The following is a 56640-nucleotide window of genomic DNA, read 5'->3' as shown; positions in this document are numbered from 1 at the left end:
CATTTCAATGTATCAAATTACGTACAACTAAAAAAGGTTGTCAAGATCCAAATACATAATATTTCATTCAAAATATGATTAATCATGGCAGCATTAGAACAAGCAATTCTAACTTGGATTCATCTTGTTGCAGCTGCAATATGGGTAGGTGGTTCATTATTCATTGGAATAGTTTTTTCGCCACTTCTCAAAACTATGACAAATTCTATTGAAGAAAGAATGCAAATAATGATTCGTGTGGGACGACGATTTAACAAAGTAGCTGTCCCTTCATTAATTATTTTAATGGCAACAGGATTGTATAGTTCACATGTGTTACTAAGTAAACCTGATCTTCTTGTTGCAACAAGTTATGGAACTTTTCTTATAATCAAAATACTTCTTGTAATTGCATTAATTATTACATACATTGTACATGTTAGAGTAATTAGAAAAGATGTTGAAGATAAAATAATGTCAAATCAAATGCCCGAACATCAAATTCAAACATTAAGAAAGAAAATCATTATTCTTGGAGAAATAACTGTGGTTTTATCTGTAGCAATATTGTTTTTTGCAGCATTACTTGATGCTGGTGTGTGATATTCCTTCAATAATTACTTCAAATCCGTTTGGTAATTTTCCTACACCATACTTGCAGCCTGTAATTTTTGATGTCACAAACAAGTTAGTTTCCAAGTGTTTTGTGATGTGTTTTACTTGAAACGTAGTTTTACCTTTAGCAAGACTTGCTGGAACTACAAGCATATCTGCCAGATTCCCATCTGCTCCTAATTGATTTTCTAAAAATTCATCAAGATCTATGTTGAATCTCTGTATTTTTTTATCAAATAACGCATCAATTCCTATAATTGAATCCTCATCAATACTGTAAACTAGTAAAGATGCACCTGAGTCTACTGCTTCTTGCTCTTTAATTTCTACTTCAACAACGAAATCTTTGTTGGTTAATTTTTCTTTCATTTTCTTAATTTCATTTTCAATTTTTTCAATTGGTATTTTTGAAAATGTACATGCAATTTTTACTTGATTTGTTTTTCTTTTTGATAATGAAATAGCTTTTACATTTGATGGATTAATTTCTAAACAAACTTCTCCACTTCCTTTTGGATAATACCCTCTTTTTTTTAACTCAAATGAAAAATTAATTCCCATTCTTGAATATACTTCTTTTAAGACATGTTCTGTGTAATCCATTGTAGGACTCCACTGCACATCTGTACCTCCTTTAATAGAAAGTTCAAGTTTATTTTGTGAAATAGCTACTATTGGAATTAAAACTTGTAAAATTAATGAAATGCTTCCTGCAGTTCCTACATCTTCAAATAATTTTGCATTTTTTATTTCTCCTGGGGTAAATTTTAATTCTGTAGATCCAATTTTATCTCCAATAACTTTACAATCTGAAATTTTTTTCAAAATTTTAATTGCAGTTAGATGTTGTGGTTTTAATCCTGGAATCTTTCTATTCTTTCTGATATTTTCAATATGTATTGGTTGTTTTGTAATGCATGAAAGAATAATTGCCGAACGAATTATCTGTCCTCCTCCTTCACCAAATGCTCCATTAATTTTAAGAAAATTCATAATTTTTTCTTCTCAGGACTCTTTATGATAGTTTTTTAAAAAGAAATTATCTATCATTTTGTATGAATGGTCTGTTAATAGGAAGATTCCAACCCTTTCATTTAGGTCATCTTGAGGCATTACGATTTGCTTTATCGAAAGTTAATAAATTGTGGCTAGGTTTAGGAAGCTCTAACAAATCTCCTGAAAAAAATAATCCTTTTTCAGCTGAAGAGCGTAAAGAAATGATTCTATCTTCAATAGATGATTCAATGAAAGAAAAAATTTCAATCTATTTTATTCCTGACTTAGATAATCATGTAAAATGGATTGAGAAAATAGATACCATAGTTCCAGATTTTGATATTGTCTTTTCAAATGATGAATTGACTAACCATTTATATTCAAAACGTGATGTTCAAGTTATCTCAATTCCTTTTTTGAAAAGAAACGAATTATCTGGAACAAATGTTAGAGATCTGATTATTAGCGATCAGAATTGGAATGTCCTGGTTCCCAAAGGTACCGAAAATTTTTTGATAACCAATAATGCCAAAGATCGTCTAACAAATCTCTAATTATAAATAAACCCCGTATAGTACTGACTGGTAGATAACACATGGAATATCTTTCAATGCTTCCAGGACCAACAAACGTACCTAATCGTGTTATGAGAGCAATGTTGGCACCAATCATCAATCATAGAAGTGATGATTTTGTTGAATTATACACAGATGTTGTTGACAAAACCCAACAAGTCTTTGAAACTAAAAACGATATTGTAGCATTGTCTGCATCTGGAACTGGTGCAGTTGAAGCAGGAGTTGTCAATTTAGTCAAGAAAGGTGACAAAGTAATCATTCCAGTTAACGGTGAATTTAGTAACAGATTATCTCAATTAATTGAAGGTCAAGGAGCAAATGTTGTTAAACTTGAAACTCCTCCAGGACAAAATGCAACTTTTGATCAAGTCAAAGAAGCATTTGACAATAACAAAGATGTTAAAGCATTCTATGTTGTTCACAACGAAACTTCAACAGGAACAATGGTAAATTATCTTGATAGAATATCTGATTTAACCTCTAGAAACGATGCATTCTATGTAGTAGACTCTGTATCTCTCTTAGGCGGTGCACCACTTCCAGTCGATAAATGGAATATTGATGTATGTATGACTGGAGCACAAAAAGCAATTGCAGCACCTCCAGGAATTTCTCCAATCTCAGTTAGTCCTAAAGCTAAAAAATACATGCAAGAAAATCCACCATCTACAATGTATTTCAATTTAGCAAGATACTTCAAATATTATGATGAGGAAAAACACACTCCTTTCACACCTGCATTACCTTTACTTTATGCATACAGAGAAGCGCTAGCAATCTTACTTGAAGAAGGATTACAAAATGTATTCAATAGACACAAAGTGTGTTCAGATGCATTATACTCTGGACTTAGTGCTATGGGATTGTCTCCATTTGCAAAAGAAGAGGATCGTTCTATCTCTATTGTTGCATTAAACTATCTTGATGGTCTTGAAGATAAGACATTTAGAAATACACTTGCAAACAAATTCAAAGTTCTTGTTGCAGGAGGATTTGGCAATCTTAAAGGTAAAGTGTTCAGAGTTGGATGTATGGGTGAAGTTAGTCCATATCATGTAATGAGAACCATTTCTGCAATTTCATCAACATTAGCAATGATGGGATATGAAGTAGATGCTCAAGCAGGACTAAAAACTGCTGAAGAAAAACTAAAGTCTCTCTAAAACCCTGTTAACTTAATATAAGGAAATTCGAGACCGATCACATTGACTTTCGATAAAGGTTCACTAATCCTAGTTGATTATACAGCTAAAGTCAAAGATAGTGAAGAGGTATTTGATACAACTCTTGAAGAGGATGCAAAAAAATATTCTATTCATGAACAAAATGTCAAGTATCAACCAAAACTAGTTTCAATTGGTGAAGTTTCATATCCAGTTCTTAAAGGACTTGATGAGGCTCTTGCAAAAACAGCTGTAGGTGACAAACTTACAGTTGAAGTTACACCTGACAAAGGGTTTGGTGAAAGAGATACTGGCAAAGTCAGAATGATTCCAATTAGAAAACTAGGTGAAGATGCAGAGAAAGTTTCAGTTGGTGATACAATTGAAGTCGATAACAAACGTGGAATAATTCGTTTCATTGGCTCAGGAAGAGTTCAAATTGATTATAATCACAGGTATGCAGGAAAAACAATTCTTTTTGATGTAAACATTCTCAAATCGCTTGATTCACCAAATAACAAAGTTGACGGAATTCTAAAAAACAGACTTCCAGTAGAAGACTCTAAAATTTCATTTGACTTGAAAGATAAAGAAGTAAGCATTACCATCCCTGAAGAAATTCTTCGTGCTGATGGCTTACAAATTATGAAGCACTTTATTCAATTAGATATTTTCAAATTTGTTCCTACTTTAGAAAAAGTAAACTTTGTTGAAACTCATGTCAACAAACAAACCCAAGAAAAGAAACCTGAAACAAAAGAAAAAGCACCTGAACAAAAGGCTGCTTAAATTAAATCACTTTAGTACTCTTTGCAAGACTTTTTGCTTTTCTTTCTGTCATCTCTATCTCTTTTAGAATTGTATATCTTTCTGGTCTCAAGTCTTGTGCAATAACTAAAGCATTGATTATTTGATCGTCTGTTAAACCAATTTGTTTTGCAGCTGTAGGTGCTCCTACATCTTTTAGTGTTTTAATGATTTTTTTCCAATTTTGTCCTTGTAGTTTTGCAATCATTATAGAACCAATACCACATTTTTCTCCATGAAGTCCAATTCCTGGAGCAATTTTATCTAACGCATGTGAAAAGAGATGCTCAGCTCCTGAACATGGTCTACTACTTCCTGCAATACATGATGCAACTCCTGCACTGATTAGTCCCTCTACTATTACTCTGGCATCTAATCCCTTTCTTGCAAATTCAGAAGAATTCTCCATGACTATTTCTGCACTCATCATGGCTAAATCTGCTGCATATCTTCCATAGTATTCGTTCTTCTTTTTATGACCTAATTGCCAATCTTTTACTGCTATAATATTTGCAATAAGATCTCCACAACCACTAGCTAGTAATTTTGCTGGAGCCTTTTTTATCACATCAATATCCACAAAAACACCCATTGGTGCAGTTGCCACTATTGAATGAGGTTTATCACTTTTTACAGAAACAAATGGACTGGCCATTCCATCATGTGATGCTGCTGTTGGTAAACTAACAAATGGTTTTCCTAAATTATATGAAATTAATTTTGCAGTGTCTACAGAACGACCTCCACCTATTCCTGCAATCAAATCTGAATTATCTTTTTTAACATTTTTTTGAATTTGATTTAGAGATCTTAATTGATTATCTATTGATGTATGCCAAACAAATTTGATTTTTTTTAACTTTAATGATTTTTCGATTTTTTTTCTTAAAACTTTTTGAACATTTGTTCCAGAAATCAAAGATACTTTTTTTGGTTTATTCAATGAATTCAGAAATTTTCCAAAATCCCCAATATTTTTTTCACCGATTTCAATGAGCCTAGGTAACTCCATTGTATGTGATTTCATGCGATCTTGATTTTTTGTCATTATTTATGATTTCCAGAGATCAAAAAGTTATTTAAAAGGGTGAAATGCCATTTACTTTATCTTAATAGGTGTATTTTTTGTCAAATAATGTCGAAGAAAAAATTCTGCACGGGACGACCACTGTAGGTATCCAGGCAAAGGATGGTGTAGTTTTATGTGCAGACATGAGAGCAAGTGCTGGATATTTCATTGCAAACAACAACACCATGAAAATTCAAAAAATAGATGATCATGCAGGACTTACCCTTGCAGGTGGTGTTGCAGACGCACAAAACATTGTTGATATTTTACGTTATCATTCTAATCTTCATAGAGTTGAAAAACATGGACCAATCTCAATTCATTCACTTGCAAGACTTTGTTCATTGATCTTCCATCAAAACAGAGGCTATCCATTTATGGCTGATATTTTGGTTGGTGGATATGATGCAGAAGGACCTGCATTGTTTAATATTGACATGTTTGGTTCTGTTGAAAAGAAATCATACGTTACAACTGGTAGTGGTTCACCAGTAGCATATGGTTTACTTGAAGAAGAATATAAAACAGATCTTACAGTTGAAGAAGCAAAAAAAATTGCTTTGAGAGCTGTAAAGGCCGCAATAGTTAGAAACATTGGTACTGGCGATGGAATTAACATCGCAATAATGGATAAAGATGGATTCCGTCTTTTGACTGAAGAACAAAAGAAAGCAGTCATTGAACTTTAGTGATTTAATGCAACGAAAACAACAACAAAAAGAATTACCTCCTAGCAGCCAGAATATAATGGCCACCATACTGCAAAGTATACCCAAAGAGGCAAATGTTACTAAAATTGAATACGAAGGGCCACGAATTGCACTTTATACAAATGCTCCTCGCTATCTGATGGAAAATAATCAAACAATTTCAAATCTTGTAAGTGTAATCAAGAAACGAATTGTTGTTAGAACTGATGAATCAATTAGAAAACCTGAAGATGATGTTAGAAAAATTATTGCAAGTTTAGTTCCAGATGATGCTAAATTACAGAATACTCTCTTTGATACTGCAACAGGTGAAGTTTCAATTGAAGCAAAACGCCCTTGGTTGTTACAAAGAAATGCAAAAGAATTCAATCACGCTGAAGTAACTGAAAAAACAGGCTGGAAAATACGTGTAAGAAAGGCCACAACTGTTCCATCTCGTACTATCCAAACAATTAATGCAACTCTCAAACAAGCTTCTACTGAAAGAAGTAAGCAACTAAAACAAGTTGGCGATGAAATTTTCAGACCCAGACTAACTCAAAGAACAGAAGTTTCACTTTATACTCTTGGTGGATTCGGTCAAGTTGGCCGTTCTTCATTATTACTATCTACTCCTGAAAGTAAGATACTCATTGATTGTGGAATAAATCCTGGAGCACGTTCTCCAATGGATGCATTTCCTAGATTAGATTCTTTGAATATTACATTAGATGATCTTGATGCTGTAGTTATTGGTCATGCGCACTTGGATCATACTGGATTCTTGCCTACATTATGCAAATATGGATACAAAGGACCAATCTATTGTACAGAACCAACACTACCTATGATGAATCTGATTCAATTAGATGCAATCAAAGTTGCAGCAGCTCAAGGAAGAACCCCTATCTATTCTGAACGTGATGTAAAACAAATCATGAGACAAACAATCACGCTACCATACGGAACTGTAACTGATATTTCTCCTGACATTAAACTAGTTCTTGCAAATGCAGGTCACATCCTAGGCTCTGCATTATGTCACTTCCATATTGGAAATGGTGATCATAACTTTGTTTATTCTGGTGATATTAAATTTGGAAAAAGTATTTTGTTTGAAGCTGCTAGTTGGAATTTCCCAAGAGTAGAGACATTGCTTATAGAAAGTACGTATGGTCTTAAAGAAGACATTCAACCTAGTAGACAAGAAGTTGAATCTGCTTTCATTAATGCAGTAAACAATACTCTTGCAGATGGTGGTAAAGTTCTAATTCCAATCCCAGCAGTTGGTCGTGCACAAGAAATCATGATGGTAATTGATCATTATATGAAATCCGGTGAAATGATTGAGGCTCCTGTATTTACTGAAGGAATGATTTCAGAAGCATCAGCAATACATGAATCATATCCTGAATATCTTGCACGTGAACTCAAACAAAAAATTCTAGAAACTGATGATAATCCGTTTGATTCTGAATATTTCACAAATATTGAGCATGCAGATGCTAGAGAAGAACCTATGAGAGAAGATTCTCCTTGTATAATTTTAGCAACATCTGGAATGTTAGAAGGTGGACCTGTTTTAGAATATTTCAAAAATATTGCACCTGATAAAAAGAGCAAAGTTCTCTTTGTATCTTATCAAGTAAATGGAACTTTGGGAAGAAGAGTTCTTGATGGATCAAAACAAGCAACAATGTTAGGAAAGGAAGGTAAAGTTGAAGTTGTAACGATCAACTGTGGTGTAGAAAAACTAGATGGATTTAGTGGACATAGTGATTATAATCAACTAATGTCCTTTGTACAAAGACTTAGACCAAAACTACGAAGAGTACTAGTTAATCACGGTGAAAGAAAGAAATCAGAAAATCTTGCTATGAACATTAGGAGAATGCATAGAGTTCCTGCTCATTATCCCCAAATTCAAGAAGCAATAAAATTATTTTAGATCGTATTCTGGTTTCCAGATCTTAATGTTAGATGGAGCAACAATAATTCTTTCTTCACCTAATCTTGCAATATCTGCACCAGCACTTTTTGCAATAGAATACAATTCTTCAACAACTTTTCGAAGCTGCTCGACATCTTTTTGAGCTAGTGGTGTTACTCTGAGAATCAAAATCATATCTTTTTTGATATCCTCTTGAATCGAATGTACATCACTGATATCTCTAATGGTGATAGCCTTTAGAAATGTCGTATTTTCTTGTTTTTGCATTCTATTTGAAAATGCGATCTACTCCCTCAAAAACTCTTCCTTAGTTTTAACTAATTTTTTAAAAAATTCACGCCTAAATTCTGAATTTAATGTACTCTTCTTCTTCTATGCTTTTAGTGCTAATTTCTTCACTGACGTCTCCGTTTTTTACTAAAACAATTTCTTGTTGATTTTTTGGCGCATCTGAATATCTTAGAGTTACTGATGCTGCAAATTTTGTATGATCTTTTACATTCTTTCCTCTTAGAATTGATGTTGGTCCAACATGATCTTTTGCTTCAAGTAAAATATCATTTGGTAATGCAATTGCTTTGATCATTTCATTTTCATCTTTGTTTCTACCAACAACAAATTTTGTTTCTTCATCTAATCTGAAATGTCTTCCAATTTTTAACAAATCAATGTCATTAATTGTTGGATTCTCAGTGTGTTTGAAAAGATCTTTAGCTTTAATTCCAAATTGTGGTTCTGTTAACAGACATCCTCCACCAGCATTAGGAGGATTTTCAATTCCATATTCTTTTGCCATGTCTAGTTGATTTCTTCTTGTTCTACCTCTTATCATTCCAAGATTTTCTCTTTTGATTAGTCCCTCTTTTTCTGGAATTGTTTCAGGTAGTAATGCAGCAGATAATGGTCTTACAATTTTTCCAACAAGATCTGATTCTTTTTCAATAGTTCTTAATGCAGGTCCATGTTGACTCATAGGACGTTGACCTAATACTTCTCCTGATACAATAAATTCTGCACCAATCTCCTCCATGTGTTTTTTTGCAGCATCAAACATCATTGCTCTGCAATCAATACATGGATTAAATCCTGCACCAATACCGTGTTTTGGATTCTTTAACATCTTGATATATTCATCTCCAAGATACACTGTCTTCAAATTTACATTAAGATCGTCTGCTCTTTCTCTAATCTCAAATCCACAACCTCTTCCACAATCAAAATCACAAAATGGAGTCTTTATTGCAACTGCAGATACATCGAATCCTTGTTCTTGCATCATTCTGACTGCAAGTTGGCTGTCTAGACCTCCAGATAACAATGCAACAACTTTCTTCTTCTCTTTTTCTTCAGTCACAGCGATCTAGGCTGAATTTCCATATACAAACTTTGCATCATACATAAATTGAGAAACAAGTGTTTTTTGTGTGTGAAACAACGTAGAAAAAATCTACTAAAACACGCCCAAAAGATCGGTTGCGATACTTTGGTTACTTTTGAACCTGAAAATCTCTTTTACATGACTGGATTTTGGGGTGAGGCTATAGGTCTGTTAGAAAAAAATGGAAAAGCTACCATTATTGCCCCAGAACTTGAGGTTGGAAGAGCCACAGACGAATCTGAAGATTGTGATGTAATCATTGCAGAACGTGGAACCGGTCTTGTGTCTTTACTTGTAAAGAAAATCAAAAAAAATCGTGTTTGTACTGATTGCCAAAATTATTCTATAATGACATCTTTGAAAAAATCTGTTCCAAAAATAAAATCCTCCACAGAACCATTTTACAATGCTCGTATAGTTAAAGACGAAAATGAGATCAAAATCCTCAAAAAAGCATCCAAAATCATTGATGAAATGTTCGAGATCTGTTCCAAAAAGATCAAAGTCGGCCAAAAAGAGTCTGAACTACAAACAATTTTGATGACATATGCAATGGAGCAACAAATGTTTGATACTGGATACAAATCGACTCTTAATCCACTAATTATTGCTGGAGGTCCTAATGGTGCTTTACCACATGCACAAGTAACAAATAGAAAATTCAAAAAAGGCGATCTAGTTGTAACTGATCTTACATTAAGATACAAAGGATATGTTTCTGATGCAACTAGAACATTTGCAATAGGTAATATCTCATCACAAGCAAAAGAAGCATATGAAATAGTTAAAGAGTCTCAAAAACTTGGGCTACAAGCTGTAAAACCAAATGCAAATTGTAAAGATGTAGATTTTGCATGTAGAAAATATATTGATGAAAAAAACTATGGTCAATACTTTATTCACTCAACTGGACATGGAATTGGTTTAGAAGTACATGAACTTCCAACAATTTCATACAGAAGTGATACAAAACTTAAAAAAAATATGGCAATTACTGTAGAACCTGGAATCTACATTGAAAATAAATTTGGAATTAGAATTGAAGATTCTTTGATTGTAAAGAAAAAACCAGTTGTGATGCACAAATTCACTAAAGATCTAGTCACAATTTGAGCCTAAGAAAAGGTTACCACATCAATAACGTGCTTTGATTCAGGATTGTTTGATGTAATTTCTTGAGATTCTACATTAACATTCCAATCAAAATTCATTTCTCCTTTGTATGATTTGAAATTCAAAATTACATTATATTCTTCTGAATCTATATTTGTAACAGACAAGTCAAGAACAGTTTTTTTATGTCCATAAATTTTTTCATCTGGATACTCTTCATCTATTTGATTTTTAATTACTTCTTTTACTGACAGCTTTGATTCTACTCCTGCATTATAATTTAGCAAAGTATCTACAACCATTTGTTCATCTCCTGATAACTCTGGTAGACTATTTTCAAAATTCTTCTCTGATAATACACTTTGAGCTGAAATTACAATTAATGCAACGGCTGCAAGATAAAATGGTGCTCTTTTTTTGAGAAATGCTTGTAAACCTGATTTTTTTGGTTTCACTTCTTCTTTCTTTTTCTTGTCTTTGGCCATTTTTTCCTAATTTTCTAGAGTTTTGCTGTTAAAATTAAAACTTCCCAAGGAAATTGAATTATTCCATTCCTCTTTGTGTAGGGTTTTGTATTTTCTTTTACCCTCTCTTTGAGCTCTTTTCTTTGAGATCTCTCAAGTATGTCTAATTTTTCTTTAATTGGCTTTGCTACATATCTGAGATAATTACTCCAGTATTGATCAAAGGTACCTGGACTGTATGGGAAATTGTAATCTTTGACTATAATTTTTCTAAAACCTGATTTTTTTATCTCCTCTCTGAGCAATTTTTTTGTCCCAAATCTGTCAAAATCTGGAGTTCCAGGTGGAACATAATTTGGGATAAATTGAGTTACCGCTTCAAAAATACAATCAAAATATGGGACTCTATCAGGATGTCCGTGCACAGATATTCCTAATTTACCTGATTCTTTGAGGCTATTTTTCATATTTTTTAGTGCCTTTTGGGCATTTGGAAAAAAAAACAATGCATACTGACATGTTATAATATCAAATTTCTCTTTGAATGAAAAATTCTCAGCATCCGCATTTACAAATGAAACATTTGAATATTTTTTATTCCATTTTTTTGCAACTTTAATTGCAGTAGTTGATGTATCTGCACCAATTACAAATCCAGATTTTCCTACCTTTTGATTTAATAATTTTGTGACAACACCTGTTCCGCTTGCAACATCAAGAATATGATCTCCTTTTTTTACACCAATTAACTCAACCAATTTTTTTGTACTTTGAAATGGACCTTTTTTAGCTGTCGCCCATCTTTTGTGATATCTAGGTGCAACTTCATTCCAAACTGACATGTTTCGTTTTTTATAATCAAATGGTTTTACTTTCAATTTTCTTTAAACTCTTTTAGATCTGATTTTAATGTTCTTCCTGTTTCATGAAAATATCTATGTTCAATTTCTTTCAGTTTTTTAGATAGTTTGAAGCTATCTGCATGTTTCTTTTTTTGTTTATCTGTAATTTCTTTGTATTGTGATACTAGTTTTCTTAATTCAGAATTTTTCATTTTATTTTCTTTTCGATCTCTTTTCTAATTATTTTTACAATCTTTTCTTTTTTCTTCCATCCTGATGATGTTGTTTTTTGATTATCCACAATTATGATTTCATTGTTGTTTGGATTTTTCTGATATTTTGTTCCAATATCATTTGCAATTATGATATCTGCATTTGATTCTTTTAATTTTGTTTTAGCTGATTTGATTAAGGCAGTTTTTGATAGATTGGTTTCTGCTTTGAATCCTACAAGGATGGTGTTTTTTTGAGATTTTTTTACTTGATCAATGATTTTTGGTGCCTTTTTGAGCCTAATTGTAAGTGATTTTTTGTTACTCTTTATCTTAGATTTTGATGCATTTTCAGGAGTATAATCTGATACAGCTGCTGCCATAATCACAACATCGTATTTTTTCTTTAGTTCTTTTTTAGTTACATCAAACATTTCTTTGTTTGTTGTAACGTTGATTATTTTAGCTCCTTTTGGTGACTCTTCGTTTCCGGGACCATAAATGAAAGTAACTTTGGCTCCAGATGAAACTAATTCTGAAGCTAACAATACTCCTGTTTTACCTGAACTAAGATTTGTTATTACTCTAATTGGATCAATGTATTCTATTGTTGGTCCTGCAGTCATTAGGATTTTTTTATTTTGTAATGTAGATGAGAAACCAAATTTCTTTAAAACAAATTTTAAAACATCTTCTGGTTCTGGTGCTTTGGCTTTTCCTTCAATCATTTGAGGAGAAAGAAATTGAATCTTGTTTTTTAGAAATTCAATGTTCTTTTTTACAGCTGAATTATCATACATTGACTCGTGCATTGCCAAACACATCAAAATTGGAATTTTTGAGCCAAATCCTACAGTTAGAACTGTTGAAATTGGAGTATCGTCAATTCCGTTTGCAAGTTTTCCTAGTGTGTTTGCAGTAGCTGGATACACAATAACTAGGTCTGATTGGTTATAGTCGGCCAATTTTATGTGCTCTAGTTTACCTGTAAGTTTTGTAATTACATCATTTCCTGTAGCCCATTTGAAATAATCTGGCTGAATTAGCTTTGTTACTGCTCCACTTGCTACGCATGTTACATCTGCACCATGTCTCATGAGTAATCTTGCAAGCTCTATTGCTTTGTATGCTGCAACACTTCCAGCTACACACAATACAATTTTTTTCCCTGTTAACTCTACACCATGTGATGAAACAATATCTAATGATGGATGATCATTTACGTTCTTTTTAACTGCCAATCTGTTCACGTAATTTTTTTAATTCTTCAGGATCCATTGAAAACCAATTTTCTTCTGCAGGAAATGTACTTGATTCTACATCATTTTTGTAATCTTCAAGGGATTTTACAATATCTTCAGAGAGATTCATGTATCTTTTTGCAAATTTTGGCTTTATTCTGTCATACATTCCAAGTAAATCCTGAACCACCAATACTTGTCCGTCGCAATTTACTCCTGAACCAATTCCAATTGTAGGAATATTTACAGTTTCAGAAATTACTTGTGCAACTTCATGACTTATCATCTCTAATGCAATACTAAACACTCCAGCTTCTTCAAGCTCTTTTGCATCTTGAATTAGTTTCATTGCAGAATCTCTTGTTCTTCCTTGTACTTTGTAACCTTGGGAAAGCATTGTTGTTTGTGGTTGTAATCCAATATGCCCCATTACAGGAATTCCAACATCAACAATTGCACTAATTGTTTCAGCCATGATTAAACCGCCTTCTAGTTTAACTGCATCAGCTCCTGCTTTGATTAATCTACCAGAGTTGTTGATTGCATCTTCAATACTTGCTTGATATGACATAAATGGTAAATCAGCTACAAGTAATGCATTATTTCGTGCTTTGCTAACTGCTTCAGTAAACATACACATTTGATCCATTGTTACAGGAATTGTATTCTCATAACCAAGCATTACCATTCCTGCACTGTCTCCAACTAGTAAGACATCAATTTCTGCCTTGTCACATAATGATGCTAATGTATAGTCATAACCTGTAATTACTGAGATTTTCTTTTTCTCTTTTTTCATGTTTACAATATCTTGTACTGATTTATGCAACTCTTGCCCTCCTTGTTAGATTATTTTTTATCTGAATCACATTTTCTTTTAGATTTTTCTTGTTATCAAAATCTGAAATTATTTTTTGGAGATTCTTTTCATTTCTTTTTGCTAATTTTTTAGACTCTGAAATTAGTAATTCTATTGCTCTTGTTACATTATCTACAATTGTAATGTTGGCAGTCTGTGATGTTCGTGAAAGTGGGTTTAGATCAAATGTAATAACTGTTTTTCCTGCATCTCGTAATGCCATAGTTCTATCACCATCTTCTAATGGAACAACTACGACATCTGCTGCAAAAATTCCATCTTTATCTACTATTCTTCGTGCCGAATCAATTCCTTGCAATCTTGTAGAGTTTGCAGAATTTGTACCAAGAATTTCTTTTGCGCCATTTTTTTTGAGAGTTTTGATAATTGCTTGTTTTCTCTTTTCGTTTGTATAAAACAGATTTACCTCTAGTTTTGCTTTGATTTGCTTTGATAATTTGATGATCTCCTTTGGGCACAAGGCTGCAACATTTCCATTAACTGAGATTACTGGTTTTTGAGCCTGGAGTAACTGTGCAGCTGCTGCCTTTATGGCTTGTTTTGCAGCCTGATTTGTCTTTTCACCAAGTAAATAGTCAAATGCTTCTCCTCTCCCTTGAGCCAAAAGTCCTTCTTTTGCTACTAGTCCTTTATCAAAACCATTAACAAGTTTTTCACGAATTAAAAGTGACTTTGCTCTTGGATGTGACTTTGGAATTAATGACATGTAATTTCAATTAATTATTTAGAACTCTTGCTCCAATATTGTCTAATTCTGAATTAATTATTACTCCATCAGAATATTTTTGTAAAATTTCTAAAACCTCATCTTCATCTTCTTTTGGAACCATTGAGAAAATTGTTTCACCAAAAAGTGCAATTCCACACTTGATGTCATTTTGAATTAACTCATCTACTATTTTTTGCATTCTTGGTGTCATTACATCTACATACTTTGCAAATTCTAGAGACATATCTTGAAAGTGTTTATAATCTTTTGATTCTAACAACCTGTTAACCATTTTCCCACCAAGTCCATTAATTTGAGAAAGTCTTTCTTTGATGAATTTGTTTGTTGAAATTGGGGAGAAACAGATCATAATAACTGAAATTTTATCTGTAGATATTTTTTCAACTGTTCCAATTCCTGGCGCTCCTGGTTTTATACGGACTTCAAATCCCCCATGAAATGAAGCTAAAACATCTCCTAATCCAGTTTTACAATTTACTTCTGCATTATGTGCAATTTGCCCAATTGTGTTTTTATCTAATTTTGTTTCAAGTGCTTGATCTAATGCAAATGATAATGACAATGCAACAGCACTGCTAGAACCTAAACCATATCCTACTGGAATTGAAATTTCATGTTCAATGTCAAAGAACTTGTTTTCAAAATCTCCCATCTTTAGAAATTCATTTAGCACAAATTCTGTAACATCTGTTTTATCTGATTGATAACCCTTTGTTGTAATTCTAAATTTTGAATCCTGATTATTTTTTTCATCAATTTTTACTCTGGTAGTGACACCTTGTTTAATTGAAAAACCTGCTCCCATTGAACCTAAATTCTCTAAATTGCTTTGATTATTCTCCAAATGAGCCTTGAAGAAACCTGTTACATGTGCAGGACAAAATGCCGTTCCCTTCATTGATCTGAGTATAAATTTTACACAAAATATAAGAATATGGCTTAAATTAATTAAATTAGTATAAATTGACTAAATTTGTTAGACGCCTGCAGAGAATAGGAAGTAGCATTCTAGTTTCACTACCAAAAGAATGGGTTGATGCAAACAAGCTAGACAAAAGCAGTCAAGTCGAACTTGAAACTGGCCAAGACAGCATTTCAATTTCTGCGAATAGAGAAACACGTCCAACAAAAGAACTTGTGATATCATATCCATTACCAAAAGAAGAAAACATTGTAGCTGACATTACTGGTGCTTATCTTTTAGGATATGACATCATTGAGATTACTTCTGATTCTATAATTCCAGGTGAAGATAGGGAAAAAATTCGTAATTCTATGAGACGACTTGTTGGAATGGAAATAATTGAAGAAGATTCGTCACACATTAACATGCAATTTCTTTTAGATGCTACAACACTTAATCCTGAAAAAATTCTCAAACGGATGAGTTCTATTGCACTTGGAATGTATGATGACGCATCAAATGGATTAATTGCAGATGACAAATCAAATTTACAAACATTATCAAAACGTGACGCAGAAGTAAATAGACAATATTTCTTACTTGTAAGATTAATTCGTAGTACACTTGTTGATAAAAGATTAGCAAATGCATTTAATTTAGAAAATATTGACGTTCTTGATTATAGAGTTGCAGCAAATCTTCTTGAGAATGCTGGCGATTCTATTGTAGAACTTGCTGATTTTATTTACAATTCATCTTTATCAAAAGAACAATATAAAAAAATCCATGACGCTGTAAAAAACTTTAATACATTAGCAGAAAAATCAATCGATGCCTTTACAAAACCTGATAGACTTCTAGCAATTGAAGCAATATCTTTACACAAAAAATTTGAAGATCAACTTAGTAAACTCAGAACATCATTAGGCAATAAAAAAGAAATCCCAATAGATTTTCTTGATATGGTGTTTATGTTTGAGCGAATCGCTCAATCTTGGGCTGATGTAGCAGATCTTGTCCAACCAATCTATAATGAATAATTAGTATAGCTTCTTTTTTGCAGCATATGTTAAAACTGCACAAATGGTCTTCGAGTCTTGGATTTTTCCAGACTTTATCATATTGAGTAGTTTTTTCATGTCTACTTTTACTACTGAGAGAATCTCATCATCATCAAGTTTCAAATCTGCAATTTTCTTTAATCCTGAGGCTACAAAGCAGTGTATAATCTCAGAATTGTAGCCAATTGATGGGTAGTATGTGATTAGTGGAGTCATTTTCTTTGCTCTGTACCCTGTTTCCTCCTCTAATTCTCTAAACGCACACTTGATAGGTTGCTCTCTTTTCTCTAATGTCCCTGCGGGAATCTCTAGAACATAACCATGTGGAAATCTGTGTTGTTTTACTAAAATTACTTTTTTATCTTCATCAAATGCAAGCATGGCAGCAGCTCCTCTATGTTCTATCATTTCCCGTTTTACTTTTCTTCCTTCAATTTTACCATCATAAACACTAAGACCTAAAATTTTTCCTTCATAGATCTTCTTTTTCTTCATGTGATTTCATGAAATTGTTATTATTTAATTTGTTTGATATGTTAGATGTAATTTTGGCGATTTCTTTGACTCTTCAATTGCTTTTTTTACCCAATTCGTATAAAATGAAATTTTTTTAGGAATAAAAAGATCTGCTGATTTTATATTTTTACTTGTTCTAACCTTTTGTGTTAGTTCATCCATTTTGAATATGCTATCACTATACAAAAATAATACAATCTGGTTTTTTGCAATAAAAGGAATTTGTAAATAAGATTCTGAAAATGTATTATTCAAGTTTTCTAATGTCTCTTTCAAATCCCCATCAATCCATGTAAGTACTGCATGAGGAATATAATCTTCAATTTTTGTTGGGTCATATACTAAAGTAAATTGAAAACCTTCATTATCATGTAATTTTTCAATACATCTTGTTACTGTCTTAGTTGATAGATTTGTATTCTTTGCAATTTTTTCAATTTTTTGTCTTGGTTCTTTAATCAACTCTTCTAAAATTTCTAAATCTGTTTTTGTCAAATTAGAATTGAATATTAAATTTTCAGCTTCAAAAATTGACAAGACTCTGAGATCTTTCATTAATTTTTTTGCAAGCTCTATCTTTTGTTCTAAATTTTCTTGAATAGCAATACCACATACTGTTACTCCTCCAACACATGGAACTACAATGTATGGTTCACCTACTAAACTGACTTGCTCTAAAATTTCTTGAATATTTTCTCCTGATACTACAAAGTATAATACACCGTGACCCAAAGTTGGCGGTTCAATTTTGACAATAAATTTCTCAATCACTCCTCTTTCTTGCATTTTTTTTATTCTGACTCGAACTGCTCCTCCTGAAAGTTCCAATTCTTTTCCAATCTGTCTGTCTGATTCCCTGCAATTATTGAGTAATCTGCTCAAAATTTTCATATCTAAATTGTCCATTTTGTCATCTCCAATACTATTCTACAATTCATAGATAACCAATATCATATAAAATTGTCTATATTATTAGCACTAGGCATCATATACATTAAATATCAGACTATTTTACTCATATCGTGGAATATCGATTAAGATTAGCAAAAAGAATGCTATTCAACAAAAAAGGAAGTTTGATTGGAGCAGTTTTAGCTGTAACAATTGGAATTTTAGTAATTCATGTAAATTTTGTAATTTTCCAAGGATTGTTCGATGCGATTGTTAGAGATATTAGCGATTACAGAAATGGCGATATTCTTGTTACTGATGAAGCAGACTATATCGACAAATCAGATTTATCAGTTGTAAGTTGGTTTGAAAGAATTCCATATGTGGAAGCGGCTACGCCGCGGCTTTCATCAACTGCCGAAATGAATATGACAAAAAATGGGAAACTAATCGAAGAAACCCGAGTCCCCCTAGTTGGAATTGATCCTTTTAGAGATATTAGAGCCTCAACTGTTCATGAAACTGTTTCAGAAGGAAGTTATGTTTTCTCAAGAAACTCTATTGTATTAGGTTCTAATGTTGCAAGAGATCTTGGAGGAGCTCAAGTTGGTGATAGTGTCAAAGTCCTAGTAGTTGATAGATGGGGACAAGATGAAATAAGAAGATTTACTGTTTCAGGAATTGCAAAGTCGCCTGGTGGTCAAGGATTTGATTATACAGCAGTTATTCATATTGATACTTTACGTGATATGATGAAGCGACAAGGTGATACAGGATCTTTTATGGTAAAACTGAATGATCCTACAAAAGCATTTGAAGTAAAGGAATTTTTCTTGCGTTCATTTCCAAATGATGATTTTTTGGCTGAAACCATAGAAGAATCAGCTGAAGAACAACTTGCTGGTTTTAGATCTGGTATTGCAATGATTAACATGATTGGTTATTTTGGAATGATGTCTTCAGCTTTTGCTATTGTAACAATTCAGATGATGTTAGTAAATGGAAAAACTCGTGAAATCGGTGTAATGAGATCCATTGGAGCTAAAAGAAAAGATATCCTAATTATCTTTATTTTCCAAGGAATGATTATAGGTGCAATTGGTGCTGGCGTAGGCACAGCTGCAGGCTTGGGATATACTTTCTATGCAAAGGAAACTAAAATGTCATTTAACAATAGTTTGCCACTTGAAGTTACTTACAATTGGGAGAAGATTATCCAAACTGCTTTGACTTCATTTATTTTGGCAATTATTGCGTCACTCTATCCGTCGTATAGGGCAACTAAGCTATTACCCGTGGAGGCGATGAGAACTGTCTAAGGTATTGGAAATTAACAATTTGACCAAAGTCTATGGTGAAGGCGAGAATAAAGTCAAAGCTCTTGATAATGCAACTCTTTCAGTTGAACAAGGTCAAATTGTCTTAATTGTTGGAAGTTCTGGTTCAGGAAAATCTACACTGCTTAACATGATTGGCTTACTTGATCGTCCTACAAATGGAAAGATCCTAATTGATGGAGTTGATACTACTACTCTAGATGATGACAAAATTTCTTCATTTAGAAACAAAAAGCTAGGATTTATTTTCCAATTCTCAAATTTGCTTACTGATCTAACAGTTCTAGAAAATGTCTTGTTACCACGTCAAATTGGAGGAACAAATAACACTGCTGAAAAAGATGCAAGAGATTTGCTAAAAGCAGTTGGATTAGAAGATCAAATGAATAAACGTGCAAATAAAATTTCAGGTGGACAAGCTCAAAGAGCAGCTATTGCAAGAGGATTAATCAATAAACCATCAATTGTTTTAGCAGATGAACCAACAGGAAACCTTGACTCTGTTACATCTGGAACTATAGTTCAATTGATGAAATCTATGGCAAAAAAACTCAATCAAACATTTGTTATTGTAACACATGATCGTCAACACTTTGGTGATGTCGACAAAGTAATTACAATAAAAGATGGTAAAGCCTTTGAGGGAGACATGCCATCTGAAATGGAGGTTTTGGCATAATGAATCAAAAACTACTCTTTTTGTTACTTGGATTCTTGTTAGTTCCATTGTTCATGAGTAATTCATATGCACAAATTACATCTGGAGGTTTTGGTGATTCTCCATTTGAGAGAGATTTTGGTGATGTCAAATTCTTAGATGCATACTTTGGTACACTCGATGAGAAAATTGAAGTTGAGGCTGGAGACAGCAATGTTCCATTTACTGTAGTATTTGCAAATGTTGGAACTCAAGACATTACAGGAATCAAAGGACAGTTGTCATTGCCTTTTGGATTTTCAGCTTCTGATGGACCGGGATCAATAATTAAAGCTGATAGTGATTCAAACTCTTTGGCAGGAGAAAATTTCCATTTGACATTCTTTGTTAATCTTGATAAAAATGTCAATATTCAACAATATCCTGGAACTGTAAAAGTTGATTATTCTAGATTAAGAGAGTCTGGTGTTCGTACTGCATTTGAAGACTTTCAGTTTAAGGTAACTGGTGATAGTGTAATAAATGTAAGAGCATTAGATCCATTTCTCACTTCTCTTAGAACAAACAATGTGGTAATTGAAATTGCAAATGATGGAACAGCTCCAATATCTAGTGTTGATATTGTTGCATCTAATACACAAACAGAACTTGCGTCTACATCTACATCTACCACTAATGTGGAAAATGTTGTAATCTTAGAATCTAATTGGGATGTTGGAAATATTGATCCAAGATCTTCTAGACATCTTAGTGCAACAGTCTATGTTCCAGAGGGACTAAAAGATGACACTCTTAGAATTCCTTTGTCTATATCCTACTATAATGCACATGGTGACCAACATGTAATTTCAAAAATTGTTGATTTTTACATTAAGGGATTGATAGAACTCACAATATTCAATGTTGATGTGATTGAATTATCTGGAACTCAGATGGTGATTGGAGAAATTATCAATGAAGGAAATGAGGATGGTTTGTTTGGATTTGTTAGTGTTGAACCACGTGGTGATTCAAACATTAAACCTAATACCCAATTTATTGATGAAATCGAAGTAGATGCACCTGTACCATTTAACATTCCAATTGAATTTGATGGTGAACCGAAATACGGAGAACATGATATCAAAATCACTGTAAGATACAAAGACAGTATTAGAGATGAGCTCTTTGTAATTGAAGATACTACTATCTTTGTATCTGAACTAACAAATGGTGATGAGTCTGGCCCTGACTCTTCAATGATTATAATTCCAATTATAATTGCTATTGGTGTGGGAATTTACATAATACGTAGGCGTAAAAAAACTGCAATTGCTGCCGGTGATTAAATTTTTAATATTTATCTGGAGAATTAAGATCAATTCGAAATGAGACTAAGTATTGTCATCATCATCACAGTATTGGTAATAGGAGGCATTGTTGCTATTTCTGGATTCATGACAAATCAAGAAATCACAGACATTCCTGAACTTTCAGAAATTTCTGATCCATATGCAAAATTAGAGAAATACAAAAATGAATTAGAAAAAATCAATCAATACAATCAACAAGTTTTAGAAGACTTGGAAAATCAAATCAAAAATTCTGATAATGAGCAATTAGAACAAATTAATCAAGAAATTGAAGTTGTAAAACGTGTAATTAATGATAATAAAGAAGAACTTGAACAAGTCATTCAAAGATTATCTGAAATAGAATCAAATCCTTGATCTGAAAATTACTTAAAATTTTTGTTATAATTGTACAATATTAAATTAGGAATCAATTGGTAAAAGGAATATTTCTATTTCTGCTTGGTAATATTGTGGGGTTTATTACGTCGTCACTATGATTTTTTCTAAATTCATATAGTAATTGACAAAATTATGATTGTTGGAAACTCATAGAAAACTAACAATAATTGGCTCTCTTTTGTTAGTTGCGACATTTTTGATAAATAATTATCATCAGACAGATCATCCTGGGGTTGGATTCAACTATGCGTATGTAACTGGAATTGGAATGCTCATAGCATTTGGAATTAGTTTTGTAATATTTACAAAAGACAGGCTCAAAAATTAATTGAGAATTCTATACTTTACACTAAAAATATAAGCAATTACTCGATCTTGCGATCATGCCATTTGATGAGATTGAAGTTCCAAAAGAATTACGTGAATTTATGATTGATGGGGCAGAAGAAACTATTCTGGGACAAAAAAATGGTGCACTAAAACAATATCGTTATGGTAATTTACACATTAGAGAATATGATGACAAATTTTTAGTACATACTGATAAAATTGATCCAAGAAAAGATCCTATTGGTCATCTTGTTTATGATGCCCCTGAAGTTTTGATTAGTTTAGCTTGTGCAATCTTTGGCGGAACTAAAATTGCAAAATCTGTTTTTAATAATAATTCAAAAAAACTTTCTTTAACGTCTGGTTTAGCTTCATCAGTTCTTTCTGGATACATTGGATATGTTGCCTCAAAAAAGATCAAAGATTATTTGGAGTAAATAATGTCTGCTGGAAGAACAATCTATGTACTGATCAAACTTTTGCCATCAATTTTGGCACTACGTAAAGATAGGAAAAAATGGTCACAACAAGAAAAAAACACAATTGATTCTGACCAATTTAGAAAGAATGCAAGAAAAGCTCTTGATACTTTTGTTTCTCTAGGACCTGTGTATATCAAACTAGGACAATGGTTATCGTCAAGAGCAGATATTCTTCCCCAACCATACCTTGAAGAACTATCTAAACTTCAAGACAGTGTACCTTCTGCACCATTTGAGCAGGTAAAACCAATCATTGAAAAAGACCTGGGGCCAATCAATGAGAAATTCGATGACATTGATACAAATTCCATATCTGGTGCATCATTAGGTCAAGTGTATCGTGGTTCAATTTCTGGACAACAAATTGTCATCAAAGTAAAAAGACCTGGTATAGAAAATATTGTACGAGAAGATCTCAAAGTCTTAAAGAAAATTCTTCCATTAGCTTTGAGATTTGTTGATCCTAATCTTAGATATTCTGCAAAAGCCATGCTTTCTCAATTTATTGAAACTATTAGAGAAGAGATGGATTACACAAATGAATCTCAAAATCTAAAAAAAATCAAACAAGACATGGAAAACAATGACAAAGTGATAGTTCCTTCTGTTTATGATGATTATTCCTCAAAAAATGTCTTAACTATGGAATATTTGCCCGGAATCAAGGTTACAAATGTACAAGAACTTGATGAGAAAGGAGTTGATAGAGAACAATTAGTCATTGATGTGCATAAGGTATTCTTTACCATGCTTCTCAAACATTCTCTTTTCCATGCAGACCCTCATCCTGGAAACATCTCAGTAACAGATGATGGAAAACTAATTCTTTATGACTATGGAATGGTAGGTAGAATAAACAACGAAACAAGATACAAACTCATTAGACTATATCTTGCATTAGTTGAAAAAAACCCTCCTCGAGTAGTTAACGCAATGGCAGAACTAGGAATGCTTACTCCTGAATATAATCGACAAGTAATTGAAAAAGGAATTGAATTATCAATTCGTGCAATGCATGGAAACAAACCTGATGAAATGGAAGTTCAAAGTTTGATGGAGCTTGCAAATCAAACTATGAGTAAATTCCCCTTTGTTTTACCAAAAAATTTAGCTCTTTACATGAGGATGGCATCAATTATTGAAGGAATTTACAAAACACATGATGTTGATTTCAAATTTGTCAAAGTTCTAAGGACTATCCTCCAAGAAGAGAATATGATTCCAAAAGCTTACGTTGAAGAGCTAAAAATTTCATTTGATAAGTTTGCAAAATCAATCGATTCTGCATTACGATTGGGACCTGAAATGGAGAAATTTATGGATGAATCTAAACTTTCTATGCATAAAAGAAAACCAATGGTATTTCTTGGTGGCAGTATTTTTGCATCTGCAATTTTTATTGGATCAGTATTGTTATATCAAACAAATGAAATATTTGGCATGACTGGAATGATTACTTCTGGTTTAATTATGATAGGTTCTGCAATTTTTAGAAAACACTAGTTTTATTCTATTGAGATATCTTTTCCTTTCTTAGTTACAGGAATTACTATTGTTAATACACCATCTTCGTATTTTGCTGAATCAATTTTCTCTTCTCCTTGTTTGATATCTATTGGGAGTCGAATTTTTTTATCAATAATGGTTGGTCTCTGTTTTGAAATTAATGATTCAGATTCTTTCTCATCTACTTCTTTGCATGCTTGAATTGATAGAATGTCTCCACACAATGTGAGTTTGATATCTTTTTTTGAGAATCCTGGGATGTCAATAATCACTTTGAGACTATCAGAACTAAGATACATGTCAATTGGTGGCAAAACAAATTCGTAGAATTCCCGTGATTTGTTTCCAATTTCCTTTATCACTTCTTTTACTAGTCCCATTTCGTGTTATGTGGCAAATTTTTGGTTATAAACCTTGAGAGAATTTTTGGTAAAAACAAAAAAGTTTAGGATGATCTTGAGCCTTCTAAAACTCCAGAATCTCCGTGAATTCTATCTATATGCTTTGAGAGATCATCTTTGCTCTCAAAAATTGATTCACAATATGCACATGAGTATTCTTCAGCCATATTATGAATTATTTTAAGAAGATATTAAACAATTCGTAAATTCCTAAGAACTTTGATAGATTTTTAATCAATTAATTTCTCTGTTTTGATAACTTATGATAATTGTAATTGAAGGCGGAGATCAAGCAGGAAAACTAACACAATCAACTATGTTAGAAAAGGCACTCAAAAAAAGAAAAATCAAGACCAAGTTATTTCATTTTCCAGATTACAAAACCCCCATTGGAAAAGAGATTAGAAAGTATCTTGATGGAAAAAGAAAATTTCCGCCACAAGTAATTCACTGTCTATTATCTGCAAATAGGTGGGAAAAATTAGAACAAATTAAAAGTGCTCAAGAAAAAAATTCTGTTCTCATAATGAATAGGTATTACCACTCTAACCTTGTTTATGGTTTGGGAAATGGGATGAAAGAAAAATGGCTTGAGAATTTAGATACGGGATTACCTAAAGCAGATCTTGTGATTTTACTTGATGTGAGTCAAAAAGAATCCTTTAACAGACAAAAAACCAATCGAGACAAATTTGAGAAAAATGAAGAATTTTTGAGAAAAATTTCTAAAATCTATAAAACTACTGCAAAGAAAAAACATTGGAAAATAATTGATGCTACAAAATCTAAACAAGAAGTTCATGAAGAAATCATGAAAACATTTTCAAAGAAAATAGGATTATGAAAAAAAATTATCTAGACATTATAGATCCGATTCATGATTTCATTAGAGTTTATGACCATGAACTCTCCATAATCGACAATCCTATTTTTCAAAGATTAAGGAGAATCAGACAATTGTCTGGTGCACATTTGACATATCCTGCAGCCCAACATACCAGATTTGAGCACTCCCTTGGGGTTATGCATATTGCTAGTCAGGCAGGAAATGTCCTAAATGAAAAGGGATTTTTCAAATCTGATGATATTGCAATTCTTAGATTAGCCGGTCTCTTGCATGATATTGGTCATGGTCCATTTTCCCATCTGTTTGAAGAAATAATTCAAGAAAAGAAAATTTCTCATGAAGACTTTGGAAAAAAGCTTATTCTAAAATCTGAAATCGGTGACATTTTGACAAAAAATGGTTTTGATAAAAAACTTGTAACAAAAATTGCATTTGGCGATTCAAAATTTCAATACATGAATGAAATTGTCTCAGGTGCTCTTAGTGCAGATATGATGGATTATTTGCTAAGAGATGGTTATTTCACAGGAGCAGAGCATGCAAAAATTGATCATAAGAGAATTACACAATCACTTGACGTTCATCAAAAGAAACTTGCCTTAGAACGCTCGGCATTGTATTCTTTTGAATCAATGACGCACTCAAGATACCAAATGTTCAAAGCAGTTTATTTTCACAAGACAGTAAGAGCAGCAGAGGTAATGTTACTTGAAGCCTTGAGATCTTCAGATGATGAGTTTGGATTCTCTACTTTTAATCTCGATGAATTTGTTCAGCTAACAGACGAATATGTTCTATCCAGTCTCCTTTCATCAAAAACTCCTAAATTAAAACGGGCAAGAAAATTTGCTCAAGACTATCAAAACAGGAAACTGCTCAAATGCGTATTTGAGAGAATTTTGACAAGTAGAAAAAATCTAAAGAAAACAAAAACAAACGAACTAAGATCTGCCATTTCCAAAAAATCCAAAGTTGAAGAAAATGAGATCTTTGTTGACAGTTCTGTAACTCCATCAATTCCACTTGCACCCTCTAAAAACGAGTCAAAATCAGTAATCCTGATAACAAATGAGGGTGGTAAATCTTCAGCAAAAGAGATGCCTATTTCTGAAATTCCTGTAGTCTCCGCAATTTCAGGCTTCATGAATATTCTGAGAATCTATACTCATCAAAAGAATAGAAAAAAAGTTGAAATTGCCGCAAAATCCATCATTGGTGAGCTAGAGTGAAAAAGAGAATTGTAATCAAACTATCTGGTAGAGTTTTTGCCATGGATAATGTAAAACTCCTGAAAGACTGGGCAGAATTTCTAGTAAAAATTAGTAAGGTTTGTCAACCAATAATTATTGCTGGAGGTGGAAATATTGCTAGACATTACATTAATCATGCAAGATCTTCTGGAGCTGATGAATCAACCCTTGATGAATTAGGAATTGAGATTTCTAGATTAAATGCAAAATTGTTGATTTATGCTCTAAAAAACAAAGCATATTCCCATCCTCCAACTACTTTGCAAGAAGTTAGACATGCAGTAGATGATGGACTAATTGTTGTTGCTGGTGGTCTTCATCCTGGTCAAAGCACTAATGGAACTGCAGCATTGATTGCAGAAAAAGTAAAAGCTGAGCAATTTCTTAATGCCACTGATGTTGATGGAGTTTATGATTTGGATCCAAATAAATTCAAAAATGCAAAAAAATTCAAACGAATTGAATTAAAAAATCTCAAAAACATGTTAGTTCATGAGGACTCAGTTGCTGGAGGGTATGATCTAATGGATATAGTGGCCCTAAAAATTATTGAACGCTCAAAAATTAAAACAAGAATTCTCAAAGCCAGTCCAAAAATTATTGAAAAAGCCATCAAAGGTGGTAATTTTGGAACTGAGATAATTATTCCAAAAAAATAACTTTAGAATTCATTTTGAATTGTAGGTCTAGTTTCAGTCCATATCAGAATCTCTTTTCCAGGATATTCTTCAACTCCTGAATCTCGAAGTTTCTTGTATATTCCCAAAGCTTCATCTTTTTCAAGTGCCTTTGATTGAGCCTTGGTATATCCATCCTTGTCTACTATTATTGCAACATATCCTTCTTCTGAATTAACAACAGCCGTGAAATCTTCATCTCCTACTGGTTGAAATTTTCCATCTACTTTCTTTGTGGTTAAAGTTAACATTCCAAATCCTGCTGCCTCGAACATCTTCATTTGAGATTTCCCTGCTCTTTGTTTTCCTTGTTGTACTGCTTGGAAATACTGCATAATTTTTCTCCCTCCCCAATGGTATAATAACTATCTCAACATTTAAGAAATCAAAGAAGTTTGCAAAAACTATGAATCCTAAAATCTTTGTTGGAATTGCAGTTGCAGCACTTGCTGCAGTATTAGGGGGAATTCTAATTATGGGACCTTCTATTGATCTAGAATCTCCAAGTTCAACTTCTGGTACTTCAGATATTCCACAAATTCAACCTATTCAAATTGAATTAGAAGAGATTGTTGTTTCAAAAATATCTGAACGCTCTGCTACAATTGATGTTGCATTTGAAATTTCAAATCCTAATGATCGTTCTGTGATTGTTACAACTATGGATTATCAATTGTATGAAACTGGGTATTCTCAATCTGAACAACTTGGTGGAGGACAAATTGGACATAGGGCTCAAGGAATGGTAGAATTTGGTTCAAATTACTATACTCTACTTGGTGGAAACTCTATCATACTACGAGATGAGATTGTGTTAAGAAATTCTGGTAACACTCCTGAATTATGGTCTGCTTTTGAATCAGATACTAACACTTGGAAAGTTTCAGGTGTTGTGTTTTACAATTTGAGTTCTATGACAAGTGGTCAGGAAAACGAACTATTCTTTGAATTTACTCAATAGTATCATAAAATTATAAAATTATGATAATTTGTTTTTAGAGGCAAAATATTGGCAAAGTTATAAAAGCAATTTCATTGGGATTTTATCAAATGGCAGAAGCAGGAATGGCCGCATTCGGCGCAGCAGCAGGAGTCGCAATTGCACTAGCAGTAGTGTGTTTCGCTCTTCGTGGTAAAGGACATCCAGAACCACTAGAATAAACAAAAAGGAATTAACTCCTTTACAATATTTTTCATTTATCTAACTAGTCTTGTTTGCCAAGTCCTAGCATTTCGGCTAGAGATGTTTGTTTGGTATTCTTTCTCTTTGTGAAACATCTCTCATAATATTGACATTCGGTACATTCTGCAGATGGTTCTAAGATTGGTGTTTTTTGTTCTTTGAGAAGATTGTTTAGAACCCTTACTCTGCGTATGGTATCTTCAAACATCTTTTTGTTACGTGTTAGTGAAAATGTTGATTCCTTTCTATCTCCTGTAATGTAGACTATCATTCCGTCTTCTTTGTCATATATCCACATACATGCATTAAGATACAAAACATCACTTGCATGAGGATTTTCTAATTCATCAGTAGCTGATCTGAATAGGAGAATTGCATCATCTACAATCATGTCTGCTTGTCCTCGAAGCTTTAGTTCATTAATCTCAAAATCTTTTGGATTGCTACCATATTCTAATTTTCTTAATAATCCCGAAAGAAGCTCGTTGAATCCTCTCCTTTCAATTTCTAGAGGTTCCACTCTGTCATAGTATGAGCGCCTCATACATCTAACGACTTCTTGAAGGTGGATAGTTTCAAAGTCCTTAGAATCAATGTCAATTTCTAGTTCATTTCCAATTGATTTTATCGCATTTTGAATAGTTGTTCGAAAATCTCTATCTCCCATCATGGTATATCACTTAGATAATCAGATCCTTATAGGTTAACTCATTATATTGGTCAAAAATTTTGAAATTTTGCTTGCAAATGCTAATGTTACAAAATGCACTCCAAAACCAACTACTGCGCCTATAACTAATTCACCTGCCCAAAAATAAAATCCCAAAAACAATGCCAAAGGTGGCAATGAGAATATCATGGCCATAAATGCACTAACCCAAATAGTATTGATTACTGTCTCTGTAGTTATCTCGTTTTTCTTCTTTGGAAATTTTATCATTTTCAGATCTATTCTTCTTCAAGAATCAATTTTGACATAGTTGTTTCTGTAGGGATTTTTTGTTCTACGGCATACGCAATTGCCGCCAAATTCCTCACCTCAAATCCTGTTAGTTTTGTGATTCCTATTATTGTTGCAAAACTAAACATTTTGGTAAATGCTCTAGCAGATGAATGATAAATACTCATCTCAAATGCTCTTTCAAATTCAGCAACTGCATCTAACTCATTTTCATTTTGTGGAATCATGTCTTTGTATTTGGTTGTGGCAAGCTCATTTAATGCATCTCTGACCGTACCTGCTGCCATCATTCTTCCTAGAAGTTCTCTTGGAACAGTTGGAGTTTGAGTCACAATCAAATCCTGAATTTGTGACTCTTCTAATCCCCAGAATTTTCCTCTAATTACGCTGAGAAGATTGTAAAAGTCAACATCCATTCCAACAATCTTTATGACATCTCTGTCTCTTGTATTTTTTAGAGCACGTCCTAACTGTTGGTACAAAATTTTATCAAAATATGTGTCAAAGACCTGTATGTTTTTTGTTTCATTGTAAAGTGTTGCAGCCTTTGCAATTTCATCTCCAAATTGAACTGAATTTAGACTTGCGACTGCTTCTTCAAGATCTTTTGCAACAAGGGATTTTATGATAATATCACGTTGTTTAACTAATTCTTCAGCACGAAGATTGATGTGATTCTCAATCTCTTCTTGTGATTTTCCTAGAACTTTTCCTTTGAGTATTAATTTTAGATTTGAGATAATGAATTTCATATAATATGCATCAAGAATATCAGAGTCTCCTGCAGTTTTTGCAATGGAATAATGAACATCAGCTAATTGTCCTCTAAAGGCTGATTCGATTCCTTGAGAAGTGTATGGTTTTTGAACATCATTTATTGAATCGCCGTAGACTGTATTTTTTATTCTGGTCATAAATTCATCAAGATCTCTTGATTCTGCTAAAGTCTGAAAATCAGATCTACTGAGTAATTTCCCTCTTTGACTGTATGACTTTACTGACGCGTAAACGTTTTTGCCCATTTGAAAATTGTTTATGAGTAACGGATTTTAATGTTTGGCGATCTATACAGGAACAAATTCTATGTGATTTTATCTAGGAATTTGATGGCGTCTTCTTTTTCCTGCTTTGAGAGCTCCACAAAAGCCACCAGAATTTCCTTCTGGATTGCCAATGACTCATCTGAAATATCCTTCAATTTTGTAAGGTCAAATGGGAGTAATTCCTTGATCTTATTATCACAAAATGCCTTTACGTATTTCTGAAAAATAGAATATGCGAATTTTGGACTTTTCTCTAATAGGCTAGACAGTACTTTCTCAAACTCTTTTTCTTCAGATTCTGAACTTGAAAAAAACTCTGCTAGCAAATTTTCTCTATTTTTGACATCATTAATTGAAAGGGCGATCAAAATCCCTTTTTTTGTAAGATGATAGTATGGAATCCCTTTTTCTTGAAGAGCTTTGGGGCCTCTCTGGAGAGGTAATCTGCCGTCTTCTTCTGCAATTCCCATGGGTAAAAGTATCTCATCTAGATCCCTGAAAATTCCTGAATAGATGTTCTTCCAGGCAATTCCTTGTTTCTTTGCCATTTTTTGTGATAACCCTGTTCTAGTTCTTTCAGCAGGATTGGCATCACTTGCAAGAATTCCAATAATTGCTCTTTGTCTTTGTGCTTCCCCTGTAAGCTCTTCCCCTTTGGTCTTGAAGGTATCAAAAATTGCTAGTTTGGTATTTGATTTGCCCATTTGCGATCACTTTAACATAATTTCCATATTTTATGTTACTATCAGAATATACTAAAATATAATAATTTACTTTTCTAGAGATTCTTGAGTCTCGAACCCTTAAATAAAATCCAATTTCGATAAATTCAATGAATTCTAGGAACTACAAGTATGCTCTATTACTTGTAGCCGCAGTATCCATCACAGCAGCAGGTGCAATGTCACAGGCATATGCACAAAGTGTTGAAGATGGTATGGACGGATATGTAAAAGGAACCAGTGGAATTTACACTGGTAACCCTCACGAATGTTGGTTTGATGATGGTGAAGGTGGCATGCTACCTTGTATGATCGATACAGGTGATACAGCATGGATGCTTACCGCAACATCACTCGTACTCTTCATGTCTCCAGGTGTCGCTTTCTTTTATGGCGGTTTAGCCAGATCAAAGAATGTCGTCAATGTTCTTGGTATGACTCTCATTGTTATGGGTCTCATGTCAGTACAATGGGTTCTATGGGGATACTCACTAGCATTTGCTCCAAACGCGGATGAAGGCGCAAACATGTTCATGGGAAGTCTAGATTATGCTGGATTTAACATGGTTTCAGCTTGGGCACCAATTGGTGAACTAGGTGCATGTCATGATACGTGGTCAGCTGCCTATCAGATGAATGAATTTAAGGAAGGTGAATATTGTAGTCAATCTTGGCCAGGAACTGTTCCTCACCAAATGTTTGCAATGTTCCAAGGAACCTTTGCAATTATCACACCAATTCTTATCATTGGTGGATTAATTGACAGAATTAAATTCAGCGCGTTAGTCATATTCGTACTCTTATGGGGTACCTTCGTTTACGATCCAATTGCACACTGGGTCTGGGGAGGCGGTTTCATAGGAGGAGGTGGATTAGACCTCGATCCAGACTTATCGCCAACGTTTGCATTAGACTTTGCTGGTGGTACTGTAGTACACATTTCTTCAGGATTTGCAGCATTGGCTGGAGCCTTAGTTCTTGGTCGCAGACTAGGATATGGCAAAGTGCCAATGGAGCCACACAACATCCCAATGGTAGTACTTGGTGCAAGTATTCTCTGGTTCGGATGGTTTGGCTTTAACGCAGGTAGTGAAGTAATGGTAGACGGCATTACCGTCAGCGCATGGACTGTTACAAATACCGCAACTGGTATGGCCGCAGTTACTTGGGTCTTGATGTCATGGGCACATACAGGAAAACCAAGTATTGTCGGAGCTGCATCAGGTGCAGTAGCAGGATTGGTAACAATCACTCCAGCTTCAGGTTGGGTAGGTCCAATGGCTGCAATTATTATGGGAATTGCCGCTGGTACAGTTTGTTATGCATGTGTAGCATTCAAGAATGCAAGAAAGTGGGATGACGCATTAGATGTATGGGGAATACATGGAATGGGTGGTCTTACCGGTGCAATTTTGACTGGTACATTAGCAAGTCCACACGTATGGGATACCGGAGACGGTATTGGTGCATGGACTGGCACTGCAGAAGGAATGGAACAGCAAGCAATCAGCATCATTGGTGCTGCAGTATCAATTGCATATGCATTTGGTATAACCATTGTAATCCTAAAGGTAATGGACGCAGTATGGCCTGGCGGAATCAGAGTCACTCCTAAAGAAGAGGAGATTGGTCTCGATTTGGCTCAGCACGGCGAAAGAGCATACGTCAACGAATAGAAAAAACCCTTTTCTTTTCTTCTTTTTATTATTCAACCCAAATCAATTTAGATTTGATCATTTTACCCAAGTCATGTTAATCTCAACTGATGAACTAAATTCCATATTGGATGATCCTAATCTCATTATAGCTGATACTCGTTCTTTCAAAGAATATTCTGAAGGCCATATTCCTGGAGCAGTTCATTTGGATTTGTTTGCATTTCACTGGATTGATACGACAAAACAAGGAATTGAGAATTTCAATAATCAGTCAAAATCCCTACTGTCTTTTCTTGGAGTAACTCCAGAAAAAAAAGTCATTTTTTATGATTCTGTTTCTGGAATGCTTGCAGCTAGAGGAGTATGGATGCTGATGTATTTTTCTCATCAAGATGTCATGATGCTTGATGGAGGAATCACAAAATGGCAAAAAGAAAATCTTGCAGTTGAGACAAAACCAAACGGATTCAAACCATCTGATTTTTCAGGCAAAATCAACCCTGCAATTATTTCAGGATTTGAGCATATTCGAGATAATCTTGATAATGTGAAAATTCTTGATGCTCGCTCGCCTGGAGAGTATGATGGTAGTACAGTTCGTGCTGCTCAATCAGGCCATATTCCAAATGCCATCAATATTGACTGGAGTCAGAACCTCAAAGAAGATGGGACTTTCAAAAGTGATGAGGAATTATCAGAAATGTATGATTTTCCAAAAGACACTGAGATTGTGACATATTGCCAAGGGGCATATAGGGCAGCCAACTCTTTTTTGGTTCTAAAAAAATTAGGATTCTCAAACGTTAAGGTCTATCTGGGCTCTTGGGGTGAATGGGGCAATCGATTAGAACTTCCTGTAAAAAAATAATCTTTGCAAAAACCAATTAATGCTGTAAAATTAATCAAAGTTATGGATACTTTTGATGCAATCAAAGAACGTCGTTCAGTAAAACATTATGATCCAACTCACAAACTCTCTGAAGATGAGATTGAGAAATTAATGTCTCTGGCAGTTTTATCTCCAACTTCATTTAACATACAAAACTGGAGATTTGTCTTGGTAAAAGAGCCTGAAATCCGAAAGAAAATCCGTGCTGCATCTTGGGATCAAGCTCAAGTGACTGATTCTTCATTGCTATTAGTAATTTGTGCTGATTTGAAATCTTGGAAAAAAGATCCTGCACAATACTGGAAGGACGCTCCAAAGGAAGCTCGTGACTTTTTGGTTCCTGCAATGGGATGTTTTACGAAGGAAAAGAACAACTACAAAGAGATGAGGCAATGAGATCTTGTGGAATTGCTGCTCAGACCATAATGCTTGCTGCCAAATCTATGGGATATGACTCAAATCCTATGATAGGCTTTGATCCAGAAAAAGTTGCACAACTAATCAATTTACCAGAAGACCATGTGATATCTATGATGATGGTAGTAGGAAAACAAATCAAACCAGCTATGCCTCGTGGTGGACAGCTTCCATTGGACAAAATTGTTTTTACTGATGGATTCTAAATTTATTCAGAAAGAAAATCTTTTGTTTCAAAAAATCCTGTTAATTCCTTTGATATTTGGTCTGAAAACATGCCTAAAATCTCAAAATCTGAAGGCGAGAACTGTTTTTTACTAAACAATGCAAGTACTGCAACTACTTTTTTGTTGTACATCAAAGGATAACCTGCAAATGATTTGAGTTTCTCTTTTTTTGCCCAATCATGATATTTTATTCGTGGATCATGTATGACATCATTAGAAACAATTGGTTTTTTCGTAGTAACTATCGCTCCTATCTTTAATGATTTTATTGGAACTTTGGAAAATTCACCTTTTACATTTTTGTATTTTCCTGCACTAAATCGTAAAATTAATGATTTCTCAGATTTATCCACAAACCAAACTCTTGCAAATGCTGCGTCAAAATATTTTACAAGACTTACTACTATGGATTGAAGTCTTTCATTTAGTGTATCATATTTTTTTATTTGTTGAAGTATCTTCAAAGCTTGAAGCTTCTTTTCATTAATGTGCTCTTGATCCGAAATAGTATATGGAGTACTTTTGACTAAATTTGATTCATAAGATCTATAATCTGATATCAATTCAGAAAATTTGTTTAAGAAATTGTTTGTCTCTAAATCAAACTGTTCTATAGAATCAAAAATAAAATGACAAATCCAATCAAAATCACCATTTAATCTGCTGGAATATGTACAAAAATGTGATTCATTAACATATTCTGTAAGCCTGTTTATCAATTCTGGTGTGTCTTTAGTAAATTTGAATTTCAAAACTATTGTACGGTTAACTTTTTCTGAAATTAATTCTGGGTTTAGTGTAACAGAATAACCTACAACTGTGTTATTTTTTTCTAATCTTTGTAATCTATGTCTTATTCCTCTATCTGTAATATGGTAATTCATATTTTGTAAAATCTTTGTAATGTCTTTAGATGATTTTCTAGCATTTTTTCCTAATTCTGTTAGAATGATTTTGTCAATCTCATCTACCATGGTCCAAATACTGATTGCTATTAATTATGATTTTCCGAGTTGGACATATTTTATCAATTTCATATACTCTAGCCTATTTTCATATCCAATCTGGACATTTTTGATAAAATATCTTTCCGTGAAAAATATATCCATTCCTACGTATACTATAACATGATTTCAAGTAAAAACTGCCTGAAATGCGGTTCACAAAACATAACCTTTGATGACGATAAATTCTATTGTGGAAATTGTGGTTTATCTTTTTGTAGTTTCACAATGGCAAAAAATATGGGAGATGTAATTAAAGAATGAATATGCTTGGTGTTTCATTAATAGTTGGTTTTACCATATTGTTTTCAGTCCTTGTTGTAGATGATGCATTTGGAACTTTTAGAGAATCAAGAGATACTATCAAAATTAGTCAAACAAACGAATATGCAAATTATGTTCATTTCCAACCAGAATGGAAGAGCTATCCTAGGAATCTCATTGTTGATGTTACAACAACATGGGAACGTGAAGTTGTTAGAGGGGAGGAGGAACAATCTGACATTACAAAACATGGAGCAAAACAAAGACAAAATGGCCTTCAATATGTAAACAGCAAGCCAGTAGTTGCAGTCCAATATGATTACCGAGATTGTGAATCTCAGTGGTTTCATTATGCAAAGACTGGTATTGATTTTATTGGATATAATCTAAATTTCTTTGAAGAGAATACATCCGTTCCAAATTCTACATATTCAGATGAATCTCAAAAACAAAAACTCCAAAATGGATTTGCGCAATTTGTTCCAATTTGTACATCTAAAGAATCAACAAACTATGAGTACACCGTATCAGTCAATGATGATACCATAGGATTTGATGTGTATTTTGTACCCTCATATATCCAGCAATGGTACTATTTCATGTATCCTGAAAACTTTGAGTATTATTCTAATGATGGATGTTTTGCAAACAACTTCCAAAAATTCTCAGGAACATGTAGCGAAGTTGATAAAAATGGCGGACTGTTAATTGTGGTTCCAGATGAATTGTCAAGACCAATGACAAAAATTTCTGTTAATCTGATTGAGACATAACCCAATTCTAGGAAATTCCTGATAATCTTTTATCTGCGAAATCCTCTAAAGAATTCATGGGATTTCTAAAGAAACTCAAAGACACTGCTGAAGCAGGTGTTGAAAAAGGAACTGACCTTGGCAAGAAAGGTGTTGAGAAAGGTGCAGAACTTGGAACCAAAGGATATGAGGGAACAAAAGATGCTGCCAAAAAAGGACACGATAAAGCTAAGAGTGACTAGATTCTTTTTTTAAAATCTTATTTTCTTTTCCAAACGAATTGGTTGTAAATCAATTCTGGTCTGATTTGTCTAAATGGCTGTGCGCCACCGTCATACCATTTTGTGAAGTATTCATACAAGTGCAATCTGAGTGATTGGATATACACAATCAATCCCTCAATCATCATAATTCCCAAGTTACCTCCAATAATCATTGCCCATGCACCAATTGATTCTGCACCTCCAAGTGAACTAAATGCATTATTTACTGTCAGTAACAGTGCTGCATGTACCAGTAACATAATTCCAAGTCGAGCATAACTGATTGTGTGAGCTAAACTTTCTACTGTTTTGCCTAGGAATACTTCCATTACAACATTTGCCGCCGAACCTCCATCTTCTGGATGTTTCTTTGCATGCATTATTCCTCCAACCATCATCATTGCCATAGATGCAATTACAATTACTACTGCAATTCTTGTGATAATCCAAACTTGTGCCCATTCTCCTAGGAATATTGTAACCCATGGAACAGCTTCTGTGTGTACTTTGGAATACATGTTCATGACATCATATTGTGAACCAATTGCACACATCATGATAACTACAATACCGCCATAGAGTGTAATGTTTGGAATTGCTTCCAAGTACATGACAATCTTGTGACCTTCTTTAGCTAATCTCCTAATTCTGAGAACCATTGCCCAAACAAGATGAATAATTCCGATGAACAATGAAACTTTGAGAATATTGATTACTTGTTCAAATGTTAATTCTGCAACACTGAGAATACCTACAATGAAACTTACTGAATGTAATGCTCCTCCCTCTTCTAATAATCCCTCCAATGGCCCCATATGATCAAGGTGATAACCAAATGCTTCTCCTGCACCAACACCTGCAATTGCTGCTGCTGCACCAGAAATGGCAATTAACATTCCCCATCTAGAAAGATTGCCTTGTCCTTTGAATTTGAATAACAATCCCATTCCCATTAATAATAAACCGTGACCCAAATCTGCGAACATTAATCCGTAGAAAATTGGCCACATTAGAGCAATCATTGGTGTAGGATCTGCTTCTCCTTTTCTTGGAATGCCTTGGCTTTCTGTAATTACCTCAAAAGTTCTAACGAATTTTTTATTATCAAATAATGTAGGAATTTGCTCTTTGTGTTTAGGATCTGTAATTTCTTCAGTTAACGAAGTCCATTGTTTTGTAATGTTTTTGAACTTCTCTTCCATTTTACCTGGAATGAATCCCTGAATAACTGCAAAGTGTTTAGTTCCACCTGGTTTTCTCAAAGTCTCAAGAACATCTTTTGCAACCAATGCCTCTTCGTGTAATACAAGAATATCGCGTCTAATCTTCTTCTTTATACCTGCAATCTGTTTTGCAATTTGTGCCTGTTTTGCTGTAAGTTCTTTTAGTTTTGTTTCAGCAGTGGCGTATGCCTCTGATGGGATCTGTGACATACCATCTGGAATTGAAAATGGATTTGCATTAAATCCTCTAAGTACTTTGAGTGCTTTTTCTGAATCGTCAATTCCACAAATTACCAAAATTGCTGCTTTGTCTTTGCTCTCTAAATCATATTTGTAAAATGTAATGCCTTCTAATGCTCTGCTAATTTCTTCAAAGTCTTCAGAATTTATCACAAAGAGATTTGTGTAGAAATATTTCATCAATCCAAATCCTGAAAGATCTATGTTGAGTTTTTTAGCAATTTCCAAAGTCTCTTTTAGTGAACGATATTCTTCTACTCCTCGTTTTGTGTCTGTTTCTTCTTCTAGAAGCTTTGCTGGTTCATCAATAACTGATGGGGCTCTCTTTTGGAGGTCACTAACCATGTCCTCAATTTCCCCAATTTCATAATCCTTCTTTTTGATGATAGTTCCTTTGAACAAAATTTCTAAAATTCCTACAGTTGGTGGGACTCCTAGTCCTTTGACTACATCATCAATTGATTGGTAGGTTTTTTGTGCCTCTAACAGAAGATCGTCGATTTCTGGTGTGACTAAGTCATTTTCAGTATCGATCTTATGAAACCATTCAAACTCTGTTAGTCTAGAAATTGCACTTGGAGACTCGCTTCTTGGTAAAATTATGCTTCCAAGTTTTAGATCGGCTACTACCAAGATAATCCAACAGGAACTCCTTTGATTTTAATATCTTTCTGAAACGCAATTCCCAAACATTAAAATCTATTACGGATTTACGCGACTCATTGGCAAATTCTGCTTTAGAATCCACTATTAGCAAAATTCTTGAACAAACAGAGAAATCCGTCATTTCAAATGTTGAATCTGCACTAAATGAGTCCCTCAAAACTCTTGATGATTCTGTTCCTAAACTCGAACAAGAATATGAGAAAATCATTGCAGATGGAAAAAAAGAAGCCGATAAAATTGAAAAACAGATTATGGGAAGTGCCGATATTGAGGCTAGAAATAAGCAATTAATGGCATTAGAAGATGCAGTCGATAAGGTATTTTCAAAAGCACTTGAACAAATTGCAAACGCTGATCGCAGTGGTGATTATTCTAATTTAATTAAAACAATGATTGAAGAAGCAACTCAAATTTTGGGAACTTCAGAAATTACAGTTTCTACAAATGCAAAAGATAAAGATGTAGTCCAATCTACTTTGTCACAATTCTCTGGAGCTGAAATGTCTTCTGATACAATTGATTGTCTTGGTGGAATTGTTGTAAAATCAAAAGATGGTGCAATGACATTTGATAATACGATCGATGCAAGAATTGAACGTCTGAAGCCTTTAATAAGGAAAGAGATTGCATCCAAATTCGGGGTAGGAGAATAAGATGGCAGCTCAAGGTAGAATTGTTTGGGTAAGTGGTCCTGCAGTTAGGGCCGATGGTATGTCTGAAGCAAAGATGTACGAAACAGTAACTGTTGGAGATTCAAAATTAGTCGGTGAAGTAATTAGATTAACTGGAGATGTAGCATTTATCCAAGTTTACGAATCAACAAGTGGATTAAAACCAGGTGAACCTGTAGTTGGTACTGGAAACCCACTAAGTGTTTTGTTAGGTCCTGGAATTATTGGACAACTTTATGATGGAATTCAAAGACCACTAAGAGCATTATCCGAAGCTTCTGGTTCCTTTATCGGAAGAGGTATCACAACTACTCCAGTTGACATGACCAAAAAGTATCACTTTGTTCCATCAGTTAGTAATGGCGATGAAGTTGCAGCAGGAAATGTAATTGGTACTGTCCAAGAAACTGATCTTATTGAACACTCTATCATGGTTCCACCAGACCACAAAGGTGGAAAAATTGCAAACATTGTATCAGAAGGAGATTATGATTTAGAAACTGTATTGGCAACAACTGAAGGCGAAGGTGAAACTATTGAACTCAAAATGTATCACAGATGGCCTGTAAGAAAACCACGTCCATACAAGAACAGATACGATCCAACAGTTCCACTACTTACCGGACAACGTGTAATTGACACATTCTTCCCAATTGCAAAAGGAGGAACAGGTTCAATCCCAGGAGCCTTTGGAACAGGAAAGACAGTTACATTACACCAAATTGCAAAATGGGCAAATTCCCAAGTTGTAGTTTACATCGGTTGTGGTGAGAGAGGAAACGAAATGACAGAAGTACTTGTCGAATTCCCACATCTCAAAGACCCACGTAGTGGAAAGCCACTCATGGATAGAACTGTACTTGTTGCAAATACTAGTAACATGCCAGTAGCAGCAAGAGAAGCAAGTATCTACACTGGTGTGACAATTGCAGAATATTACAGAGATATGGGTAAAGACGTTGTACTTGTAGCAGATTCTACAAGTAGATGGGCAGAAGCACTCAGAGAAATGAGTGGTAGATTAGAAGAGATGCCCGCAGAAGAAGGTTATCCATCATATCTTGCATCAAGATTAGCAGAATTTTATGAAAGAGCAGGTCGTGTTAGAGCCGCAGGAAGTCCAGACCGTGATGGTTCTGTAACTTTGATTGGTGCTGTTTCACCATCTGGTGGTGACTTTACAGAACCAGTTACAACTCACACAATGAGATTTATCAAAACATTCTGGGCTTTGGATGCAAAGCTAGCATATTCCAGACACTATCCATCAATTAACTGGATGAACAGTTATTCTGGTTATCTTGCAGACATTGCAAAGTGGTGGGGAGAAAACATCAATGAAGACTGGTTAAGCCTTAGAAGTGAAGTTTATGGTGTTTTGCAAAGAGAAGATACACTAAAAGAAATTGTCAGACTTTTAGGACCTGAAGCACTTCCAGATGAAGAAAAATTAATTCTTGAAGTTGCAAGAATGGTAAAGATTGGTCTCTTACAACAAAACTCATTTGATGATGTTGACACTTATTGTAGCCCAGAGAAACAATACAAACTAATGAAATTACTAGTTGACTTTTACAAGAAAGGTCAGCAAGCAATCAAGGAAGGAACTCCTCTTGCTGATATTCGTGCAATGAAAAGTATTACTTCACTACTCAAAGCAAGAATGGATATCAAAGACGATGAGATGCCAAAACTTGATCAACTAGAAGCAGATATGCAAGAAGAATTCAAATCAATTACAGGAGTGAAAGTATCAAATTGACAGCAGAAGGCGGAGTCCAATACAGTAAGATTGCAGAAATCAAAGGTCCTCTAGTTATTGTAGATGACGTTGAGAATGCAGCATTTGACGAATTAGTAGAAGTTGAAACTAGAGAAGGTGAAAGAAGATTAGGTAAAGTTCTTGAAGTTGGAAATGGTAAAGCAATCGTCCAAGTTTTCGAAGGAACTACCGGATTATCAATTGCCGCAACAAACGCAAAGTTTGTAGGTAAAGTTATGGAAATGCCAGTTTCAAGAGAAGTACTAGGTAGAGTCTTTGATGGTTTAGGTAGACCAAAAGATGGACTACCAGATCCTATTGCTGATAAATTTATTGACATTAACGGTGAACCAATGAACCCAGAACAACGTGAATATCCAAAAGACTTCATTCAAACTGGTGTTTCAGTAATTGATGGAATGATAACTCTAGTTAGAGGCCAAAAACTTCCAATCTTTTCTGGTTCTGGTATGTCACACAACCTCTTAGCAGCTCAAATCGCAAGACAAGCAAGTGTAGTTGGTACACAAGATGATTTCGCTGTAGTCTTTGCAGCAATTGGTGTGCAATACAGTGAAGCAGAATATTTCAGAAGAAGTCTTGAAGAATCTGGCGCTCTAAAAAGAAGTGTTCTTTTCTTAAACACAGCAGACGATCCTGCAATTGAGAGAATCATTACTCCTCGTGTTGCATTAACTGTTGCTGAATATTTGGCATTTGAATTAGGAATGCACGTTCTGGTAATTCTTACAGATATGACAAACTATGCAGAAGCACTCAGAGAGATTAGTGCAGCAAGAGAAGAAGTACCTGGAAGAAAAGGTTATCCTGGTTATCTTTACACTGACCTTTCAACAATTTATGAAAGAGCAGGAAAATTAAACGGAAAGAAAGGAAGTGTTACACAAGTTCCAATCTTGTCAATGCCTTCTGATGATATTACCCACCCAATTCCTGACCTTACTGGTTACATTACAGAAGGACAAATTGTACTTGGTAGAGATTTGTTCAGACAAGGAGTTTATCCACCTGTAAACATCTTGATGAGTCTCTCAAGACTGATGAAAGACGGTATTGGTGAAGGAAGTACCAGAGCAGATCATGGTGAGATTTCAAATCAGGTTTATGATGCATATTCTAGAGCACAGGAAGTCAGAGCACTTGCAGGAATTGTAGGTAAAGCAGGACTCACTGAAATTGATTTGAAATACATGGATGTTGGTGATGTCTTTGAAAACGAGTTCCTCTCACAAGCAACTGATGAGAATAGAACTATTGAAGAAACACTAGGTATCTTATGGAAGATTGTATCTAAACTACCAAAGAACGAAATTACAAAAATCAAAGATAAGTACGTAGATCAATATTACAAGGAAGAGTAGCAAAATGTCATTTGGACAAAATGTTGCTGCTACAAAAATTGAACTTTTCAAATACAAAAAGTCTAGTCAAGTAGCCGTAATGGTACAGAAAATTCTAGATGACAAGCGTAAAGTCCTTCTAAAAAACATTGAAGAGATGATTGAAGAAGCCTCAAAAGCTAGAGGTGGAATCTGGGAACCATTACAAGACATCTATAGTTCTGTAAACGAAGCATATTTGGCATTAGGTTCATCAACAGTAGACTCTGTTGCCGAATCAACTCCTTCTGTTATGGAAGTAGATGTTAATGTCAGAAGAGTAGTTGATGTAAAAATTCCTGCACTATCTGTTACTGAAAAAGATACAAAATCAATGCCATACGGATTTGCTGATACAAACTCTTCAATTGATAGAGCCGCAAAACAGATCAAAGAACTTTTGCCAAAAATCTGTAAAGCCGCAGAATATGAAAATTCTATCTTTAGTCTTGCAAAAGCATTAGAAAAGACTCAGAAATTACTTAACGCTCTTGAAAATGTCATTATTCCCCAATATCAACAAAAAGTGAGATTTATCATCGCTACTCTTGAGGAAAGGGAAAGAGAAGAATTCGCAAAGTTAAAAAAAGTCAAGGCTAAGATGGAGAGTAGATAATAATGGGAAAAGAAGAAATCAAAAAAATAATTGAAGATTCTAAAAGATCACTAGAAAGCGAACATGAAAATTTTGCAAATTCTGTTAAAGACGATCTAAGTTCTTTCAAAAAGAAAGCACTAGAAAAAGTATAATCCAATCTCACCATGATTTAAATATGGACTTTGAGGAGGCACATCATCCATGAAAACTATAGTCTTGTTACTTATGGCAGCAGCTGTAATTTCTATTTCAGGATCTACTAGTCTAGCTTATGCAGCAGAAGGAGACGCAGCAGGAAGTTCAGACTCATTGAAAATTCTCGGTGCTGGTCTAGCATTCGGTCTTGCAGCATTTGGTGCTGGTATAGGTCTTGGTCAAGTAGGTGCAGCAGGTCTTGCAGTCATTAGTGAGAACCCAGCTTTACAATCTAAGGTGTTCATCTTCGTAGGTATGGTCGAATCAATCGCAATCTACGGTATAGTTATGATGTTTATCATCTTAGGACAGTAGTCCTAAACAACATATTTTTCAATTTTTAAAATTTTTTAATTATAGTCTATGCGATTTACATCTAATACTCTTGCACAATATCTGCACTTGAGAACAGTTCCTTCCTTGTCAATTACATCCATAATGGACTCTATGTGTTCTGCACTGTTTGTAACGCAATCTGGATTTGAGCATCGAAATATCTTGTCAATCTCATTTGGTAGTGACACTCTTCTCTTTTCTACTAACTTGTAGTCTTTTATCATGTTGATAGTGGCTTTGGGTGCAATTACTGCAATCTTGTTAGTGTCATCGTCTTTTAGAAACTTGTTTTCCACTTTGATGATGTCTTTTTTCTTAAATTTCCCACTTGGGACATTCAAGGCTATAGTAATTAGACTGCCATCTTTACCATCTATTCTCAAAGCATTGATTACCTGAAGACCCTTGCCTTCATCAATATGGTCAATTACAGTGCCTTCTTTGATTCGTCGAACCATAAGTTCGGACTGTTCCATCAGAATACTTTGTATACCCACCTGTATATATCATTGAGAGAATGAACGAGTTCTACCAAAAAGACATAATCTCAATTAAGGACTTTAGCAAGGAACAGCTTGAAAAAATCTTTACATCTACTGACAAAATTATGCAACTGAATCCCTCTGATCGAAGAGAGATTTGTAAGGGAAAGACCCTGGCATATCTGTTCTATGAGCCAAGTACTAGAACTCGTCTAAGTTTTGATTCTGCAATGGCATCAATTGGAGGAAACTCTCTGGGAATCTCTGATACAAATTCTTCATCAACTCAGAAAGGTGAGAGCTTGGCTGATACTGTTAGAATTATGTCGATTTATTCTGATGTTCTAGTTTTACGACATACTTTGGATGGCTCTAGCAGATTTGCAGCTGAAGTTTCAGACAAACCTGTAATCAATGCTGGTAGCGGAACTGAAGAGCATCCAACCCAAGCAATTCAGGATTTGTTTACAATTAAAAAAGAAAAGAAAAAGATTGACGGACTAAAAATTGGAATTGTTGGTGATCTAAAGTATGGCAGAACAGTTTACTCTTTGTTGTATGGACTTGGAAACTATGATGTTGATGTTCGATTAATCTCTCCAGAATCACTAAGAATTAGATCTGATTCAACTTATGAAATCAAACAGAAATTAGACTATACTGAATCTACAAACATTGAAGATCATATTGATGACTTGGATGTTCTTTATGTGACAAGAATTCAAAAAGAGAGATTCCCCGATGAAGAGGAATATCTCAAAGTAAAGGGCAGCTATGTTGTGGGATTAGACTTGCTAAAACAGATGAAAGAAGACAGCATAATTTTGCATCCGCTTCCAAGAATCGATGAAATCTCAACTGATATTGATAAAACCAAAAATGCAAAATACTTTGAGCAAGCTGAATACGGAAAACACACTCGTGCTGCACTATTGGGCTTAACACTAAACGAAAATGGATTCTAAAATCCGTATTCCATATATCTAGAGACGTTTCAACAATCCTTATTGGCAGAAACTAAAGTTATCCCGATTTTTCCTCTGGACTTGGTATTGTTTCCAAGACAGGAGCTTCCTTTGAGAATTTTTGAGCCTCGCTACAAGCAGCTAGTTGATGATTGCATGCTTGGTGATGGTCAATTTGGTGTGTGTCTAATTGATGAGACAAACTCTGTTAATGGTTGGAACTCTCCTAAGATGGTAGGAACTATTGCAAAAATTACAAAATGCTCAGACGTTGAAATGGATGGACTGCAACTCCACATTGAAACCTTGGGGAGAAATTCATTTAAAATTAAAAAAATTATTCCACCTTCAATCCCTCAACCTGAAAACTATGATCCACTTTCAGTTGAAGGCCACCAACAAATCTCTGAAATACATGAAAAAATTGGAACTGAAGCAAAAATGTACATTCAAGCAGAAGTTGAAATGATTCCTGAAATCGACGAGAGTATTTCTCTTGAGCGATGGGAAAAACTAGTAGAGTTATGGAAAAAGAAGATTGTAAAACAAGCACTACCACAAGTAGTTGAACCACATTCGTTGGATCATGTATTGGAGCAATACTATCTTACAACTGACACTCCTACAATTGATTACATCTATTCGCTTTCTGCACTTGGGGCAAAAGATCCAAATGACTTGCAACCAATATTGGAGGCTACGACAATGGATGAATTACTTCAAAAGGTTGAAGAACTACTCACAATAAAATAGCCCTAGGTAAGATTTGAGATGATGTCGATTACAAAATTTTCAATATTGGCATTGGCAGCTTGTTTGTTGTTTCCAGCAAGCAGTGTCTATGGACATGGATTGGGAATTGATACCATATCATCAGTAGATGTTGCTGGAAAAGAAATCTCAATTTCTGTAGAGATGCCAATGTATTTTGAAAATGAGCAAGAGCAAATCACAATTACTGCAACTGACAAAGAGACAGATGAACCTGCAAAAAATGTGACATTTCTCATTGGGTTGTTCCATAGCAATGAGATGATTTTTAGAAATTACTTTTTCACAGAAAATGGCGTTTTGCCAATAACAGTACTATCACAACAAGGATATGATAATTTTGTAATTAATGGAGAGCAAGACTCGCTTCTAGGAGCATACCATGGAACTGAATCATCTCCAATAGAGATTGCCGGTCCTGTCTTCGATGCAGGTGGATTATTTACTTTTGAAATTGAGGTGAGAACCATTGATGAACCAACTAACATCATTGAAGATTCAGGTGTATATCGTGCAGATTTGACACTTGTTGAAACTACTTCTCATCCTCAAGAAGATGCTGAGGGAAATGATGTGCAATTTAGAATGAAATCCTATTTTGATCAAATTCAGAATTTCAAATATGATCCTATTGCAAAAAAAGTAACTTTTGAGATGCCTTTTGATTGGAGTGAGGACAGCATGTCTCATGTCCCCGTTGTACACGAAGAGGTACATTTTCCTAAAGATTTCATTGAATTTTTGAGTCCTAGCTATACAGGATATGCAAATGGAATTGAATTATTCAAAGCTTCAGTATCAATTGATGATTACACAGAAGAAGATGAAAGAATAGTTCACTTTGTTTTATTGCAAGACCATCTGAGATTTCTAAAAAATGAGATGAAAAAATCTGATGAGCCACTACCTGACAATATTGTTTTTACTTTAGCCACAAATGAAAAAATATCATTTCCATTAGAGGCATTTACAAAAAGTGAAGAATTCAAAGTGAATCTGTCATGGGATCCTGTAGACCTTGAACCAGGAGTTGAAACAAACTTTGTCTTTACTATTAGGGATGCAAGAACAAATGAACCTCTTCGAAACTCTGATTTCACATTTGTAATTATTCAAAACGGAGAAGAGATACATCGTGTATCTGGAGTGGCAACAGTTGGTGGAGAATTTGAAAAATTCACCTTTGCTGAAGACCAAACAGGTCCTACAACAATCAAATTTGAAAACATACGAAACACTGGACAAGAAACCGAGTTTGGAATAATGGTTGCACCTGAATTTGGTACTATTGCAATTTTGATACTTGTTGTTTCTCTAGTTGGAATAATCGGTATTAGTAGAAAATATGCGATTTTTACTATCCTTAGGGCATAATTTTTCCTAAAAATTTTCAAATCTAGGCACAAAAATCTCTCTAGTAGTTATATATGAGTTTCTAGTGGAAAATAATAATTGGATAAGAAAGAACTAAAGAAGATTGTTGGTGATGTCAGAAAACAAAATTCCATATTCTCAGACAAGTCCTATCTTGACAATCTATCTACTCCTGAATCAATTATTGGGAGGGAATCTGAATCAAAAAAACTTGTAAAATTCCTCTTGTCGTTTGAAAAAGGACTAGTAGTTCCATTGATTTCAGTTTATGGTAGAAGTGGTTCTGGAAAATCAACTATTGTACAATTTGTATGCAAAAACTTGGATGTTGATTTTTGTTATACAAATTTGAGAAAGGCAAAGACAGTCTTTGGATGCATTAACTTGATCCTATCTGAATTGGGTCACCAAAATCTAAAAAATGCTCAGGGAATAAACACTGCTTTTACCATATTAGAAGAATTAATTATGCAATCACTTGACAAGTCTGGAAACTCTTTATTCGTATTGTGTCTTGATGAGTTTGATACGCTATTTTATGATAAAAGAGGAAAACCATCTGACTTTGTTTACAAACTTCTTGTACTAGTCGAAAAACTTCGTACTCTAAAAAAATATCTTTGTATTGTTACTGTATCTAATAAGGTACTATCAGAATTTAATTTAGATGACAGAGTTGTATCTAGAGTAGGAGCATCAGAGATTTACTTTGATTCGTATTCCCAAAATGACGTACTAAAAATAATTCGTAACAGAGCAAAGAAATCATTTTCGCAAAAAATAGATGATCATGTTTTGAATTACTGTGCAGAAATTAGTTCATCTGAGCATGGTGATGCAAGACGAGCAATTGACTTGCTGAGAACTAGTGGTGAATTGGCAGGACTTGAAAATAAGGAAATTTCAAGACAACATGTAGATGATGCTATTGCACAACTACAAAAAAACCAGATAACTACAATGATTTCAGGTGGTTCTTATCATTTCAAACTTGCATGTGCTGCACTTGCTAGGCTCACTTTTGTTAATGATGAGGGTTGGCATAGCACATCAGAACTATTCAAACAATACCAGAAGATCATACCACCTGATTCTCGTCAGATTTCATATAGGAGATTCTCTGAGATGTTAGTTGAACTGGTAAACTCTGGAATTGCAGTATCTCAGACTATATCAAAAGGCCGACATGGATATGGAAGTCAATTCAAGCTTACTGTGGATCCTGATTTGATTGGGAATTCTTGTTTTCCTGATTGGTGGCCTAGTGTAGTAGAATCCAAAAAGAAAAAAGAATCTGCAGCTATAGCTTCTAAACAACTCAAATCACTGTATTCAGGAAGACGCCGTTCATCTCGTTTTGGAAGTTTGTACAGAAATCTTGGATTTTAAAATATGATATAATCTCAAAATATTTTGTTCTAAAAATCTAGAATCATTTTTGATAACTAGGTTTGAAAATTAGTTTCTGTGGAGGGATCTTTACAATACGCCATTTTACAAAAAACAATAATTTCAGCCTAAATGCGCCCATTTCTATCCCCAATTAAGTGGCTGAATCCCTATAGATTCAAACCAAAACTCGCAAAACAGATGTTGGTCTGTGAACCTAACGAGGCCAGTAAAACATGATTGCAACCCCAATCAAGACAATCACAGAACCTATAATTTCAAACCTGTCTGGCTTTTTCTTGTCAACCCAATATCCCCAAATTATTGAAGATACAACAAAGATTCCCCCATACGTTGCATAGACTTTACCAAAATCTGCAGGCTGCAAAGTCATTACAATTCCATAAGAAAATAAAATCAATCCTCCCACCAAACCCAAAACTTTTCCTTTATGATCACGTAACCACTTCCATACAAGATACCCTCCACCAATCTCTAAGAGTGCAGCAAAAAAGAAAATACCAACAGTTGATGCTACTTCGACCAAACCTTCTCTCCTTTTCTTGGATAGTAGAAAATTATCAAAACTCCAATTACTGCAATTATTGTTCCAATAATGTCATAGTTGTCAGGAGTTACTCCATCAATTAACCAACCCCAAAAAACAGACATTACAATAAAGACTCCCCCATAAGCTGCATAGACTCTATGAAAGTGAGTTTTCTGAAATGTTGGAACTACTCCATACAAAAATAACACAAACCCTCCAACTGCACCTAATACAAAACCAAAGTCTTCACGCAACCAAAGCCAAACTAGGTATCCTCCACCAATCTCACAAAGTCCAGCTAGAAAGAATAACAGAATTGAACTGAAAAAATTCTTTGGTTGCTCATTCATTTAATATCAAAATGGAATAAAGATTCTATATTATAACTCGTATCCGAAATTATCCAACTTTAATTGTAGCATATGATGATATTGCCACATCACTAAACTGCGTACCAATTAAGATCTTGTAATATCCCTCATGTGCATCATCACTTGCAGTTATGGTTACAGGAATTTTTACAGGTTCATCTGAGATTAGTGTAATTCCTGATTTTGGACTAACTGTAATTGTTTCAGAATTTGTATTTCCAAATAATTTAACTTCAGAATTTTTGTTTGAATTGGGTGTTATAGTTACAAAGAACTCTTTTTGTTCCCCTTGCTTGATTTCAATTTCATCACTATCTATTGAAATTAAAATTGGTAATGGAACAGTAGTGTCCAATACTCCTATGTTGTTTTCAACCCATTCAGTAAACCATACTTGCTCACCTTGAAATGTAAAGTCAAAGCTTTGTGCTAACCCACAATCACTCAAGTCTCCACAATCTGACCAATCAGGATTTCTTGATGGGATGTCATATTCTACAAGTGATTCTATGTCTGGATTAAAAACTGCCAATCTGTTTGCTGTTTGTTGATTAAACCACATGTTTCCATCTGAATCAAATGTATTCCAATAAGGACGAGTGATTGGTGTTTTTATCAACCCTGATGAATTACCATATGTCCAAATTGGTGGATCAGACGTTACAAACTCTGTTACTATTTTGTTTGATGGTGTGAATCTGTAAAATGAATCTCCTGCAGTATCTGCGATCCAAATATTGTCTAGTGGATCTACTGAAACTCCATTTGGAGCATAAATGCTATTGGGGAGAGTAAACTGTTCTGTTTCTTGTGTGTTGGAATTTGTTTTAACAAGTATTGCTTCTTTTTGATACTTCCACATTACAAACCAAATATTTTCTTCACTATCTACTGATGTCTGACTAGTGAAAAATCCTTCAGGAACTGTAATGGAAGAATAAGCTAATTTCCCTTCATCTAGTTTCTCATGGTTTAGAAGAATCACTTGGTTTCCAGTAAAATCATTTATCATAAAATTACCATTATGATATTCTATTTTTTGCGGAAATGCTTTGTTGCCATTTGAGGGAATCTCAAATTGATAATATGTTTTTTCTGGAATTGAGAACTTCCAAATTGCACCATTCTTGTCATCAGTAAACCAAATCTCATTATCTTCTGTGTATGTAATTCCCCATATCATAGATGCGCTATTCAAAGCCCACTGTTCATTTGGGTATTCAGTAAATGTTTCAGATTCAGGATCAAACATAGCTAGATTTCCTGTATTTGTTTGAGCAAACCAAATGTTTCCCTCAGGATCTGTAATTATAGAAAGTGGTTGTGTACATGGAGTTGGAATTTCAAATTCTTGAATATACTGATTAGATTTTGTATCAGAACTTCCACAATGTTGGGCTCTTTCATGAGGTTCATAATTATCAGCAGGAGTTCCAGTTAATTTTTCAATGTCTTTAATTTCTGTAGTAGAACTATCATTTCCAAAAGGGGTTAAAGTAAACACTGCCCCAAAATATATCAAAATCACAATTACGGGAATAACATAGAGAATTTTGTACACATGATAAAAGGCATTTTCATAGTTTTAATCCCTTGATGTTGTTCTATAGTTGTACCAACAAAAATACAGTTTTTGTCATGTTTCTACTGTGCATTATGTTTTCTAGTTGTGATTTTTTACAAACTTTTTAAAAACCATATTTTGTTTTAGTTCTATATGGATTATGAAACAGATTATTCAGAATATGTTCGAGATCAATCTGCAAGATTAATTCTAAAGTCAACATGTTCTCCCAAATCTGCAATTGAAATCAGCAAAGATACAAAAATTTCCCTTGGTACAGTTTACAGAAGACTGGAAATTCTTAAAAAATTGGGATTTTTGAAAACTTCAGGTAAAATTGAAAATGGTTGTAAGGTCATGCTATATCATAACAAACCTAAGAGATACCATATCTTAAACCCTAGAATTGTATTTCTTTTAAAAATTATTAACAAAAATCCTGGATTGTCTTTTAGAGAATTGCAAAAATTATCGGGTTATCCTTTTGGCACACTTTCAAACTCTCTTAATAATTTAGAAAAAGATTCTAAAATAATTATCAAACGTTCTACTAGACGTGCAAATTATTTTCCACAAGACACCCCATCCCTAGAATATTCAACACTAATCAATTTAAGAAAAGAAACATCAAAAAGAATAATTCTATTCCTTGTAGAAAATCAAAAGGGAACTTTTTCAGAAATTCAAGCACATGTCTGCAAAGCTCCCTCCACAGTTTCATTAACACTGACTAATTTGATTGAAGAAAACATTGTACTGCGAGTAAAAGGACTAAGACCACATTTCAAACTATTTGATACAAAAACAACTCTTAACGCATTGGATAGACTTGAGCCAAGTGTAACTGATACTATGAAAGACAGATTTGCTGATACTTTCTCTTATCTCTAGTCTGATCTAAAAATCCCAACAATGAAAAATGATAACATCACAAGAATCAAACTATGTGTTATCAGATCATGAGTTCCATAAGTAATCTCAAAGAATGGATTTAGCATATTTGCCAATGATGTGCTCTCTGCAACTGTTATTGCTGAAAACGCACCAAAGATCATTAGTAGTCGGATATTTCTAAATTCCAAATAGGTAATCAAACCAACTATTGACAAAAATAAACCAAAAATTACACTGGCTACGTGGATTGCATAATATCCTCTTTCTTCAAAACTAACTCTATCAAAACCAAGAGGAATAGAAATCACAAGAGCTGTAACTAAAATTATTAGGAGAATTTTTGTTTTCTCTTTAATGGATAGTGTTGGTTTTTGCAATGTATAGTTTTGAATTGGTTTGATTTTAAATTATTTGGAACAATGGTAAAACAATATCATCATTAATTAAAGAAAAAAGATATTTTTCATTGATGATGATTCTTGAGAAAGCCCCTAGAACTTTTTCAAGAAAAGTCATCATTGGAATGTTTGCTCTAGTCATGTTTTTTACTATTGAGCAATCACATGCTGAAGAATACACAATTAGTATTCCATTTGGAGCATTTAATCCAGAACTAAACACGCCTGCAGAAGTATGGTATGACCCTCCCGAACTTACTATCCAAGTTGGAGATACTGTAACATGGACTAATGATGACAGAGAAGGACATACAGTGACTAGTGGGGATGGGGCTGGTAGATTTGATTGGATGGGTTCTAAGAATCTAGGAGAAGCAGACGGTATTTTTGATAGTGAACGATTCATGCCAGAAGAATCATGGTCTTATACATTTGAAAAAGAAGGACCATTCAATTATTTTTGTATTATTCATCCTTGGATGGAAGGAATTGTGTTTGTGAAACCATTCATTCCAGATTATCCTCATGATGGTACAGGAAAAAAACATGAACAATTTCCAATGTATCAAATAACACCTGATCAATCAATTGAGATTAACTTTTCATGGGAACCTCAAATAATTAAAACACATGAAAAAGTAAATTTCATTTATCGATTTTATGATGCAGTGTATGACCTTCCTTTAAGAAAAATGCAGTATGATATTTCTATTATACATAATGGGAATTTAGTTTTTGAAGAAAAAGGTGCAGTTTCAAGTGCAGGTGGAGATTATCGTCAATGGATTTATGAAGAACCTGGAACCACAATTGTAAAAATTAAAAATATCAAGCCTTTTGGAACTGTAGCTGAAACACAAATCCAATTTGGTGAAGATGCATCTGCTAGATTAGCTGATTTTAGTGCAATTGTATATGAAAATACAGAAAAAACATTCACTAGTGATGAAATTGTTCAACCAAGACAAACTGTCCAATTTTATTATGAAATAGCAGTTGCAATTATTGTAGTTCCAGGTGTCATGCTATTGGTAGCTGTCCTTTACATGAAAAACAAAGGATCTGATATATCTACAAATCAAAAGGAGAGAAAGGCTACTCCTGTATGATATGATGGATGTAAAATCAGAACTAAAACTAGTTCGACTATCATTGATTGTTTCTATAATTGCAGGGATTTCTTTTCTTGGAGTATTGTTTTTAGATACTCCAAATGACACAAAAAATGATATTTTAGGCACAGAAACTGCATTTTCAGGGTTTGGTGAAATTAGTTTGTTTAACCCTCAAAATGCAGGTCTGTTTGCAAATAATTTCTATGAGGATACAAATCTTGGATTTGTGATATTCAAACCAAACAGCAATTGGGAAATTCATTCTGCAGTAGATGAATTTGAATCAGAAGAACTAGAATCATTAAAAACAATAGGATTTGTTGATGGAATATTCATTGAACAAAATCATAACAAACAGTTTTTGCTCACAATTTTTGATATACAAAAAGAAGATTTTTCATTACACGAATACATTGATGACCAAATCTCCTTGATGGAATCTCAAAATTACGATATACCTTTTGAACAAGTATCTCCTGACAATGATTGGGCAATATTTGCAGTAAATGATTCTGTTAGTCAGACATATGGAGAACAATTCTTGATTCTAAAGGAAAATCGATTGTATATGTTACAATACACAGGAGATCATCCAGAAACACTTAGCATAAAACAAAAAGAAAATATCAATTTTATCATGGATTCATTTGAGGTAATTTAGATGAAATTTTACTTCAAGTTTTTAGCACTTTTTCTAATTGTTTGTTTAGGGTTTTCTACAAATTCTGCATTTGGACATGGACTGGGAGGAGAAATGCATCCTCCTAGAACTATTGGAGATAGGGATGCAACTCTTTCAATAGATGTTTCTCCTTCTACATATGATCCTAATGATCCAGAAAATTTTGTGACACTGAAATTGTTTAATTCAGAAACTGAAGCAATTATTGAACATGTTACATTTATCTTGGAACTCAAAAAAGATGGAGAAAGAATTTTCAGATACATGTTTCATGATGAATTTGGCAATCTCAATTTTCGTGTGATTTCAAATGACTCTGATAAAATAGAAATTAATGGGGTTCAGGAGCCTCTTTTGGGAGGCTGGATGAGGGGAAATGATCAACCACTTACCCTTACTGGGCCTATTTTCTCCTCAGGTGGTCTTTATGAATACAAAGTGGAAGTACTCACAGTAGATTCAGATACAAATGTCTTAGATGTAAGGGTGGAACTAGAAGGAGCAATCAGTCTTGCAGACACCAAAACTTTTGGAGTCACTGATTCTCAAAACCAATCTCATGACGTTCAAGTTATTTCATATTTTGATGTCATAAACAATTTTGATTTTGATTCAAATCAGATGAGCTTTTCTATGCCTTTTGATTGGAATCAAGATCTTGAACAACTAAGTGTAATTCATGAAGAAATCAGAGTCCCAAATACATTTGGTGAGTTTCTGTCTACAAAGTATGATGCATATCTAAATGATATTTTGTTACCTGATGACATAGTAACCATTGATGATTATTCTTTTGATGATAGAACAGTTCACATGACAGTTTATCGTGAATTAATCAAAGAACTAAAAGAAGAGGCTTCAAAAGTATCTGATTCACAAATAGATTTTAGATTAAAGACAAGTGACCAGACACAGTTTCCTTTAGAATTTGCAACTCCTGATTATCGATTCAAAGTGTTCTTGTCATGGGAGCCTGAAATTATTCGTGCAGGTGAGCCTGTAACATTTTTTGTAGATTTTGATGAATTATTTAGTGCAAAAACTAAGAGAGTTACAGAATATGATCTTACTGTAATTCAAAATGATGCAGAGATTTACAAAAAACATCTAACTGGTAATGTCAATTCAGATACTTCAAATTCTCATACGATAACGTTTACACCAGAACATACAGGAACTGCAAATATTTTCTTCTCAAACATTGATGAGAATACTCTTTCACGAGGAAATTTTATCATAGTAATTGAGCCTCCTCTTGAATCACAAACCTCAAATTCCAAATCTGAAATTCCTTCATGGATTAAGAACAATGCAGGTTGGTGGGCAGATGGTTCTATTGATGATGATGCCTTTGTTCAAGGAATACAGTTTTTGATAAAAGAAAACATTCTACAAGTTCCTATAACTACCTCACAAGAATCTACTAACAATGAAATTCCTTCATGGATTAAGAACAATGCAGGTTGGTGGGCAGATGGTTCTATTGATGATGATGCCTTTGTTCAAGGGATTGAATACTTGATGAAAAACGGGGTTATTACTGTAAATTGAATTTGTGTAAAGGGGTCTGTGAAAGATTCCAGATAAAGATCAAGGGGCAAAAAATTAGATACGAAAATAATCAAAAACGATGCCCTGTATGTGAAATTTTTATGGTTTGCCTTGACATAAGATGTCCTTGCTGTAGTTGTATTTTGAGGGTAACTCCAAGAGCAAACAAATATCGAAAATCATTTCATGAAAGAAAAAATAACTCTAGACATTAACGAGATAGTGATTTAATGCCAGACGATGATGATTTGCCGAAAGATCTTGCACACATCACACCTGCATACAAACGTGCATTATGGATTGTCGTTTTAATCAATGTAGGTTACGGGATTGCCGAGATGATTGGTGGATTCTTGGCAGATTCTCAAGCACTCAAAGCTGACGCACTTGATTTTCTAGGTGATGGGTCAATCACGTTTTTGGGATTACTTGCAATAGGATGGGGTTTGAAATTACGTGCTCGCTCAGCTCTTCTACAAGGAATTTTTCTTGGTGTAATGGGAATAGCAGTACTTGGTTATACGATATATCGCACACAAGTTTTGCATGTTCCAGAAGCTGGAATGATGGGAGTCTTTGGCTTTGGTGCACTTTTGATAAACGTACTTGCAGTTATCATGTTGCTCCCACATAGAAAAGGTGACGCTAACGTACGTGCAGTATGGCTCTTTAGTAGAAATGATGCATTAGGTAATATTTTGGTAATAGTTGGTGCAGGTTTTGTATTTTTAACAGGAACCTCATACCCTGACCTTATAGT

The 56640-nt window shown here is 34.1% G+C and carries 67 protein-coding genes (1 of these 67 cut by a window edge); 40 read left to right on the top strand and 27 right to left on the bottom strand.

Translation table 11 applies throughout. The features are described from left to right. Positions 1-84 precede the first annotated feature (84 nt). Positions 85-582: a CopD family protein gene (locus ACQY2P_RS07470; RefSeq protein ID WP_428325182.1), complete on the top strand. Its 498-nt coding sequence runs from the start codon at positions 85-87 to the stop codon at positions 580-582. Here ACQY2P_RS07470 and rtcA read toward each other — a convergent pair. Beyond that, the gene (gene rtcA, locus ACQY2P_RS07465) at positions 562-1587 is read right to left on the bottom strand and encodes an RNA 3'-terminal phosphate cyclase (RefSeq protein ID WP_428326029.1); all 1026 of its coding nucleotides are present in this window, start codon (positions 1585-1587) and stop codon (positions 562-564) included. The two genes, ACQY2P_RS07470 and rtcA, sit on opposite strands and share 21 nt — an antisense overlap. A gap of 62 nt (positions 1588-1649) precedes the next feature. Here rtcA and ACQY2P_RS07460 point away from each other — a divergent pair, with 62 nt between their 5' ends. The 3 genes from ACQY2P_RS07460 to ACQY2P_RS07450 are packed head-to-tail and all read left to right on the top strand — an operon-like array spanning position 1650 to position 4120. Beyond that, positions 1650-2144 (top strand): nicotinamide-nucleotide adenylyltransferase, encoded by a 495-nt coding sequence (locus tag ACQY2P_RS07460; RefSeq protein ID WP_428326028.1) that lies wholly within the window; start codon positions 1650-1652, stop codon positions 2142-2144. A 41-nt stretch (positions 2145-2185) separates the two neighbouring features. Then, positions 2186-3331: a pyridoxal-phosphate-dependent aminotransferase family protein gene (locus ACQY2P_RS07455; protein ID WP_428326027.1), complete on the top strand. Its 1146-nt coding sequence runs from the start codon at positions 2186-2188 to the stop codon at positions 3329-3331. 42 nt (positions 3332-3373) lie between these two features. Further along, complete coding sequence (locus ACQY2P_RS07450) at positions 3374-4120, top strand: FKBP-type peptidyl-prolyl cis-trans isomerase (RefSeq protein ID WP_428326026.1); 747 nt, start codon at positions 3374-3376, stop codon at positions 4118-4120. A 1-nt stretch (position 4121) separates the two neighbouring features. Here ACQY2P_RS07450 and ACQY2P_RS07445 read toward each other — a convergent pair whose 3' ends face one another. Further along, positions 4122-5186: a sn-glycerol-1-phosphate dehydrogenase gene (locus tag ACQY2P_RS07445; protein WP_428326025.1), complete on the bottom strand. Its 1065-nt coding sequence runs from the start codon at positions 5184-5186 to the stop codon at positions 4122-4124. A 77-nt stretch (positions 5187-5263) separates the two neighbouring features. On the opposite strand from ACQY2P_RS07445, the gene psmB reads away from it, so the two are divergent. After that, a complete protein-coding gene (gene psmB / locus ACQY2P_RS07440; RefSeq protein WP_428326024.1) occupies positions 5264-5896 on the top strand; it encodes an archaeal proteasome endopeptidase complex subunit beta in 633 nt (210 codons plus the stop codon). 7 nt (positions 5897-5903) lie between these two features. Then, positions 5904-7844 (top strand): beta-CASP ribonuclease aCPSF1, encoded by a 1941-nt coding sequence (locus ACQY2P_RS07435; RefSeq protein ID WP_428326023.1) that lies wholly within the window; start codon positions 5904-5906, stop codon positions 7842-7844. Here ACQY2P_RS07435 and sepF read toward each other — a convergent pair. After that, positions 7836-8114, bottom strand: coding sequence for a cell division protein SepF (sepF, locus tag ACQY2P_RS07430; protein ID WP_141977190.1), 279 nt, complete (start codon positions 8112-8114; stop codon positions 7836-7838). The two genes, ACQY2P_RS07435 and sepF, sit on opposite strands and share 9 nt — an antisense overlap. Before the next feature lie 73 nt (positions 8115-8187). Further along, entirely contained in the window at positions 8188-9201 is a 1014-nt protein-coding gene (locus ACQY2P_RS07425) for a tRNA (5-methylaminomethyl-2-thiouridylate)-methyltransferase (protein WP_428326022.1), read from the bottom strand. A 72-nt stretch (positions 9202-9273) separates the two neighbouring features. Between ACQY2P_RS07425 and ACQY2P_RS07420 the strand changes: the two genes are divergently transcribed. Then, positions 9274-10338 carry a M24 family metallopeptidase gene (locus ACQY2P_RS07420; RefSeq protein WP_428326021.1) on the top strand — a complete coding sequence of 355 codons (1065 nt, stop codon included), beginning with the start codon at positions 9274-9276 and terminating at the stop codon, positions 10336-10338. A gap of 2 nt (positions 10339-10340) precedes the next feature. On the opposite strand, the gene ACQY2P_RS07415 is transcribed toward ACQY2P_RS07420, so the two are convergent. From ACQY2P_RS07415 to ACQY2P_RS07385, 7 genes are read right to left on the bottom strand one after another with little or no spacing between them, the layout of a single operon-like run. Further along, positions 10341-10823: a hypothetical protein gene (locus tag ACQY2P_RS07415; protein WP_428326020.1), complete on the bottom strand. Its 483-nt coding sequence runs from the start codon at positions 10821-10823 to the stop codon at positions 10341-10343. Positions 10824-10837: 14 nt separating this feature from the next. Next, positions 10838-11680, bottom strand: coding sequence for a class I SAM-dependent methyltransferase (locus tag ACQY2P_RS07410; protein ID WP_428326019.1), 843 nt, complete (start codon positions 11678-11680; stop codon positions 10838-10840). After that, positions 11677-11856, bottom strand: coding sequence for a hypothetical protein (locus tag ACQY2P_RS07405; RefSeq protein ID WP_428326018.1), 180 nt, complete (start codon positions 11854-11856; stop codon positions 11677-11679). Before ACQY2P_RS07405 ends, ACQY2P_RS07410 begins: the two co-directional genes overlap by 4 nt. Continuing rightward, the gene (gene coaBC / locus ACQY2P_RS07400) at positions 11853-13097 is read right to left on the bottom strand and encodes a bifunctional phosphopantothenoylcysteine decarboxylase/phosphopantothenate--cysteine ligase CoaBC (protein WP_428326017.1); all 1245 of its coding nucleotides are present in this window, start codon (positions 13095-13097) and stop codon (positions 11853-11855) included. Before coaBC ends, ACQY2P_RS07405 begins: the two co-directional genes overlap by 4 nt. Continuing rightward, a complete protein-coding gene (panB, locus tag ACQY2P_RS07395) occupies positions 13087-13926 on the bottom strand; it encodes a 3-methyl-2-oxobutanoate hydroxymethyltransferase (protein WP_428326016.1) in 840 nt (279 codons plus the stop codon). Before panB ends, coaBC begins: the two co-directional genes overlap by 11 nt. Further along, the gene (locus ACQY2P_RS07390; protein WP_428326015.1) at positions 13919-14683 is read right to left on the bottom strand and encodes a 4-phosphopantoate--beta-alanine ligase; all 765 of its coding nucleotides are present in this window, start codon (positions 14681-14683) and stop codon (positions 13919-13921) included. Before ACQY2P_RS07390 ends, panB begins: the two co-directional genes overlap by 8 nt. Positions 14684-14693: 10 nt before the next feature. Next, positions 14694-15605 (bottom strand): pantoate kinase, encoded by a 912-nt coding sequence (locus ACQY2P_RS07385; protein ID WP_428326014.1) that lies wholly within the window; start codon positions 15603-15605, stop codon positions 14694-14696. Positions 15606-15670: 65 nt separating this feature from the next. Here ACQY2P_RS07385 and ACQY2P_RS07380 point away from each other — a divergent pair, with 65 nt between their 5' ends. After that, complete coding sequence (locus tag ACQY2P_RS07380) at positions 15671-16651, top strand: PhoU domain-containing protein (protein WP_428326013.1); 981 nt, start codon at positions 15671-15673, stop codon at positions 16649-16651. Here ACQY2P_RS07380 and ACQY2P_RS07375 read toward each other — a convergent pair whose 3' ends face one another. Together ACQY2P_RS07375 and ACQY2P_RS07370 are read right to left on the bottom strand one after the other, a co-directional pair. Continuing rightward, positions 16652-17167: an NUDIX hydrolase gene (locus ACQY2P_RS07375; RefSeq protein ID WP_428326012.1), complete on the bottom strand. Its 516-nt coding sequence runs from the start codon at positions 17165-17167 to the stop codon at positions 16652-16654. It lies immediately after the preceding gene. A 24-nt stretch (positions 17168-17191) separates the two neighbouring features. Next, entirely contained in the window at positions 17192-18094 is a 903-nt protein-coding gene (locus ACQY2P_RS07370; protein ID WP_428326011.1) for an AsnC family transcriptional regulator, read from the bottom strand. Between the two features lie 146 nt (positions 18095-18240). On the opposite strand from ACQY2P_RS07370, the gene ACQY2P_RS07365 reads away from it, so the two are divergent. The 7 genes from ACQY2P_RS07365 to ACQY2P_RS07335 all read left to right on the top strand — a co-directional run bounded on the left by ACQY2P_RS07365 (position 18241) and on the right by ACQY2P_RS07335 (position 24122). Beyond that, complete coding sequence (locus tag ACQY2P_RS07365) at positions 18241-19398, top strand: ABC transporter permease (protein WP_428327281.1); 1158 nt, start codon at positions 18241-18243, stop codon at positions 19396-19398. 19 nt (positions 19399-19417) lie between these two features. Then, positions 19418-20095 carry an ABC transporter ATP-binding protein gene (locus ACQY2P_RS07360; protein WP_428327280.1) on the top strand — a complete coding sequence of 226 codons (678 nt, stop codon included), beginning with the start codon at positions 19418-19420 and terminating at the stop codon, positions 20093-20095. Beyond that, a complete protein-coding gene (locus tag ACQY2P_RS07355; RefSeq protein ID WP_428326010.1) occupies positions 20095-21402 on the top strand; it encodes a COG1361 S-layer family protein in 1308 nt (435 codons plus the stop codon). The genes ACQY2P_RS07360 and ACQY2P_RS07355 overlap by 1 nt, the downstream gene beginning before the upstream one ends. A gap of 39 nt (positions 21403-21441) precedes the next feature. After that, the gene (locus tag ACQY2P_RS07350; RefSeq protein ID WP_428326009.1) at positions 21442-21783 is read left to right on the top strand and encodes a hypothetical protein; all 342 of its coding nucleotides are present in this window, start codon (positions 21442-21444) and stop codon (positions 21781-21783) included. A 163-nt stretch (positions 21784-21946) separates the two neighbouring features. Further along, positions 21947-22135: a hypothetical protein gene (locus tag ACQY2P_RS07345; RefSeq protein ID WP_428326008.1), complete on the top strand. Its 189-nt coding sequence runs from the start codon at positions 21947-21949 to the stop codon at positions 22133-22135. 55 nt (positions 22136-22190) lie between these two features. After that, positions 22191-22574 carry a hypothetical protein gene (locus tag ACQY2P_RS07340; RefSeq protein WP_428326007.1) on the top strand — a complete coding sequence of 128 codons (384 nt, stop codon included), beginning with the start codon at positions 22191-22193 and terminating at the stop codon, positions 22572-22574. 3 nt (positions 22575-22577) lie between these two features. Next, positions 22578-24122, top strand: a complete 1545-nt coding sequence (locus ACQY2P_RS07335; RefSeq protein WP_428326006.1) for an ABC1 kinase family protein — start codon at positions 22578-22580, stop codon at positions 24120-24122. A 2-nt stretch (positions 24123-24124) separates the two neighbouring features. On the opposite strand, the gene hsp14 is transcribed toward ACQY2P_RS07335, so the two are convergent. Together hsp14 and ACQY2P_RS07325 are read right to left on the bottom strand one after the other, a co-directional pair. After that, a complete protein-coding gene (gene hsp14 / locus ACQY2P_RS07330) occupies positions 24125-24505 on the bottom strand; it encodes an archaeal heat shock protein Hsp14 (RefSeq protein ID WP_428326005.1) in 381 nt (126 codons plus the stop codon). Between the two features lie 65 nt (positions 24506-24570). Further along, positions 24571-24693 (bottom strand): hypothetical protein, encoded by a 123-nt coding sequence (locus ACQY2P_RS07325; RefSeq protein WP_428326004.1) that lies wholly within the window; start codon positions 24691-24693, stop codon positions 24571-24573. Between the two features lie 95 nt (positions 24694-24788). Here ACQY2P_RS07325 and tmk point away from each other — a divergent pair, with 95 nt between their 5' ends. The 3 genes from tmk to pyrH are packed head-to-tail and all read left to right on the top strand — an operon-like array spanning position 24789 to position 27282. After that, on the top strand, positions 24789-25370 hold the full coding sequence (tmk, locus tag ACQY2P_RS07320) for a dTMP kinase (RefSeq protein WP_428326003.1): 582 nt from the start codon (positions 24789-24791) through the stop codon (positions 25368-25370). Next, positions 25367-26602, top strand: a complete 1236-nt coding sequence (locus ACQY2P_RS07315) for an HD domain-containing protein (RefSeq protein WP_428326002.1) — start codon at positions 25367-25369, stop codon at positions 26600-26602. Before tmk ends, ACQY2P_RS07315 begins: the two co-directional genes overlap by 4 nt. Beyond that, positions 26599-27282, top strand: a complete 684-nt coding sequence (gene pyrH, locus ACQY2P_RS07310) for a UMP kinase (protein ID WP_428326001.1) — start codon at positions 26599-26601, stop codon at positions 27280-27282. Before ACQY2P_RS07315 ends, pyrH begins: the two co-directional genes overlap by 4 nt. A gap of 2 nt (positions 27283-27284) precedes the next feature. Here the strand turns inward: pyrH and ACQY2P_RS07305 are convergent, their stop codons facing one another. Next, complete coding sequence (locus ACQY2P_RS07305; protein WP_428326000.1) at positions 27285-27635, bottom strand: hypothetical protein; 351 nt, start codon at positions 27633-27635, stop codon at positions 27285-27287. Between the two features lie 71 nt (positions 27636-27706). On the opposite strand from ACQY2P_RS07305, the gene ACQY2P_RS07300 reads away from it, so the two are divergent. Continuing rightward, positions 27707-28261: a hypothetical protein gene (locus ACQY2P_RS07300; protein WP_428325999.1), complete on the top strand. Its 555-nt coding sequence runs from the start codon at positions 27707-27709 to the stop codon at positions 28259-28261. Positions 28262-28505: 244 nt separating this feature from the next. On the opposite strand, the gene ACQY2P_RS07295 is transcribed toward ACQY2P_RS07300, so the two are convergent. From ACQY2P_RS07295 to ACQY2P_RS07280, 4 genes are read right to left on the bottom strand one after another with little or no spacing between them, the layout of a single operon-like run. Further along, positions 28506-29153, bottom strand: coding sequence for a Dna2/Cas4 domain-containing protein (locus ACQY2P_RS07295; RefSeq protein WP_428325998.1), 648 nt, complete (start codon positions 29151-29153; stop codon positions 28506-28508). A gap of 33 nt (positions 29154-29186) precedes the next feature. After that, positions 29187-29423: a hypothetical protein gene (locus tag ACQY2P_RS07290; RefSeq protein ID WP_428325997.1), complete on the bottom strand. Its 237-nt coding sequence runs from the start codon at positions 29421-29423 to the stop codon at positions 29187-29189. A gap of 8 nt (positions 29424-29431) precedes the next feature. Next, positions 29432-30466, bottom strand: a complete 1035-nt coding sequence (locus tag ACQY2P_RS07285; RefSeq protein WP_428325996.1) for a V0D/AC39 family V-type ATPase subunit — start codon at positions 30464-30466, stop codon at positions 29432-29434. 59 nt (positions 30467-30525) lie between these two features. After that, positions 30526-31191 carry a hypothetical protein gene (locus ACQY2P_RS07280; protein WP_428325995.1) on the bottom strand — a complete coding sequence of 222 codons (666 nt, stop codon included), beginning with the start codon at positions 31189-31191 and terminating at the stop codon, positions 30526-30528. Positions 31192-31319: 128 nt separating this feature from the next. Between ACQY2P_RS07280 and ACQY2P_RS07275 the strand changes: the two genes are divergently transcribed. From ACQY2P_RS07275 to ACQY2P_RS07260, 4 genes are all read left to right on the top strand, one after another. Further along, positions 31320-32885 carry an ammonium transporter gene (locus tag ACQY2P_RS07275; RefSeq protein ID WP_428325994.1) on the top strand — a complete coding sequence of 522 codons (1566 nt, stop codon included), beginning with the start codon at positions 31320-31322 and terminating at the stop codon, positions 32883-32885. Positions 32886-32958: 73 nt separating this feature from the next. Further along, positions 32959-33735: a sulfurtransferase gene (locus ACQY2P_RS07270; RefSeq protein WP_428325993.1), complete on the top strand. Its 777-nt coding sequence runs from the start codon at positions 32959-32961 to the stop codon at positions 33733-33735. A gap of 3 nt (positions 33736-33738) precedes the next feature. Beyond that, positions 33739-34152 (top strand): nitroreductase family protein, encoded by a 414-nt coding sequence (locus tag ACQY2P_RS07265; protein WP_428325992.1) that lies wholly within the window; start codon positions 33739-33741, stop codon positions 34150-34152. Continuing rightward, positions 34107-34379, top strand: coding sequence for a nitroreductase family protein (locus tag ACQY2P_RS07260; RefSeq protein ID WP_428325991.1), 273 nt, complete (start codon positions 34107-34109; stop codon positions 34377-34379). The genes ACQY2P_RS07265 and ACQY2P_RS07260 overlap by 46 nt, the downstream gene beginning before the upstream one ends. Positions 34380-34381: 2 nt before the next feature. Here ACQY2P_RS07260 and ACQY2P_RS07255 read toward each other — a convergent pair whose 3' ends face one another. Beyond that, positions 34382-35374, bottom strand: a complete 993-nt coding sequence (locus ACQY2P_RS07255) for a GAF domain-containing protein (RefSeq protein ID WP_428325990.1) — start codon at positions 35372-35374, stop codon at positions 34382-34384. 290 nt (positions 35375-35664) lie between these two features. Here ACQY2P_RS07255 and ACQY2P_RS07250 point away from each other — a divergent pair, with 290 nt between their 5' ends. Then, positions 35665-36441 (top strand): hypothetical protein, encoded by a 777-nt coding sequence (locus tag ACQY2P_RS07250; protein ID WP_428325989.1) that lies wholly within the window; start codon positions 35665-35667, stop codon positions 36439-36441. A gap of 56 nt (positions 36442-36497) precedes the next feature. After that, complete coding sequence (locus tag ACQY2P_RS07245) at positions 36498-36662, top strand: hypothetical protein (RefSeq protein WP_428325988.1); 165 nt, start codon at positions 36498-36500, stop codon at positions 36660-36662. Between the two features lie 17 nt (positions 36663-36679). Here the strand turns inward: ACQY2P_RS07245 and ACQY2P_RS07240 are convergent, their stop codons facing one another. After that, positions 36680-38779, bottom strand: a complete 2100-nt coding sequence (locus ACQY2P_RS07240) for a V-type ATP synthase subunit I (RefSeq protein WP_428325987.1) — start codon at positions 38777-38779, stop codon at positions 36680-36682. Between the two features lie 89 nt (positions 38780-38868). Between ACQY2P_RS07240 and ACQY2P_RS07235 the strand changes: the two genes are divergently transcribed. From ACQY2P_RS07235 to ACQY2P_RS07210, 6 genes are read left to right on the top strand one after another with little or no spacing between them, the layout of a single operon-like run. Next, the gene (locus ACQY2P_RS07235) at positions 38869-39465 is read left to right on the top strand and encodes a V-type ATP synthase subunit E (protein WP_428325986.1); all 597 of its coding nucleotides are present in this window, start codon (positions 38869-38871) and stop codon (positions 39463-39465) included. A gap of 1 nt (position 39466) precedes the next feature. Continuing rightward, positions 39467-41245, top strand: a complete 1779-nt coding sequence (locus ACQY2P_RS07230) for a V-type ATP synthase subunit A (RefSeq protein WP_428325985.1) — start codon at positions 39467-39469, stop codon at positions 41243-41245. Then, the gene (locus ACQY2P_RS07225; protein ID WP_428325984.1) at positions 41242-42627 is read left to right on the top strand and encodes a V-type ATP synthase subunit B; all 1386 of its coding nucleotides are present in this window, start codon (positions 41242-41244) and stop codon (positions 42625-42627) included. Before ACQY2P_RS07230 ends, ACQY2P_RS07225 begins: the two co-directional genes overlap by 4 nt. A gap of 4 nt (positions 42628-42631) precedes the next feature. Next, on the top strand, positions 42632-43261 hold the full coding sequence (locus ACQY2P_RS07220; RefSeq protein ID WP_012216071.1) for a V-type ATP synthase subunit D: 630 nt from the start codon (positions 42632-42634) through the stop codon (positions 43259-43261). 2 nt (positions 43262-43263) lie between these two features. Next, positions 43264-43395, top strand: a complete 132-nt coding sequence (locus ACQY2P_RS07215) for a hypothetical protein (RefSeq protein WP_428325983.1) — start codon at positions 43264-43266, stop codon at positions 43393-43395. A gap of 49 nt (positions 43396-43444) precedes the next feature. After that, positions 43445-43753 carry an ATP synthase subunit C gene (locus ACQY2P_RS07210; RefSeq protein ID WP_428325230.1) on the top strand — a complete coding sequence of 103 codons (309 nt, stop codon included), beginning with the start codon at positions 43445-43447 and terminating at the stop codon, positions 43751-43753. Between the two features lie 35 nt (positions 43754-43788). Here ACQY2P_RS07210 and pyrI read toward each other — a convergent pair whose 3' ends face one another. Then, positions 43789-44250: an aspartate carbamoyltransferase regulatory subunit gene (pyrI, locus tag ACQY2P_RS07205; RefSeq protein WP_428325982.1), complete on the bottom strand. Its 462-nt coding sequence runs from the start codon at positions 44248-44250 to the stop codon at positions 43789-43791. Positions 44251-44291: 41 nt separating this feature from the next. On the opposite strand from pyrI, the gene pyrB reads away from it, so the two are divergent. The 4 genes from pyrB (at position 44292) to ACQY2P_RS07185 (ending at position 48755) form a co-directional block, all read left to right on the top strand. Next, entirely contained in the window at positions 44292-45221 is a 930-nt protein-coding gene (pyrB, locus tag ACQY2P_RS07200) for an aspartate carbamoyltransferase (RefSeq protein ID WP_428325981.1), read from the top strand. Between the two features lie 42 nt (positions 45222-45263). Then, positions 45264-45974 carry an LON peptidase substrate-binding domain-containing protein gene (locus ACQY2P_RS07195; protein ID WP_428325980.1) on the top strand — a complete coding sequence of 237 codons (711 nt, stop codon included), beginning with the start codon at positions 45264-45266 and terminating at the stop codon, positions 45972-45974. 18 nt (positions 45975-45992) lie between these two features. Further along, the gene (locus ACQY2P_RS07190; protein WP_428325979.1) at positions 45993-47366 is read left to right on the top strand and encodes a PEFG-CTERM sorting domain-containing protein; all 1374 of its coding nucleotides are present in this window, start codon (positions 45993-45995) and stop codon (positions 47364-47366) included. A gap of 78 nt (positions 47367-47444) precedes the next feature. Next, positions 47445-48755 (top strand): Cdc6/Cdc18 family protein, encoded by a 1311-nt coding sequence (locus tag ACQY2P_RS07185; RefSeq protein ID WP_428325978.1) that lies wholly within the window; start codon positions 47445-47447, stop codon positions 48753-48755. Positions 48756-48972: 217 nt separating this feature from the next. On the opposite strand, the gene ACQY2P_RS07180 is transcribed toward ACQY2P_RS07185, so the two are convergent. Genes ACQY2P_RS07180 through ACQY2P_RS07170 form a run of 3 tightly spaced genes read right to left on the bottom strand, consistent with a single transcriptional unit; the run spans position 48973 to position 51237 of the window. Beyond that, on the bottom strand, positions 48973-49302 hold the full coding sequence (locus ACQY2P_RS07180) for a YnfA family protein (protein ID WP_428325977.1): 330 nt from the start codon (positions 49300-49302) through the stop codon (positions 48973-48975). Beyond that, positions 49290-49655: a YnfA family protein gene (locus ACQY2P_RS07175; RefSeq protein ID WP_428325976.1), complete on the bottom strand. Its 366-nt coding sequence runs from the start codon at positions 49653-49655 to the stop codon at positions 49290-49292. The genes ACQY2P_RS07180 and ACQY2P_RS07175 overlap by 13 nt, the downstream gene beginning before the upstream one ends. A 49-nt stretch (positions 49656-49704) precedes the next feature. Continuing rightward, on the bottom strand, positions 49705-51237 hold the full coding sequence (locus ACQY2P_RS07170) for a virginiamycin B lyase family protein (protein ID WP_428325975.1): 1533 nt from the start codon (positions 51235-51237) through the stop codon (positions 49705-49707). 156 nt (positions 51238-51393) lie between these two features. Here ACQY2P_RS07170 and ACQY2P_RS07165 point away from each other — a divergent pair, with 156 nt between their 5' ends. Beyond that, the gene (locus tag ACQY2P_RS07165) at positions 51394-52131 is read left to right on the top strand and encodes a winged helix-turn-helix transcriptional regulator (RefSeq protein WP_428325974.1); all 738 of its coding nucleotides are present in this window, start codon (positions 51394-51396) and stop codon (positions 52129-52131) included. Here the strand turns inward: ACQY2P_RS07165 and ACQY2P_RS07160 are convergent. Continuing rightward, positions 52128-52511: a hypothetical protein gene (locus ACQY2P_RS07160; protein ID WP_428325973.1), complete on the bottom strand. Its 384-nt coding sequence runs from the start codon at positions 52509-52511 to the stop codon at positions 52128-52130. The two genes, ACQY2P_RS07165 and ACQY2P_RS07160, sit on opposite strands and share 4 nt — an antisense overlap. 92 nt (positions 52512-52603) lie before the next feature. Here ACQY2P_RS07160 and ACQY2P_RS07155 point away from each other — a divergent pair, with 92 nt between their 5' ends. The 4 genes from ACQY2P_RS07155 to ACQY2P_RS07140 all read left to right on the top strand — a co-directional run. Next, positions 52604-53641, top strand: a complete 1038-nt coding sequence (locus ACQY2P_RS07155) for a cupredoxin domain-containing protein (RefSeq protein WP_428325972.1) — start codon at positions 52604-52606, stop codon at positions 53639-53641. 1 nt (position 53642) lies between these two features. Next, complete coding sequence (locus ACQY2P_RS07150; RefSeq protein WP_428325971.1) at positions 53643-54308, top strand: hypothetical protein; 666 nt, start codon at positions 53643-53645, stop codon at positions 54306-54308. After that, positions 54309-55880 (top strand): peptidase, encoded by a 1572-nt coding sequence (locus ACQY2P_RS07145; RefSeq protein WP_428325970.1) that lies wholly within the window; start codon positions 54309-54311, stop codon positions 55878-55880. Between the two features lie 230 nt (positions 55881-56110). Continuing rightward, a protein-coding gene (locus ACQY2P_RS07140; RefSeq protein WP_428325969.1) for a cation transporter crosses the window boundary here: on the top strand, positions 56111-56640 show its 5' portion. Its footprint extends 91 nt past the window's final position; the window shows 530 of its 621 coding nt (coding positions 1-530); the start codon lies at positions 56111-56113; its stop codon lies beyond the right edge, outside the window.

The sequence above is a fragment of the Candidatus Nitrosopumilus sp. genome (assembly GCF_965262695.1).
Lineage (GTDB): Archaea > Thermoproteota > Nitrososphaeria > Nitrososphaerales > Nitrosopumilaceae > Nitrosopumilus.
Note: the sequence above shows the minus strand (reverse complement) of the source record. Positions and strands in the feature narration are given on the sequence as shown.

Excerpts from the sequence above, each read along its gene's own strand:
- rtcA (WP_428326029.1), bottom strand. The coding sequence starts at position 1,587 with ATGAATTTTCTTAAAATTAATGGAGCATTTGGTGAAGGAGGAGGACAG.
- ACQY2P_RS07455 (WP_428326027.1), top strand. The coding sequence starts at position 2,186 with ATGGAATATCTTTCAATGCTTCCAGGACCAACAAACGTACCTAATCGT.
- ACQY2P_RS07280 (WP_428325995.1), bottom strand. The coding sequence starts at position 31,191 with ATGGGCAAATCAAATACCAAACTAGCAATTTTTGATACCTTCAAGACC.
- ACQY2P_RS07290 (WP_428325997.1), bottom strand. The coding sequence starts at position 29,423 with ATGATAAAATTTCCAAAGAAGAAAAACGAGATAACTACAGAGACAGTA.
- ACQY2P_RS07385 (WP_428326014.1), bottom strand. The coding sequence starts at position 15,605 with ATGAAGGGAACGGCATTTTGTCCTGCACATGTAACAGGTTTCTTCAAG.
- ACQY2P_RS07145 (WP_428325970.1), top strand. The coding sequence starts at position 54,309 with ATGAAATTTTACTTCAAGTTTTTAGCACTTTTTCTAATTGTTTGTTTA.
- ACQY2P_RS07245 (WP_428325988.1), top strand. The coding sequence starts at position 36,498 with ATGGGATTTCTAAAGAAACTCAAAGACACTGCTGAAGCAGGTGTTGAA.
- ACQY2P_RS07150 (WP_428325971.1), top strand. The coding sequence starts at position 53,643 with ATGATGGATGTAAAATCAGAACTAAAACTAGTTCGACTATCATTGATT.
- ACQY2P_RS07295 (WP_428325998.1), bottom strand. The coding sequence starts at position 29,153 with ATGATGGGAGATAGAGATTTTCGAACAACTATTCAAAATGCGATAAAA.
- ACQY2P_RS07445 (WP_428326025.1), bottom strand. The coding sequence starts at position 5,186 with ATGACAAAAAATCAAGATCGCATGAAATCACATACAATGGAGTTACCT.
- hsp14 (WP_428326005.1), bottom strand. The coding sequence starts at position 24,505 with ATGGGACTAGTAAAAGAAGTGATAAAGGAAATTGGAAACAAATCACGG.
- ACQY2P_RS07255 (WP_428325990.1), bottom strand. The coding sequence starts at position 35,374 with ATGGTAGATGAGATTGACAAAATCATTCTAACAGAATTAGGAAAAAAT.
- ACQY2P_RS07325 (WP_428326004.1), bottom strand. The coding sequence starts at position 24,693 with ATGGCTGAAGAATACTCATGTGCATATTGTGAATCAATTTTTGAGAGC.
- ACQY2P_RS07155 (WP_428325972.1), top strand. The coding sequence starts at position 52,604 with ATGATGATTCTTGAGAAAGCCCCTAGAACTTTTTCAAGAAAAGTCATC.
- ACQY2P_RS07415 (WP_428326020.1), bottom strand. The coding sequence starts at position 10,823 with ATGGCCAAAGACAAGAAAAAGAAAGAAGAAGTGAAACCAAAAAAATCA.
- ACQY2P_RS07260 (WP_428325991.1), top strand. The coding sequence starts at position 34,107 with ATGTTTTACGAAGGAAAAGAACAACTACAAAGAGATGAGGCAATGAGA.
- ACQY2P_RS07435 (WP_428326023.1), top strand. The coding sequence starts at position 5,904 with ATGCAACGAAAACAACAACAAAAAGAATTACCTCCTAGCAGCCAGAAT.
- ACQY2P_RS07350 (WP_428326009.1), top strand. The coding sequence starts at position 21,442 with ATGAGACTAAGTATTGTCATCATCATCACAGTATTGGTAATAGGAGGC.
- ACQY2P_RS07370 (WP_428326011.1), bottom strand. The coding sequence starts at position 18,094 with ATGGACAATTTAGATATGAAAATTTTGAGCAGATTACTCAATAATTGC.
- ACQY2P_RS07470 (WP_428325182.1), top strand. The coding sequence starts at position 85 with ATGGCAGCATTAGAACAAGCAATTCTAACTTGGATTCATCTTGTTGCA.
- ACQY2P_RS07175 (WP_428325976.1), bottom strand. The coding sequence starts at position 49,655 with ATGAATGAGCAACCAAAGAATTTTTTCAGTTCAATTCTGTTATTCTTT.
- ACQY2P_RS07230 (WP_428325985.1), top strand. The coding sequence starts at position 39,467 with ATGGCAGCTCAAGGTAGAATTGTTTGGGTAAGTGGTCCTGCAGTTAGG.
- ACQY2P_RS07215 (WP_428325983.1), top strand. The coding sequence starts at position 43,264 with ATGGGAAAAGAAGAAATCAAAAAAATAATTGAAGATTCTAAAAGATCA.
- ACQY2P_RS07300 (WP_428325999.1), top strand. The coding sequence starts at position 27,707 with ATGAATCCTAAAATCTTTGTTGGAATTGCAGTTGCAGCACTTGCTGCA.
- ACQY2P_RS07210 (WP_428325230.1), top strand. The coding sequence starts at position 43,445 with ATGAAAACTATAGTCTTGTTACTTATGGCAGCAGCTGTAATTTCTATT.
- tmk (WP_428326003.1), top strand. The coding sequence starts at position 24,789 with ATGATAATTGTAATTGAAGGCGGAGATCAAGCAGGAAAACTAACACAA.
- ACQY2P_RS07285 (WP_428325996.1), bottom strand. The coding sequence starts at position 30,466 with ATGGGCAAAAACGTTTACGCGTCAGTAAAGTCATACAGTCAAAGAGGG.
- ACQY2P_RS07275 (WP_428325994.1), top strand. The coding sequence starts at position 31,320 with ATGAATTCTAGGAACTACAAGTATGCTCTATTACTTGTAGCCGCAGTA.
- ACQY2P_RS07270 (WP_428325993.1), top strand. The coding sequence starts at position 32,959 with ATGTTAATCTCAACTGATGAACTAAATTCCATATTGGATGATCCTAAT.
- ACQY2P_RS07460 (WP_428326028.1), top strand. The coding sequence starts at position 1,650 with ATGAATGGTCTGTTAATAGGAAGATTCCAACCCTTTCATTTAGGTCAT.
- ACQY2P_RS07390 (WP_428326015.1), bottom strand. The coding sequence starts at position 14,683 with ATGTCATTAATTCCAAAGTCACATCCAAGAGCAAAGTCACTTTTAATT.
- ACQY2P_RS07250 (WP_428325989.1), top strand. The coding sequence starts at position 35,665 with ATGAATATGCTTGGTGTTTCATTAATAGTTGGTTTTACCATATTGTTT.
- sepF (WP_141977190.1), bottom strand. The coding sequence starts at position 8,114 with ATGCAAAAACAAGAAAATACGACATTTCTAAAGGCTATCACCATTAGA.
- ACQY2P_RS07305 (WP_428326000.1), bottom strand. The coding sequence starts at position 27,635 with ATGCAGTATTTCCAAGCAGTACAACAAGGAAAACAAAGAGCAGGGAAA.
- pyrI (WP_428325982.1), bottom strand. The coding sequence starts at position 44,250 with ATGGAACAGTCCGAACTTATGGTTCGACGAATCAAAGAAGGCACTGTA.
- ACQY2P_RS07335 (WP_428326006.1), top strand. The coding sequence starts at position 22,578 with ATGTCTGCTGGAAGAACAATCTATGTACTGATCAAACTTTTGCCATCA.
- ACQY2P_RS07315 (WP_428326002.1), top strand. The coding sequence starts at position 25,367 with ATGAAAAAAAATTATCTAGACATTATAGATCCGATTCATGATTTCATT.
- ACQY2P_RS07355 (WP_428326010.1), top strand. The coding sequence starts at position 20,095 with ATGAATCAAAAACTACTCTTTTTGTTACTTGGATTCTTGTTAGTTCCA.
- ACQY2P_RS07220 (WP_012216071.1), top strand. The coding sequence starts at position 42,632 with ATGTCATTTGGACAAAATGTTGCTGCTACAAAAATTGAACTTTTCAAA.
- ACQY2P_RS07190 (WP_428325979.1), top strand. The coding sequence starts at position 45,993 with ATGATGTCGATTACAAAATTTTCAATATTGGCATTGGCAGCTTGTTTG.
- ACQY2P_RS07365 (WP_428327281.1), top strand. The coding sequence starts at position 18,241 with ATGCTATTCAACAAAAAAGGAAGTTTGATTGGAGCAGTTTTAGCTGTA.
- pyrB (WP_428325981.1), top strand. The coding sequence starts at position 44,292 with ATGAACGAGTTCTACCAAAAAGACATAATCTCAATTAAGGACTTTAGC.
- ACQY2P_RS07375 (WP_428326012.1), bottom strand. The coding sequence starts at position 17,167 with ATGAAGAAAAAGAAGATCTATGAAGGAAAAATTTTAGGTCTTAGTGTT.
- ACQY2P_RS07340 (WP_428326007.1), top strand. The coding sequence starts at position 22,191 with ATGCCATTTGATGAGATTGAAGTTCCAAAAGAATTACGTGAATTTATG.
- ACQY2P_RS07165 (WP_428325974.1), top strand. The coding sequence starts at position 51,394 with ATGGATTATGAAACAGATTATTCAGAATATGTTCGAGATCAATCTGCA.
- ACQY2P_RS07405 (WP_428326018.1), bottom strand. The coding sequence starts at position 11,856 with ATGAAAAATTCTGAATTAAGAAAACTAGTATCACAATACAAAGAAATT.